Source organism: Leuconostoc gelidum subsp. gelidum KCTC 3527 (assembly GCF_000166715.1).
Classification (GTDB): Bacteria; Bacillota; Bacilli; order Lactobacillales; family Lactobacillaceae; genus Leuconostoc; species Leuconostoc gelidum.
In genome coordinates this window covers 173015-230685 of the sequence record NZ_AEMI01000016.1, presented here as the reverse complement: position 1 = coordinate 230685, position 57671 = coordinate 173015, and the positions used below count along the sequence as shown (strand labels likewise).

Sequence of the window (57671 nt, the reverse complement as noted above, 5' to 3'; positions counted from 1 at the left end):
ACAACCTGCGGAAGATAATGGTATGGATGAGCGGACAGAGGCGTTACTTTATACAGCTGCGCGTCGCCAACATTTGGTAGAAATTATATTACCGGCCTTAAAATCCGGTAAAGTAGTTATTTCTGATCGCTACATTGACAGTTCTTTAGCTTACCAAGGGGGTGGTCGAGGGTTAGGTGTTGACAATATATGGCAAATTAATCAATTTGCAACAGAAGGTTTAATGCCAGACCTAACAATTTATTTTGATGTACCACCAGAGCTTGGATTAGCACGTGTTAAAGCAAATCGTCAAGGTAAAATTGATCGGCTTGATAAAGAAGATTTATCATTTCATCAGACAGTACGCCAAACATATTTACAACTACAACATGACTTTTCTGATAGAATTAAATTGATTGATGCTGCACAGCCGTTAGATCAAGTAGTGGCTGATACGCGTGCATTATTGTTGAAAACGCTTAAAACTCGAAAGGAGTAATTTTTATGAAACTTATTACGGCTATTGTTCAGGATAAAGATACAACAAAGTTGAGTAATGCATTTGTAAAAGCAAATGTACGTGCAACACGTTTAACGACATCGGGTGGTTTTTTACGCTCAGGAAATACAACATTTTTAATTGCTATTGAAGATGAACGTGTCCAAGCAGTACTTGATATGATTCAATCTGTTTCACAAAAAAGAAAACAATACATGGTACCACCAGTGAGCTTAGATGCTGGTGGCGCTCATGTTGGTGCTTATCCGGTCGAAGTTGAAGTTGGCGGCGCAACAGTTTATACACAAAGTATTGAATCATTCCATCAGTTCTAATGCAATCAAATTTCGCAACAATAACACAAATGGTCTATCCGACACAAGCTTCGCATTTTGTGAGTTTAATAAGCAAAAGTCAGTTAAGCCATTTTTATTTATTTATTGGACCAAGTCAGCCAGAAAAGCTGGCTTTTTCTCAGTATCTTGCATGGCAAATTGTTGGTGCAACTGAGCGTAATCTAGTCAGAATCATGGAAAATGATCATCCGGATGTTAAAATTGTCAAACCAAGTTTGCCAAAGAGTGGGACGGGCACAAATAGAACTTGGAAAGTCGATCAAATTAGAGCTTTGAAACCTGAATTTGTGACGGTTGCTCAAGAAAGCACACGCAAAGTTTTTGTTTTTGATGCTGTAGAAACACTTCATGCTGAATCCGGGAATGCCTTATTAAAATTTATTGAGGAACCTACAGGTCCACAATTAATTGTGATGTTAGCAGAAAATCTCAATGAAGTAATGACAACGATTCAATCACGTGCCCAAATTGTTCATCTGCAACCTGAAACAACAATAGCATTATCAGGTGATTTAATTGATGATGAGTGGCGTCAGGCGACACAATCAATTTTATTTAAATGGTTTGAATTAATGATGCAACGTCGTATTGAAGCTTTCGTATACGTACAAACACAGCTTGTTAATCAATTAAAAGATAATCAACAACAGCAATTATTTTTTAATTGGTTACATCAATTGTCACGTGACACAGTTGTCTTTGGGCAGGTTTCGGATGATGCATTGGTGTTTCCAAGGTTAGTTGGTTTATATAAAACATTGATGCAGTATTATACAAAAAAGCAATTGCTAAGAGCAAGTGATGCCGTACTTATTGATGATCGGATACGTCAAAATAATGTGTCGCTACAAACGCGTCTTGAAAAAATTGTGCTTGATGTGACGATTGCCTTAGGAGAATAACATGCAACAACAAAAAAGTTTTGAAAAAAAACAAACAGGGACATTATTTTTGGTGCCAACCCCGATAGGCAATTTGCAAGATATGACACCCCGCGCTATTGATACATTAAAAAATGTTGATTTAATAGCAGCTGAAGATACACGTCATACACAACATCTACTCAATCATTTTGATATTGAGACAAAACAGACAAGTTTTCATGAACATAATTGGCAAATGAAAATTCCTGGCATTATTTTGGATTTACAAGGCGGTAAAAATGTGGCTCAAGTGAGCGATGCTGGGATGCCATCTATTTCAGATCCAGGTAAAGAACTCGTTGCCGCCGCAATTGAAAATAATGTCACTGTTGTACCGATTCCAGGTGCAACAGCTGGTGTTACAGCTTTGATTGCTAGTGGGTTAGTGCCGCAACCTTTTTATTTTTATGGCTTTTTACAACGAAAAAACAATGAACAGTTGGCAGAGTTACAACAATTATCTAGCGTACGAGATACTATTATTTTTTATGAATCACCACATCGCATAAAAAAAACACTAGAAAATATACAAAAAGTTATGGGTGATGATCGACGTGTTGTTCTTGCCCGTGAACTGACTAAACGATACGAGGAATTTTTACGTGGCACAACACAAGAGTTAGTTGAATGGGCAAAAGATAATGAAATTCGTGGTGAATTTGTGGTGATGATTGCTGGTTATCAAGGAGTAATAGAAGAACAAAATAAATCTGACGACCGCGATTTATCCGTTCATGATGCTGTTGAAACCTTGATCAGTAGGGGATTGAAACCTAATATGGCAATCAAGCAGATCGCAAAATCACGTGGTCTTGATAGACAAGCAGTTTACTCTGATTATCATGGTATTGACTAAATATTTATCGTAAGAAAAATCGTCACATACGGGGGGACGACTATTATGCATACATTTGAAATTAAACGACATGTCGAATATTATGAAGCTGACACGACTGGAAAGTTAACATTACCAATGATTTTAAATTGGGCAGTGTTGGCTTCAAAGAAGCAAAGTGATGCATTAGGTGTCGGACAAAAAATATATTTAGGTCGTGGTTTGGGCTGGATTATTTTGCAGTATGAGGTACATATCACACGTCGTCCCAAAATAAACGAAGAAATTACGATTAAGACGTATGCCGCAAAATATAATCCTTTTTTTGTCAGTCGACCATTTGTTTTTTTTGACACCACTGGAAACGAAATTATCCGTGTTGATTCAATTTGGGCAATGATTGATATTGAAAATCGACGTATGGCACGACTACCGCAAGATATTGTTGATAAATATCAAGCTGAGCGTGTTAAACAAATACCACGTATTGCCAAACCTGCGCAATTTGGTATTGATGAGGTGTTTGAAGAAAATGATTATCATGTACGATATCTTGATATTGATGCCAATAAGCATGTCAATAATTCAAAGTATTTTGAGTGGATGCAAGATGTTATCACCCCAGAATTCCTATCAACCCATGAAGTGACTGATATTAATTTAAAATTTGAGAATGAAGTGCGCTTAGGACATATGATTCAATCGCAAGTGATTTTGCAAGAACATACTAGTAAACATCGTATCATGCTAGGTAATATTGTTAGTGCAGAAGCTGAGTTTAAGTGGCGTGATGTGTCCTTTTAGTGTAAACTGAAGATATAATTCTAAAATAGAGAGGCTTATTATGTCAGTATTAGTATTAGGTGGGGCAGGTTACATTGGCTCACATATGGTAAAAACACTTGTTGAGAGTGGACGCGATGTTGTTGTTGTGGATGCACTTTTTACGGGTCATCGTGAGGCAGTCAATCCAGCGGCTAAGTTTTATCAAGTTGATATTCGTGACAAAGCTGCGCTATCAGAAGTTTTTGACAAAGAAAATATTGAACAGGTTGTGCATTTTGCAGCTTTTTCAATCGTGCCGGAATCAGTCGCAAATCCATTGAAGTACTTCGACAACAATACAAGTGGGATGATCACGTTACTTGAAGTAATGAAAGATCATGATGTGAAGCAAATTGTCTTTTCATCAACTGCTGCGACGTATGGCAATCCAGTAAATATTCCAATTAAAGAAACTGATCCACAAAATCCTATTAATCCTTATGGCGAATCAAAGCTTATGATGGAAAAAATCATGGCTTGGTCAGACAAATCTGATGGTGTAAAATGGGTTGCCTTGCGTTACTTTAACGTAGCCGGAGCTGCTGAAGATGGTTCAATTGGTGAAGATCATACACCTGAAACGCATCTTGTACCAATTATTTTACAAGCTGGTTTAGGACAGCGTGAGTATATTGAAATGTTTGGTGATGATTATAAGACGCCAGACGGATTCAATGTCCGAGATTATGTACATGTGCTTGATTTAGCTGATGCGCATATACGCGCTTTAAAATATTTAGCTGATGGGCATGAATCAAACCAATTCAATTTGGGTTCTGCAACTGGTTTTTCTGTTAAAGAGATGGTTGAGGCAGCACGTGAAGCAACAGGGGTTGATATACCATCAAAAATTGGACCACGTCGGGCTGGCGATCCAGATATTTTGATTGCTAATTCTGATAAGGCACGTGATGTTTTAGGTTGGGCACCAAAGTATGATAATGTGCAAGATATTATTAAAACAGCTTGGCATTGGCATCAAAATCATCCAACTGGTTATGATGATAAATAAATCTAAAAATGGTCCTACAATTTGTAGGATCATTTTTTGACGAAAAGTGTCAAAGAGAATGATGTGATTAATAGATGGGTAATAGGTGAAATGTCAAAAAATGTTGCGTAAACACTAAATTCGTGATATACTAACTTTTGTTGTGAAAGTGACAAATGGACAGCTAGCTCAGTTGGTAGAGCAACGGACTCTTAATCCGTGGGTCCAGGGTTCGAGCCCCTGGCTGTCCACTAAATAAATGCCAATACAGAAATGTATTGGCATTTTTGTATTATAATCAAAATAAGAGTTGTTTGTTTTATATATGACGTATCAAAAATTAACAATAACAGGGGGGAATTGTTGTATGAAAATGCATTCGAAAAGATTGGTTGGTTTAATATTAGGATTAGTTATCACTTGTGTTGTGACACTTTATGCAATCTGTTACGTTAATCATAGTAACAAATTGATTAAAAAACAGCAGGTAGTGCAAAAATCATCTATCAAAAGCTTACGTCATACATTACCAAAGCATACTAAAGTGTCCGATTGGCAATTAATTTTGATCAATAAACAGCATCCACGTACATCTGAAATTCGTTTTAATAAAGTGACAGTTGATGGCAAACAAATGGATCAGAGAATTGAAAAATCTTTAACAGATTTTCGTGCCGGCGCTAAGATAGCAGGATATAATACAACTCTTGTGTCAGCATATCGGTCGATTGCTGACCAATCTGAAGTTTATCAAAATTCTCTGAGACAAAATGAAGCAAACGGAATGGATGAAGAAGCTGCAACAAAGTTGACGAAAAGTGTCATTCAAACACCTGGCTCATCTGAACATCAAACAGGCCTGGCAGTTGATTTAGCAGGGAACGATGCATTAGCAAAATATCCTGCGTTAATGGCACAAATGGATGAATTCAAATCACAAAGGTGGTTAATGAAACATGCGTCTGATTATGGTTTTGTTTTACGATATTTAAATGATTCAAAATCAATGTCACAAACGGGTATAGATTATGAATCATGGCATTTTCGTTATGTTGGTATTGCTAACGCGCGCTATATGGTACAACATCATCTTACGCTAGAAGCATATCTCGATATGCTTAGAAATGCAACGCAAAATTAGCTCTGAAAAGCATGTCGATTTTTGATATACTAGGTATGTATTAAATTGACTGAAATTAGGAGAATTGGCATGATTGTATTATCAGGCACTATCGGCGCCGGCAAAACAAGTTTAACGGAGATGTTAGCGAACCATTTAGATTCAAAGGCATTTTACGAAAGCGTTGATGACAATCCAATTCTACCGTTATTCTATGAAAATCCCAAAAAATATGGCTTTTTACTGCAAATTTATTTTTTGAACAAGCGTTTAGCACAGATAAAAGTGGCACAAACCACTGGAACGAATAATATTGTAGATCGTTCGATTTATGAAGATGCGCTCTTGTTCCAATTAACAGCAGACCTGAATCGTGCGACGCAAACTGAAGTAGATATTTATAAGTCCCTTGTTGACAATATGATGGCTGATATCACTGGTGTTGATGATATTAAAAATCCGGATTTACTGATTCATGTGCGTGTTAGTTTTGAAACTATGCTTGAGCGCATTGAAAAACGCGGACGTTCATTTGAACAAATTGCTGCAAATCCAGATTTATATGAATATTACAAAGAATTAAATAAACGCTATGACGCTTGGTTTGAATCATATGATCGATCACCAAAAGTGCAAATAGATGGTGATCGCTTTGATTTTGTAATGAGTGATGAGGCACGTGACAAGGTCTTAGATATGATTGATACAAAATTATCAGAAGTTGACACAAAATAAAAGCGATGGGTTATTTAAGACTCATCGCTTTTTATAAAATATGATAGAAATAACCATGAAGTCAGAAAAAAATTTGGAGGATAGAAATGATTGAATATGGTTTTATTGGCACAGGAAATATGGCCCAGGCAATGATTAAAGGTTTACTTGGCAAGGGTGTTTCGGCAAAAAATATTGCAGTATATTCACCACGGTCTGCTGCTAAACTAACTGAAAAATGGGGCGTAATATCTTTATCCGCGCAAAATCTTATTGATGAAAGTTCCTTGATTGTGCTAGCATTTTTACCAAACCAATTAGAAAATGTTACGGCTAAATTAGATTTCCAGGATAAACTTGTTGTATCTGTCTTGGCAGGAATCACACTTGAACAACTAATATCTGCGACACATACTACGCAAATTGTTCGAACATTACCTAATGTCAATGTGGCAATTAATCAAGGTGTGACAGCTTTCTCTAAAACGGAGTTAACAACAACCAACAACACACTGTTTAAGACGTTTTCAGATTACCTTGGGAGTAGTGTTGACCTAGCAGAATCGCAATTTGCCATATTTTCTGCCGTTGCCGGTTCGGGACCAGCGTATGTATTTAAATATATTGATGCACTCGCACAAGCAGGCATTGCTAATGGGTTGGAAGCTGAATTAGCAACAGATATTGCCACACAAACAGTACTTGGATCTGCTAAAACATTAGCATTATCAACACAAACGGCCAAAGAGTTACAAAATGCCGTTACCTCGCCGGGAGGTTCAACGCGTGCAGGGTTAGACGATTTGGACACACAAAACTTTGATGATGTGATAGCACATGCAATTAAAGCTACGGTAGAACATAAACATTTATAAAATTAACTGGGTGATGATAGCCTCATTCTTCAGAATGTTAATTTAATATATTTAATGAGCGATTTACTGACAAATTTTGTATAATGGATATTATGACGAATAACGCTGGAAAAACAACACAAATTAGAACAAAAAAAACGCTAACATCAATAACTTGGATTTTAATAGTTGGTGGATTGATCGCTACGCTGGCAGTGTGGCTATTTGCTAAGCCAATTGTATTAACGACAAACACGATACCGACTGGTTTTTCAGTGCAGGGAGTGGCGATTAATCAAACATCAGGTTACGTGGATTATCGTAATTTAACATCAAATGGCGTTGATTACGTTTATTTACGTGCTACTACAGGAACATCTTTTGTGGATGATAGTTATCAATCAAGTTATAACCGTGCGCGGTCTGCACAATTGAAAGTTGGTAGTATTCAAGTTTACGATGCAAGTGTTGATGCTTCAACGCAAGCACAATATTTTATTGATAACGTTGGTAATCGTGTCGGGCAGTTACCTATTGCATTTTATGTGACAGATAACCAAATAGACACACAAGCTAGTATTGATAGATTAGCTAAATTAATACAAATTTTAAATACACATTATAATAAATCAACTGTAATTTATACAACACCAAGTGTGCAAAGTAAATTGTCATCGACTATTTCTGGAACTAAATATTGGTTGATTGATACGCATACAACTAATAAATCAAATAAAAACCAGTTCATTCAATACAGTGAGGACCATACGATTGGTAGCGGATTGAAAGCAATCAAGATGCCAACAAGTGTATTTAACGGTACAGAGAAAGAATTCGAGGATATAAAATGATTAAATTCGGGGTTATTGGCACAAATTGGATTACCAAAATGTTCATTGCAGCAGCACTTGAAACTGGTGAGTATGAACTGTCAAAAATTTATTCTCGAACGCAAGAACGCGGGGAATCATTTTTAAAGACATTGACAGTTGATGATGTGGATATTGTCACTACGTTAAGTGACTTGTATACAGGAATTGATTTAGTCTATATTGCTTCGCCAAACTCACTGCATTTTGAACAATCAAAAGTGGCGATTGAAGCAGGTGTGCATGTCATTGTTGAAAAACCAACAACGAGCAATCCGGCAGAGTTTTCAGAGATAGAAAAATTATTGACATTGTATCCAGAAGTGCGTTATTTTGAAGCGGCTCGTCATGTTCATCAACCTAATTTTAAAGTGATTCAGCAGACTATGGGTGAGTTGACGCAATTACAAGGTGCGACTTTAGTTTACCAAAAATATTCATCACGGTATGATGCCTATTTAGCTGGTGAGGAACCAAACGTCTTATCGCGTAATTTTAGCGCAGGTGCTTTGTATGATTTGGGTGTTTATCCTATTTATGCAGCTATTGCCTTATTTGGTGCACCTCGAGCAGTGCAATATTTGCCAACTTTATTAACTAATGGTGCAGATGGAAAAGGCACAGCCAGCTTGTTTTATGATGACTTTAATGTGACGCTATTATTCGGTAAGACTGCCAATTCTTATCTATCAAGTGAGATATATGGTTTAAAGGAGACAATTGCAATATCAAACATTGCTGAACTTGATACAATAACATACCATGATGGTGACGGTCATGCTGACAATATTGGACAAAAACCAGATGGTAATCCCATGATACATGAAGCACAAGATTTTGCAGATATTATTAATGATCCTGTTGAAAACCACACAAAATATAGTCAGTGGTTTCAACTTGCCAAACAAGTAAACCAAACATTGTTTGACTTACGTTCGTCTGCGGGCATAGAATTTCCAGCAGACAAGAAAGAATACTAATTTAATGGCAATTAAACCAGAGTTACACGATAAATTTAACAACCAATTTGAAAAACCAACCCCGATACAAGACGCGGTTTGGGAACGCTTATCAGCAGGTGAAAATATTTTTGGCTTAGCACCAACTGGCACTGGTAAAACATTGGCCTTTATTTTGCCGATGCTATCGCGTATTGATGTTAAAGTAAAGCGAACACAGGTGTTAATTTTAGCACCAAGTCAAGAATTGGCGATGCAAACAACAGCCGTTGCACGTGAATGGGGTACATTAGTTGGTGTTTCAGTAGCCAGTTTGATTGGCGGGGCAAATGGGCGACGTCAATCAGATAAACTGAAAAAAGAAAAGCCGCACATCGTTATTGGTACATTAGGTCGCATATTGACAATGGTTGACGGTGGTGCCTTAAAATTAAATGGTATTCAAACCATTATCTTTGATGAAGCTGACGCCATGTTGACAGACGAACGACATGATAGTTTGCAAGAATTAGCAGATCAATTACCCGAAGATGTTCAACTGGGGTTATTTTCAGCGACATCTGGTGTTGATTTGAAATATGTCGCTGATACATTTCATCAAGAAGTACGGCCAATTTCGGTTGGTACAGATGCTCCAGCATCTATTAGACATGAATTTCAGTATGTTGATCAAAAAGCACGGGCTAATATGCTTATTCAATTGGCAAGACATAATCAACAGGCGCTTGTTTTTTTTAACACAATCAGTGGTTTGGTTAATATGCAGGCGACATTACGTCATGCACATGCGAGTGTCATGAGCATTGGTAGTAATGACAAGCGCCAGGTGCAACGCGCTGATGCGTTACGTCTGTTCAAAAAAGGTGAGGTGACTTTGTTATTAGTGACGGATGTTGCTGCCCGCGGATTAGATATTGAAGACTTGCCTTTAGTTGTGAATGCGCAAATACCACAAAGTAAAAAAACTTATGTTCATCGTACAGGCCGTACAGGCCGCATGGGTAAACCTGGTCGTGTATTAAATCTTGGTAATGATCATGATATACGGGATTTGAAACGCGAATTGGGGGATGATTTTGAATTGATTAAGGCAGTTAATTCTTTTGCTGATAAAAAGGACGCGTTGACTAAGAATGAACCATCAGAACGTGAGCATTCAAATGGCAATGATCGTGAGAAAACGAATACAACACCTTCAACAGCACAAAATACTCAAAATGTTACACCAAAAATAAAGCAAAAACCAACGTCTGAAATAATGGACAAGCCAAAAAAGAAAAAACGTTTGAAAGTATCTAAGGATAAAGGTAAGCCAAAGTGGGCTAACAAACGTGAAAGCTAAGTCATTTTAGTGATGTAAAAGTGTCATTTTATGAATGATGCTTTTTTGTTTGAGGTGAAATGATAACTCATGGATTGAGTACATAGTATTGGAAACGATGTAGGTGCTGCGTACAATCCTAATTTGAAGTGTTATTATTTTATATGAGAGGTGTTTTTTGTAATGGAGAAATTTAATCTCCTATTAATCATAAAGTAGTACACTGAGATCAATAAAACAGTACAATGGAGATATGAAAATGGCAAAAGCAATTAGAATATTATTAATAGAAGACGATGTGAATTTGGCAGATAATATTGTCGGCTTTTTAGAGGATTTTGCGGATGTCCATGTTGTCGATAATGGTCTTGATGGTGAATTTGAAGGTCAGGAGTCACCTTATGATTTAATTATTTCTGATTTAATGTTACCGGGGGAAAACGGTTTTGAAGTGATTAAATATTTGCGAAAAAACGGTGTTGAAACGCCAGTTTTGATTTTGACGGCTAAAAGTTCACTTGATGATAAAATTGAAGGCTTTAATGTTGGCGCAGATGATTATCTTACGAAACCATTCTACCGTGAAGAATTATTAGTGCGGGTCAAAGCGTTACTACGGCGCGCAGGTGTTTACTCCGAGGATAATATGATTGCTGTAGGTGATGTATTAATTAACTTAGAAAATCGTGGGGTGCAAGTTCATGGGCAACAAATTAAATTAGTTGGTAAGGAATTTGATATTTTGACATATTTAGCGCAAAATAAAAACATCATTGTCACACGTGATCAGATTTTTGATCGCGTCTGGGGAATTGATTCTGACACAACAATCAACGTTGTTAATATTTATCTCAACAATTTACGTCGGAAATTAGAATCTGTTGGGCAAAATGATTTGATTAAAACTTTGCGTAACATTGGTTTTATTTTAGAGGTTAAAGATGCCTAATGTGATTAACAAGCAACAACAAATTCGTGGGTTTTTGCTGTTAATTGCGAGCTTTTTTGTTATATTTTCAGTTCTTGGAAGTGTTATTTATTGGTCCTATACACGGACAATATTTCAGAATTCAGATACAGCTATTACACAACAAATTAAGCAATATGATTTGGCAGGTGCGCTTCAAAATTCAGCCGATGCCAATAGAAAATCACCGTTATTGTTACAATCAAATATGTTAGCAGATGTCTGGGTGTATGATAAAAATAAGAAACTTGTTATTGATGATCGTATACCAGAGCCAATGCAATCTACTTATAAAAAGAAATTTAAATATACGTCCAAATTTATTTTATCCAAACCTAAAACTGTACAGATAGGAAACGATTACTATCGCGGTGTTAAAGTGAATTTTATCAATGGTGCGAAAAATAATGATGGTAAATCTGTTAAATATGGCATTATCACCGTCAACGTCACAGATACAATTTTTAACCTTAACCAATTCAAAAAGGTTATTTTGTGGTCATTTGGTACATTTGGATTACTTGCTTTGATGGTTTCTTATTGGATTAGTTTAAAAAATATGAAACCCATTCTCAAAGCTTGGCAGCAACAACAAGATTTCGTTAATAACGCGGCGCATGAATTACGTACACCAATGGCTGTTATTCAGGGTAAATTAGAAAATATGCTCACGCGACCAGAGTCAACTGTTCGAGAGCAATCTGATGCGATTATATTGTCTTTATCTGAGGTTCGGCGATTGACATCCTTGACTAATAATATGCTTACTTTAGCAAAATCAGGTTCTAATATGACACGAATTGAAAAAGAATCGACTGATATTGCTGAATTTTTGTCACGAATTGTGGCACCTTATCAGGAAATGGCTGAGTTTGAAGGTAAACAAGTACTATTATCTACACAAGTTAATCAACCAGTGTTTATTGACCAAAAACGTATTCATCAGTTACTGGTTTTGTTGGTAGATAATGCGATGAAGTATTCTGAGTCTGGTGCAACAGTATCAATTTCAGCAATGATTGAGAAACGAAAATTTGTGTTGAGTGTTGCCGATACGGGACGGGGTATCAGCGACAAAGCTAAAAAACATGTCTTTGATCGCTTTTATCGCGAAGATAAAACAGGTAGCCGACAAACTGGTGGTACTGGTCTTGGATTATCGATTGCGGAATGGATAGTACATGCACATGGTGGTAAGATTATTGTATTAGACAATCAACCAACGGGAACGATAATTAAAGTGACACTACCACTTTAATTATCATTAAATATTGTTGCGGTATATTATATGTTATAAGAGGAGGATTATATTATGAAACATTCCCTGATTACTGTGGCTGTCGTAGCAGCTGTTGTTGGTGGTGGTGTCGTCTATTCTGGTACGCAAACCAATTCTTGGTTTCAACAGCAAACAGCTACCAAAAAAGTAGCTCATATATCTGGTCAAGCGTCGGTTGCACAAACTGCCTATACAAGCAATGATAACGCCACGACAGCATATAATAAAGTGAAAAATGCAGTGGTAACGGTTCAGAATTTACAAAATAATTCGACACAGCAAAGCGATGGTTTTGCAGGACTATTTGGACAAACACAACAAGAAGGTGGTCAAAGTTCATCCAAAATTGAAACAGCTTCTGAAGGTTCTGGGGTGGTTTATAAGATTACCAATGGTACCGCTTATATCATTACCAATAATCATGTAGTAGCTAATTCTGATGCCTTACAAGTTATTACAGCAGGTGGCGCTAAGATAAAGGCAACTGTGGTGGGTACGGATGTTGAAAAAGATATTGCATTGATTAAAGTTCAAACGACTGTTATTAAATCAGCTGCATCATTTGGTAAAATTGATGGCTTACAATCAGGGCAGCAAGTATTAGCAATTGGCTCACCATTAGGATCTGATTATGCAACATCAGTAACAAGTGGTATTATTTCGGCACCTCGACGTGAGTTATCAAGTCAACAAACTGGTTTTGGTACGGCTCAAGTTATTCAAACAGATGCTGCAATTAATCCCGGAAATTCTGGTGGCCCACTTATTAATTTAGCGGGTGAAGTTATTGGCATTAATTCTTCAAAAATTGCATCATCAAATGATGGTGTTAGTGTTGAGGGAATGGGTTTTGCTATTCCAGCAGACATTGTGCAAAATTTTATTGCTAAAACTGAAAAATAGTCAAAAAAAGAAGTTATCTCCCTAATTAGGGAGATAACTTCTTTTTTTATAAGCTAGCGTTGTTAGGACATGTTTCACAAAGTTTTTTGATACCAGTCAAGTACTTGATTAGGCGTTAAACGCTCACCGTGACCAATACGAGATATTTCTGTGCCATTTTCAAACAAAACGAATGAGGGGATGCCACGCATATTGTACTTTGTGGCAACATCCAGGTTATCATCACGATCAGCATCAAACCAGTTAGCAGTTTGACTGACAGTATCTTTAATATTTTGGACGAAAGGCTTGATAGCACGGCAATCGCCGCACCAATCAGCGGATAAAAACATGACATTACGACCAGAATGTTGAATGTTTTCTTCGACGACAGTGTTTGTATTGTGTGTTGGTTGATACATAATTTGCTCCTTTGATTACATTATAAAGAGTATACCATAATATTGTTAAAGATTTTAATTTTATAAAATGAGAAAAATAAAAATATAATTTGAAAAAAGTGTTGACATCTCACAAAATGAAAGTTATAGTAAGTACAACATAAACATTGAAAAGATAAGTACAATTTTAAGTCTTAACAAGAGAGCTCGTGTTTGGTGAAAGCGAGTAAGATATGTAGTTGGAAAATGGTCTTGGAGTTTCATAGATACGAGCCAGCGAGTACTCATATGTACGGCGCAGTAAGTTGAAATCGGCAGTGCTCGTTAACGCACAACGTATAACCTGGAAGTTTTCACAGATGTTCTCGACGATTTCTAACGGGCGTACGTTAAGGTGTGGGCGCGAGAGCCCTGCATGAACACCGGGTGGTAACACGTTATTGAAGCGTCCCGTAATCTATATTATAGATTACGGGACGCTTTTTGTTTGATACTTTTTCATATTATAAAAATAAGGAAGGCAAAAAAATGAGTGTCATATTACAAAATGGTTTGTTGAAACGTGAACGATTAACATTAGGTACATTTAAAATATTACAGCCAACCTTAAATGTTTTAGTTGTTAATCTCATGCCCAATCGCTTACAGACGGAGAGGCAATTTGCACAGTTACTTACGCACTTGTCAGTTAATGTGCGCGTTACCTATGCAATTCCAGCGTCACACCATATTAAAAACAATGCTGAGGTAGTTAAAGAAAATTACGATACTTTTGAAGATATCTGGCAAAAAAAATATGATGGTTTAATTGTGACTGGCGCACCAGTTGATCGCATCAAATTTGAAACGATTGACTACTGGCAAGAATTTCAACAATTATTGATATGGCGAAAAACACATGTGAGAGAAAATTTATTTACTTGCTGGTCAGCTTATGGTGCCGGATATGCTGAGCGTAACTTTCCCGTACGTCACAGCATAAAAAAAGTATATGGTGTTTACCATGTGGATCATATTTTGAATCAACGTAGTCAATTGACTGCCGACTTAACACAAATGACCATGCCACAGTCGCGATATTTTACTATTCCAAATGAAGGCATCGCGCGTCGATTAAAAGTTGCGGGAAATGATTTGGCTGGTGCGTTTATTTTACGTGATGAGCGCGCACGTTCGACTTATATCACGGGTCATTTAGAATATGATACAACAACATTAGAAGATGAGTATCAACGTGACATAAAAAAAGATGCCAGTACACAGCAACCGAAAAATTATTATGTTAACGGACAACCTCATAATAATTGGCAAAAAAGTGCCGAAAAAATATTTTTTAATTGGGGACAATTATTAATAGCTGGAACACAATGTATAGAAATGATTGATTTGTTACCAGCTTTAAAGCACACGCGTGAAGGAGAAAAAACGGGATGATTGAAAAAATAGATACAATTCTAGCGCAAGGTGGTAACGGCACGGATGATAATAAAACTGGCGCAATTGTGACACCACTATATTTTTCAACTGCCTATCGTCATCCAGGACTGGGTGAATCTACAGGATTTGATTACGCACGTTTAAATACGCCAACGCGGCATATTTTAGAAGAACAACTAGCTGTTTTAGAGCAAGGGATTCAAGCTTTTGCAACAAGTTCGGGTATGTCTGCCATTGATTTAGTTTTTTCTACGGTGCTTAAAACAGGAGATCATTTTCTAACAAGTGATGATTTGTACGGTGGCACCTACCGCTATTTTGACAGCATTGTGACACAACGAGGTGTAAGCTATGATCCCTGTAGTAATTTAGATGATTTTTTAACAAAAATTCAACCGAAAACGAAACTCATTTGGCTGGAAACACCTTCAAATCCGATGATGAAGATATTTGATATCCAGCAAATAAGTGCGGTTGTGAAGGCAAAATATCCAGATATCATTCTGGCTGTTGATAACACTTTTTTAACACCTATTTTTCAACAACCTTTAACACTAGGAGCAGATATTGTGGTGCACTCAGCGACTAAGTATCTTGGTGGACACAACGACATTTTAGCCGGAGCCGTGATTACAGGCGTTGATGAACTTGCAGTACAACTAGAAACAGTGTTGGCGACAAACGGCCAGGTATTAGATCCATTTAGTTCTTGGTTATTGATTCGAAGCCTAAAAACTTTGCATGTGCGTATGATACGTCACAATGAAAATGGCCATTATTTAGCAGACAAACTGGTTGATGTTAGCGGAGTATCACATCTCAATTATGCAGGTGTTGGTGGCATGATTAGTTTTTATTTAGCCAATGGTTATGATGTTGACGCTTTCTTGAAGGGATTACACATTGCATCGTTTGCTGAAAGTTTGGGCGGACCAGAAACACTTATCACTATTCCTGCAGTACAAACGCATCACGATATGAGTCAAGCACAACGACTGGTTTTAGGTATTACAGACCAATTAGTACGTGTCAGTGCTGGTTTGGAAGACAAAGATGATTTGTTGAATGATTTAACGCAAGCCATAGAAGGAGCAAAACTATGAGTGATTGGACCAATGTTATTCAAGCCACAACGATGCATGACCCTATTTCAGGTGCTATTAATACACCAATTCAGTTAAGTTCGACATTTAATCAACCTGATTTCGATAATTTTGGTCATTTTGACTACGCACGTTCAGGTAATCCAACACGAGAATCCGGGGAAGCGGCTGTCGCCAAATTAGAACATGGTAAACATGGCTATTTATTTAGTACCGGAATGGCAGCAATCAGTAGTGTCTTATTTACATTATCAGCTGGTGATCACATTGTGGTCAGTAAACATGTGTATGGTGGCACGTTTCGTCTCTTAACTGATATTTTGCCACGATGGGGTATAACACACGACATGGTCGATTTTAGTGATTTGGATGCTGTTGCTGCAGCGATTACACCAGCAACAAAAGCACTTTACATTGAAACACCATCTAATCCTACTTTACACATCACAGATATTACTGCAGTAGTTCGTTTAGCTAAAGTACACCATCTTTTCACTATTGCAGATAACACATTTTTATCACCATTTTTACAAAAACCGCTAGATCTTGGTGTAGATATTGTTGTACATTCAGCGACAAAGTTTTTAGCAGGACATTCTGATATTTTGGCAGGGGCTGTGGTGGTGAATCGATCAGACTTAGCTGATAAAATTTATTTTATACAAAATGCTGTTGGTGCTACATTAGGGGTGTTGGATACTTGGTTACTATTAAGGGGTATTAAAACATTAGGTGTTCGCATGACACATGCCAGTCGGTCTGCTCAAAAAATTGCTGAGTATCTTGCAGCACATAGCAAAGTCACACGGGTCTTGTATCCTGGATTAGTCAATCATGAAGGATACGCTATTCAAATGAAACAGGCTAATTCAGGTGGTGCAGTACTAAGCTTTGACGTCGGTTCTGAGGCTCATGCAAGAACAGTTGTTGAAGCATTAAAGATACCAGTGTTTTCTGTTAGTTTAGGCGCAGTGGAAACAATTATTAGCTATCCACCAAAGATGAGTCATGCGGAGTTAAACGCGCAGGCATTGGCTAATGTGGGTATTTCACCTGGATTACTCCGTTTTTCAGTTGGTTTGGAAGATACGGATGATTTAATTGTTGATTTAGAACAAGCACTTGCACAAATTTAAAAAAAGGAAAAAACGCTGTCAATAACTCCGAAACAGCGTAGGTAAAAATTTATGATAACAACTACAACTAAACTACATTATCATTTTGATCAAGTTGGCTCTTATTTGCGTCCTGATCGATTAAAAAAGGCCCGTGAGCAATTTGCTAACGCTCAGATTGATAAACAAGCGTTATTGATCATACAACATGAAGAAATAAAAAAAGTTGTTGATGAGCAGATAAAAGCTGGTTTATCAGCGGTGACTGATGGTGAATTTAATCGCTCATGGTGGCATTTAGACTTTTTAGGGCAACTCGGAGGTTTTGAATTTTACGAACAAGAAAATTCGTATAAATTCCATGGTGCTAACACACGGACTACCAATGTACGTTTGAATGGTAAAGTTCACGCTAACTTCGCACATCCATTTTTTGAGGATTTTACATATCTGCAATCAATTGTGCCAACTGGGATTGAAGTGAAACAGACGATACCATCACCGACCTTAGTCATTAAGCGTGATCATCGATCCGATTTGTGGTCAAACTATTACGCGACTTGGACAGATTTTTTGAATGATATCGCACAAGCGTATCATGATACTTTGCAACACTTTTATGATTTAGGTGCGCGTTATATTCAGTTAGATGATACAACCTGGGCATATTTAATTACACAATTTAATGTAAATCGTGATAACCTAAAAGAGCGGGAAAAGTATGAACAACTTGCTGAAGATAATGTTTACGTGATTAATAAAGCGTTGTCAGATTTACCAAAGGATTTAAAATTATCGACACATATTTGTCGTGGCAATTTTAAATCAACTTATTTGTTCGAGGGTGGGTATGGACCTGTTGCAAAATACTTGGGGCAATTAAATTATGATGGCTTTTTCTTAGAGTACGATGATGCACGTTCGGGGGATTTCAAGCCACTGTCTGATATTTGGCATAATCGGCAAAATGTCGAAATTGTTCTTGGCTTATTAACCTCTAAGTCAGCTGATCTAGAAGATGAAAAAGCAATTATATCTCGCATTATTGCGGCACAAAAATATGTACCAAAAAGTAATCTTGCATTATCGACACAGTGCGGATTTTCTTCAACAGAGGAAGGTAATGTACTAACAATTCCTGATCAATGGCAAAAATTAGCTTTAGTTAAAAAAATAGCTGATGAACAGTTAAGTTAAAATTTTTCGTGTAGACTAATGAATTAGGAGAATGCGATGAACTAAACTGATATTAAAGAGTAAAATAAGAGATAAAATACCAGAAGATATGCTTAAAGGAGAAAAATAATGGCAGAAACAGTTGTTGAAAGTTTTACATTGGATCACACAAAGGTTAAGGCACCCTATGTACGTGTCATTGAGTCACAAGATGGCCCACAGGGCGGACGCATTACAAACTATGATTTGCGTTTGACACAACCTAATGAAACAGCCATTGAAACTGGTGGATTGCATACGTTAGAACATCTATTTGCAGGGCTTGTGCGTGATGAAATTGATGGGATTATTGATATGTCGCCATTTGGTTGCCGTACAGGATTTCACGTTATTTCGTGGGTAGATTATGATGCCGAGACACTGGCGAAAGTATTCAAAAAAGTACTTGAAAAAATTGTTAGTGATGAAATAACTGAAGTACCAGCTGCTGAAATTGAAAGCTGTGGTAATTTTAAAGATCACAGTTTACATTCAGCAAAAGAATGGGCTAAAATTATTTTGGCACAATGTATTTCAAGTGATGCATTTGAACGTAAAGTTGTCTGAACATATTTGTTCAAAAAATTAACTCATAACATGATATTTGTAACTAAGAAAAAAGAGCTGATTGAGCATTAAACAGAGGGTTCATGTTTGGTGAAAATGAACAATCTAGCATCAGGAAAATAGTCTCGGAGTTATTGTCGTTGTAAGTGTGTTTTTATAAATATAAACAATTACCGGGTAGTGACACGAGATGTTGTCCCGCAGTCTTAGATATAAGACTGCGTTTTTTTATATGCTATATTGAAAATGTTGCTGATTTAATTTTGGCACTTGAAGAAGTATTAAACACAGTTTAATGCGTGACAATGTCAGTAGCTGTAATAGCACTAGTTCTTAAATATGTGTTAATGTTAATATATTCGATTACATAATCAAGGGGAACTGAGAGATGAACAAGAAAATTATCATTGGCCTTGTGGCTGCCGTTGTGATCATTGGTGGCGTTGTCGTAGCTACAAAATCACAACAATCAGCGGGTGAAAAAGTTTTACGTATTGCGACACAAAATAACATATCGACACTTGATCCTAATTATGCTGATGAAATAGGTGCTAATTGGGCAGAGGTACAGACGTTAGAAGGCCTTTATACCACTGGAAAAAATGGTGAAATCGTGGCCGGTGTTGCTCAAAATGTTGTAAAACCAACAGAAAATAATACAGTATATACACTACATTTGCGGAAAAATGCAAAATGGTCAGATGGTACGAAAGTAACAGCGCAAGATTTTGTTTCCTCAGTCAAAAGGCAAGTGGATCCAAAAACAAAATCAACGCGTGCCAATCATTTTAAGGATATTGCTGGATATGATGCTGTTTATAACCATCATGCAAATGTGAACCAGTTAGGTATTCAGGCCGTTGATCAATACACAGTTAAAATTCAGTTATCACATCCTGTACCCTACTTTGATTTTATTTTAGCTAACCAACTGTATCCTATTAATCGCGCTAAGGTGAAAGAATATGGTAAAAAATATGGGCAAACTGCTGCGACAACAGTTTCTAATGGTGCATACACGATTAAAAAGTGGAATCAATCATCAACAACGTGGGAATTTGCAAAAAATAAGTACTATAGTGATAGTAAAAATGTGCACTATGATACCATTAAAGCGACTCAAGTAACAGACACAACGTTAGCAGCAAAACAATTTCAAACCAAAAAAGTAGATGAAGCAACTGTTTCGGGTAGTGTATTGTCTAATTTGAAAAAGACTAATGCTGATGACATTAAAGAAACTGCTGCAGGACGTGTTGCCTTTATTGTTTGGAATGCTAAGGACAAAGTCGTTAGTAACGCTAATTTAAAAAAGGCTGTGAGTTTAGCAATCAATCGTCAAACATTAGCTGACGAAGCATTGGGTGATGGCTCTAAACCAGCAAAGTCAATTATACCGAGCGGTGAAATTAAAATTGCTGGTAAAGATTTAAATGATGGTTTATCACTACCCTATAATAAAACACAAGCACAGCAATACCTTAAAAAAGCGCAGTTAGAATTAGGTCAGAAAAAAATTGTTATTACGCTTAATACAGCAGATACTGATTCTTACAAAGCAGTGGGTGTTTTCTTGAAGCAAAGTATTGAATCTGCATTGCCTGATGTCACGATTAATTTGAACCGATTACCTTTAAATGCTGAAATTTCTGCTTTTAATAATCATAATTTCCAAGCGGGCACACTGTCGTGGTCAACTGACTATGATGATCCAATTGACTTTTTAGATATTGCTTATTCAAAGGGTGCTATTAACTTTACAAATTGGAAAAATGACGCTTATGATAAAGTCTATGAACAGATTAATAGTCAAAATACTGCTAATGATACACGTTATAAATTAGAACGAGAAGCAGCCAAGATTAATAATGAAGAAAATGGCGTCACGCCATTGTATCAAACATCAAATGTGCACCTACAAAGTAAGACCGTTAAAAATCTAAATTATCCATTAGTTGGTTATCAAAACTATAAATATGCTAAATAATGTGTCAATTTACTGATGAAATGATAATTACGTCTTAAATAGCATTCAATTTGGAGAAATAAAATGATTAAAAAAATAGGAATTCCGTCTAATAATGTATTACATGCCAATCCGAGATTTGGTACGAATTATGTTGATTATGTTCAAAAAAATTATATTGATGGTTTGACAAATGCCGGTGCATTACCCGTGATATTACCTATTGCACAACCTGAATCAGCAAAAGCGTATGTTGATATTGTTGATGCGTTAGTTTTTGTTGGTGGTCAGGATGTATCACCTGAATATTTTGGGGAAGAACCACACTTAAAATTAGCTGAAATAGATCGTGGGCGAGATGCTTTTGAAATAGCATTAGTGACGGAGGCAATTAGACAAGAAAAACCTATTTTTGGTATTTGTCGTGGATTACAGATTATCAATGTTGCCTTAGGTGGTACATTATATCAAGATTTACCAAGTCAATATCATGCACTAACGGTCAAACATGATCAATATCCAACTAAATGGTACATGCCTACACATCATTTAGTTTTAAAAAGACAGAGTTGGTTGAATGGTGTTATTAATGAAGAAACGCTGGTTAATTCATTTCATCATCAAGCAGCTAAAGACCTAGCCACGGGTCTAATCCTAGATGCGACTAGTACTGATGGGGTAATCGAAGCATTTTCTGATGAGAAGCGCCGAATTTATGCAGTACAGTGGCATCCTGAAATGTTATTGATGGGGCAAGTACCAGAAGCGCAAGCATTATTTAATGCTTTTGTTGATAAAATTTAAATTACAGTCGACATTATAAGCGTTAATAAGCCAAAAAATTACATGTCATCCTAAGTTGAACATAAATCTAACTTAGGGATTTTTTTATTTGTTAAAAGAGCGTACAATATGTTGAGTAATAAATAACTGTATTGAGAGAAATAATATGTTTCAAAATATGAAACGAATTTTAATTGGTAAACCTCTAAAAACATTAGATGAAGGCGGCCAACAATTATCTAAGACAAAGGCATTGGCATTATTATCGTCAGATGCGTTATCATCAGTTGCTTATGGTACTGAATCGATCACAACAGCCCTATTGGCTGCTGGTGCTGTCGCATTATGGTTGCAACTACCCATTGCTTTATTGGTGTTGATATTACTGGCAGCGATTGTTATGAGCTATCGTCAGATTATTCATGCATACCCCTCTGGTGGTGGCGCCTACGCTGTTGCAAGTGAGAACTGGGGACCAAAAGCTGGCTTAATTGCCGGCGGCTCGTTATTGGTTGATTATATGTTAACGGTGGCGGTTTCAGCTTCGGCTGCTGCTGATGCGATTACTGCTGCTGTGCCAGCGGTGTTACCTTTTGCAGTGCCATTGGCGATTATAGTTGTTATTTTACTCACTGGAATGAATTTGCGTGGATTACGTGAAAGCGCTAATTTTTTGATGTTTCCAGTTTATTTTTTTGTGGCTGTCATAGCGCTAATGATTCTTTGGGGCCTTTTTCAGGCAATAACCGGTCAATTACCGTATCATGCAGCTGCAAAGGTTGGCACAAGTTTTTCTGGTTTATCATTTGTTCTATTTATGCGCGCGTTTTCAAGTGGTTCATCATCATTAACAGGTGTCGAGGCAATTTCAAATGCTGTGCCAAACTTTAAAGTGCCAAAGGAACGGCATGCTGCCGCAACGTTAACAACCATGGCTATTATTTTGGCTACATTCTTTGGTGGTATTACATTTTTGAGCTATTGGTATGGTATTAGACCAGATGCACATTCAACCGTGTTATCACAAATCGCGGCTATGACATTTGGCGGTCATGGGATTGGCTTTTATGTGGTGCAATTAGCAACGGCTATGATATTGGCAGTTGCTGCCAATACCGGTTTCTCAGCTTTTCCGATGCTTGCTTTGAATTTGGCGCGCGATAAATATTTGCCGCATCTTTACATGGATAAGGGCGATCGTCTAGGATATTCTAATGGTATCTTATCACTTGCTTTTGGCGCAGTGGTGCTGTTGTTGATTTTTCATGGTTCAACGGACGCTTTAATTCCATTATATGCCGTTGGTGTTTTCGTACCATTCACCTTATCACAATCAGGCATGATTATTCACTGGTGGCGTAAGCGACCAAAAAACTGGCTGATTAAAGCAATCATTAACTTTATTGGCGCTTTTATTTCAGCTGTATTAGTCATAACATTATTTGCGACACGTATTGAACATGTATGGCCTTATTTATTAATTATGCCTATTGTCATGTATATGTTCTTGAAAATTAAGGGTCATTATACGAGTATTGCTCGGCAATTAAGATTGGCATATGCTAAAAATGACCATGCGGTGCGTCATCATTATGATGGATCAACAGTCATTGTATTGGTATCAAATGTCACAAAGGTAACGACTGAGGCAGTCGATTATGCTTTATCAATTGGTGACAATGTTGTGGCCATGCATGTGAGTTTTGATGTGAATCCCAAAAAAGAACTAGAAACATCCAATCAATTTAAAGTTGATTTTCCAGATGTCCGTTATGTGGACATCCACTCTTCCTATCGATCAATTATTAAACCAGCAGTGAGTTTTGTGGATGCTGTGGTTAAACAGGCAGAAAAGCGCAATCATTCAGTGACAGTGTTGGTGCCACAGTTTGTACCTAAAAAGCCTTGGCAAAATATTTTGCATAACCAAAATTCGTTACGTTTGCGAACAGCATTTGCTTCACGAAAAGATATTTCGGTATCAACTTATTATTACCATTTATCAGAGTAAAGAAACCGAATAAACATGAAAGGTGATAGCGTGGAATACTGTTAAATAGTTCACGCTACTGGTAGTCTTATGTCGCAAGATACAAAATTAATGTTATTTTTTATTTGGGTAGTGATCGCCATGTTGATCTCAACAATTGGCTTAATTATAATTATGCGTTGGTATCATCGTGAAGTGAATAAAGTTAAACAAGCTAAACGTGATGAAAAAATGAAACAACATGATAATGAATAGTTGAAAAAACACCGACAGTGAAGGACGCCAAGTTGATTAGATTTTATCTAACTTTCTTGTAGCCTTTTACTGTTGGTGTTATTTTTTTCTTATAATTTATTGTCTCTTTTTGTAAACGGACTTTAAAATAGTGCTTATCTCACTAAAATGTTTCTGTTTCAATTTGGTCTAATTTATCAGCCCAATCAACTTCGGGATACTTACGAGACAAGGTCGTTGCTAAAACACGCTTTGCTAAATTACCATTACGAGTAAAAATTGGACCATGAAAGTATGAACCGTAAACATTACGATAGATCACACCTTCAGTCTTATCCATCCCATTGTTACCATTACCTGAAATAACAGTCCCTAAGGCGCGTTCATTTTCACCTAAGAAAGTACGACCTTGATGATTTTCAAAGCCATGATAAGTTTCAGCCGTATCATTATTTTTAATCACAATATTGCCAGTAAGCCGTTTATTATTTAACGTCGTTAGTTTAGGATCATGCATGTTAGTCGTGTAGTGATCCATGACGCCGATACCGTCAACTTTAGTGCCGTCAGCCATGACCATATAGTGGCCAAGGAGTTGAAAGCCACCACAAACGGCCAGTAAGGGGCCATCATTTTCAATATAATGGCGTACTTGGTCGGCCTTATTTTTCAAATCTTTGGCAACAATTGTCTCTTCATAATCTTGCCCGCCACCAAACAAAGCAAAATCAAAGCTATCAGCATCAAAATTATCTCCGAGTGATACCAGATGATAATTAACGGCAACACCAATTTGTTTGGCATAATATGTCAATGCAATAATATTGCCATAATCGCCATATGTATTCATCAAATTACCATAAAGGTGCGCGACAGAAATCTCGAAATTTGCCATTAAAATCCTCCTTTGATATAGCCGGCTGCGCCAAGTTGTTCACGTAACTGCAGCATAGCTGTATAAGTTGCTGCGATATAAACTTTATCGGTTGGGAGTGCTTTAATTGCAGTAACAATTTGAGTTAAATCTTCATAGACAGCTTGATCTGGAAAACCAGCCATTTTCAAACGAACACGCAAATCTTTATAGCGCTCACCACCAGTAGCAACTGCTTTGATGTGGGTATCATGTAGTTTTTCAAATTCTGCATCCCATATCCAACTGGTATCGATACCGTCCGCGTAATTTGCATTTAGCAAAGCTAATAATGAAAAATCATCTTTTTCAGTGACCATCATGTCGATGACAGAATTTGTGCCAACGGGATTTTTAATCAAGACAATTGTGACATCTTTACCATCAACATGAAGGGCTTCTTGACGGCCAAATATTTGCGCATTAGATTCAAATGCTGTTTTTATCTTTTCAGGATCGACATTAAACTCACGTCCAACTGCAAAAGCAGTCAGTGCGTTGTAGATATTGTACAACCCCCCAATTTCAATACGCAGTGGTGTGTCATCAATGCTAAAAGTTGAATATTTGGGTGTTAAGTCAGTGATACTGGTGACTTGATAGTTTAATTTTGGACGTGCAAAATTGTCTGTTGTACTGAAATACTTACCTAAATTAGCGTAAGTTATAAAATCATATTCTAAAACGGAATGATCAGTAGGGGATAAGATACCATCGGTATTGATGGGTGCAACAGTAGGATTATAATCAGCTGGTTGTATATGATTAAAACCAAAGTATTTACGTTCATTAGTGAAATCACCACGTGTAAAAATTGGTGAATCGCCATTAGCTAAAACAACAGCCTCGGGCGCATGCTTAATACCAGCAATAATTTTATCGTATGTCGTATAAATTTCACCATAACGATCAAGCTGATCACGGAAAATGTTGGTCAGCACAAACATTTTTGGTTTCATAGCAGCAGCAATTTTTTCAACGTTTGCCTCATCAACTTCAAGTACAGCAATTGGTTTTTTGCCATTTGGTGAGGGTTTAACATTTGCTGTGACAAGGGTGCCTGTGATGCCTTGAATCATGTTTGAACCAGAAGGATTAGTAATAACAGTATAACCACCTGCCTGTAAGACGCGTGTGATGAGGGCAGTTGTGAGTGTTTTACCATTTGTACCAGTCACGATAATTAACTCAAAATCCTGTTGAATTTTTGTTAAAATGTTGGGATCGATTGATACCGCGAGTTTGCCTGGCAAGCTTGTGCCACCACGATGTAAAACGTCATGCAAAAGCCAATAAGAACTTTTTGCAGTAACGCGTGCTAGTGTGCTTCTAAGTGTCATAATTTCCCCGCTTTCATGATTATAATTTTACCACGAGCAAGCGTGTGGTGGGGATATTTACTTAAAAGTTAAGTCATATCCAGCAATATTATGATCAGGTTGATTTAATATTCATGCAAGCTGAAAGTGTTAATATAGAAGAGATATACAAAGTAACTGTTTAGAGAAGGTACATGGGTATGTTACCGAATAAAAAAAGAACTCAAATGACAAGAAATAAAAAAAGAAAACGTCAGCACTTGTGGTTAAACATAACTGTTATTGGAAGTTTGACAGGTGTTTTAATAATAACCAAGGGAAGTAACTTATCTCAATTTATTGAACCTGTTCAAGCGATGGCAATCAATGCATTACCAACCCAAAAAACCGCAACTGGTCAAAAAGTAACTTTCACAAGAACATTCACTAAGCGATATTTAGTGGCAAATGCAACGCAAAAAAGATTAGTGGGATTTCAAACAATTGGCTCAAAGACATATTATTTTGAACCAAAAACAGGTGAAATGGTGTATGGTTTAAAAACGATTGCCGGAAACAGTTACTATTTTGATGAAAATGGCGTGAGTAACACACAATTGGCATATGAAAAAACGGTTGCATCAGTTGTTGGTAACAATAAAATTGTTGAAAAAGCGATTGCAGGTGGTATGAAACTTGTTGGCAAAAGTCCTTATGTTTATGGTGGTGGTAGAACATCAAAATCTATCGCCAATAATGAATTTGATTGTTCATCTTTTATCGCTTGGTTTTATCGTCAGGCAGGGCAACCGTTGGTTGTCCAATCAGCCGCATCTACAACAATATTGAATCAAATTGGGACAACAGTGGCGTGGTCTGAGATGCAACGTGGTGATATACTGGTGACACCTGATACGTATACAGAAGAGCGACTTCACACTGCTATTTATTTAGGTAATGGTTTCATATTACATGATTCTGCATCGACTCATGGTGTCGCAATTAGCCGATTAGCCGATTTAGTAAATCCTAAAACGTCGCAAACATTGACGTGGTCGGAACTGTTTAAACCTGGAACGGTGCGACAGGTTGTTGCTAATTAATTTTTAGGTGTCGTTTCAAATCATGGTTTTTTGTTGTGTCAAAAATTGCTATAATAGTAAGAGACTGTTTTTGTTTGAATTGCTGAACTGAGATGTACAACATAATTTTTTTATTTGATAAGTCAGGGGGAAAGTGTTTATAAACGATGGTATTATGGTCATGATACAACATCGCTAACACGTTTAAAATATGGCACAACTATTCTTTGAATACGGCGCAATGAGTTCAGGTAAATCGATTGAAATTTTAAAAGTAGCACATAATTACGAATCGCAAGGTCGACAAGTGCTCTTGATGACACCAATTACTGATACGCGTGCAGGTATTGGTGTTGTCGCAAGTCGTATTGGACTGTCCCGCGAGGCTTTAGCGGTCAAACCGGCAGACGATTTATATGTCTTGATTAAAAGTATGACAGGTGATGATTTGGCAGTTATTTTAGTGGATGAGGCACAGTTTTTAACACCAGAACAGGTGGATCAATTAGCCTATACAGTAGATAACTTACATATTCCAGTGATGGCATTTGGCTTAAAACAAGATGCTTTCAACAACTTATTCGCTGGATCAAAACGATTGATCGAGTTAGCGGATAAACTAGAAGAAATGAAAACTATTTGTTCATTTTGTGGCAAAAAAGCAACAACACAACTGAGAATAGTCAATGGCAAACCACAACGTCAAGGCGCTCAAGTTTTCATTGGTGGTGACGAAGCCTACATTCCGACGTGCCGCCGTCATTGGTACAATCCTGATTTAGACAAAATTGCGACAATGTTTCCGATTAAGTAACTGAGCATGCTAAATAAACAGTTAATAAGAATTGACAATCAGTTAATTCGTACATAACATAAATACGTGAACTGTGACATGTAGAAAACAGTTCACATCTTGGAGAAAATAGATGGACCCAATATTTCAATCATTACAAACAGTTGTTGATCGCTATGATGAGCTAAATGAGCAGCTGGCTGATCCGGATGTTGCTGGTGATGGCCAACAATATATGGCGTTGTTAAAAGAAGCAGGCGAAATGCGTGAAACTGTTGCAGTTTATACCCACTATAAACAAGTGATGCAAGGTATTTCGGATGCTGAAGACATGCTTGATGATGCTGAAATGGCACCACTTGCCAAAGAAGACTTGAACACGCTAAAACCTGAAAAAATCGAATTAGAAGATCAGCTTAAAATTTTGATGTTACCAAAAGATCCAAATGACGATAAAAACATTATTATGGAAATACGTGGCGCAGCAGGTGGCGACGAGTCATCGCTATTTGCCGCAGATTTACTTGATATGTATCGCCGTTATGCAGAAAAGCAACGCTGGGCTGTAAGCATTATTGATGAAACAATCACTGAAGTCGGTGGCTATAAAGAAGTAGCTATTATGATTACTGGCGATAATGTTTATTCGAAGCTAAAATTTGAATCTGGTGCACACCGTGTCCAGCGTGTTCCTTCAACAGAAACACAAGGTCGTGTACATACGTCGACTGCTACTGTTGGGGTGATGCCTGAATTTGAGGAAATCGATTTTGAACTGGCCGAATCTGATTTGGAAGAGGAGTTTTTCCGATCAGGGGGTGCTGGTGGACAAAACGTCAATAAGGTTTCAACAGCTGTACGTTTAGTTCACAAACCAACTGGTATTATGGTTAAAATGCAAGAAGAACGTACACAAATCAAAAACCGTGATAAAGCACGTAAATTACTTGCTAGCCGTGTATATGATTTTTATGCACAACAAAACGAAGCTGAATATGCGGAGAAACGTAAATCTGCTGTCGGTACTGGTGATCGTTCTGAACGTATCCGTACCTATAATTATCCACAAAATCGTGTGACGGATCATCGTATTGGCTTGACGCTCAATAAACTTGACCGTATTATGAATGGTGAACTGGGTGAAATTGTGGATGCACTTGTTATTGCAAATCAAACAGCCAAGTTGGCTGAATTGAACCAAGCCTGAAAATGACTGAAAAACAATTTGAAACACCAAAACAATTTAAGCAAGTTGGTAATTATGAACCAGCACGTCAAATAATGCCAGACAAATTGACTGCACCAAAATGGTATGATTGGGACGATATTAAGAAACCTATAAAGCCAAGTCAAGTTAAAATTTCGTTACTTGAGGGTCGTAAGTGGGCGATTGAAGAATTGACAAGTGTTGGCATGCCAAAAGAGGATGCCCAAGACAACGTCGATTTTTTATTGAGTGGTGCATTAAATATTAATTATGCCTATTTACGTGCAAACATAACACGCACGATGCCGTCTGATTTAGCAGCTATTTGGCCAAAATGGCTGGCCAAGTTGATGAATAATGAACCTGTGCAATATATTTTAGGACATGCGCCTTTTTATGGTCGTGAGTTTATGGTTGATTCCAGGGTTTTGATACCACGCCCTGAAACTGAACAATTAGTTGAATGGATCTTAAAAGATGCTGGTAGTAAAAATGGCAAACCTGTTTCAGTATTAGATATTGGAACAGGAACTGGCGCCATTATTGAAACCTTGATGTTAGAAAATCCTCGTGTACGTGGATTTGCGGCAGATATTTCATCAGATGCTTTAGCAGTTGCAGAAATGAATGCACAGCGTTTTGGTTTAAATTACCTACATCTGGTGCAAAGTGATGTCTATAGCGCTTTAGAAGGACTCGAATTTGATATTATTGTTAGTAATCCACCCTACATTGCAACAACTGATGAAGATGAAATGGCTGATAATGTGCTTGAATATGAACCGCACACTGCATTATTTGCCGATCATGGTGGTTTAGCAATTTATGAAAAAATAGCAGCAGATTTAGCACTTTATTTATCTGATCACGGCCGTGCGTATTTTGAAATTGGCTATAAACAAGGACAGCAGGTTGTGTCAATGATGCAACATGCCCTGCCACAGGCGGAAGTAACACTGAAAAAAGATTTCTCAGGCCTAGATAGAATGGTCAGAGTAGTGAAAGGATAGTCGCGTAAGCTTATTATTAAGCGTTAACGCATATGGTTATAATGGAGACTGAATTATTAACAAGTAACGATATAAAACGAGCCGGTGCATTACTTAGGGCCGGTGAAGTAGTTGCTTTTCCGACGGAAACCGTTTATGGATTAGGCGCCGATGCAACTAATGAAGCAGCCGTCAAAAAAGTCTTTACAGCTAAGGGACGACCAGCAGATAATCCGTTAATTATGACTATTGCTGATGAAAAGCAATTGCATGATTTTGTTTTGGTTTCAGAAGCAGCGCGACAATTAATGACGGCCTTTTGGCCAGGGTCTCTGACAATTATTTTACCTATTAAACCAGAAAAAGTAGCAATGATCGTAACTGGTGGCCTTCAAACAGTGGCATTTCGTTTGCCTGATAATGATGTGGCTCGTGCAGTGATTCGTGACGCAGGTGTGCCAATTGTCGGGCCAAGTGCAAATACTTCTGGTAAACCGTCGCCCACAACTGCGCAACACGTTTGGCATGATATGAGTGGTAAAATTGCCGCCATTGTCGATGATGGTCCAACACAAATTGGTGTGGAGTCGACAGTTATTGATATGTCTTCTAAAGTGCCAACTATTTTACGCCCTGGCGCTGTCACACAGCAACAGCTGCAAGATGTATTAGGTGTCACAGTGATTGATGCGACAAGTACGACATCAGTGGCGAGTGACGTGACACCCAAAGCACCGGGGATGAAATATCGGCATTATGCACCAGATAAAAGGGTTGTTATGTTTGATAGGTTAGATGCGATAGATCTAATGCATAGTTTACAAACACATGATGTTGTCATGGCACAAGATACAACAATTGAAGTGATGAAGTTATCGTTAGAGCAATCATGGTCACTTGGTGAAACCCTTGAAAATGCCACGGAGCAATTATTTGCAGGTCTACGTTTTTATGATGATGAGGCGCAAGTGGCGACAATTTATGTTGAAAAAATGTCACCAATTGGTATTGGTAAAGCGTTCAATAATCGTTTAGCAAAGGCAGCAGGTAATCAGGAATTTAATCTGTGAGTAAAAGAGGAGAATTCCTCTTTTTTATTTACAGAAAACAATTTGCGTTTCATATGTAAACGTTTACATATGAAACGCCGTCAGATGGGCATTCTAGATGATTTTGCCTGATATAACAAGGATTTACCCGACAATTCACTTGATATTTTGTAAGCGCTTTGATAAACTAATAACAGAGGCTGTTTAACAGCTAAAAAGGAGAAATTAATTATGACACAATCAAAAGACTTTCATATCGTAGCAGAAACAGGGATCCATGCACGTCCAGCAACTTTGTTGGTACAAGCAGCATCAAAATTCACTTCAGATGTGACATTGTCATACCAAGGAAAAGATGTTAACTTGAAGTCAATCATGGGTGTGATGTCATTGGGTGTTGGTCAAGGCGCTGATGTGACAATCAAAACAGACGGTGACGATGAAGAATCTGCTATGGCAGCCATCGTTGAAGCAATGGAAACAGAAGGACTTGCAGAATAACAATGTCTAATAACTTCAAAGGAATCGCGGCAAGTAATGGGATAGCAATTGCTAAAGCTTATTTGTTAGTTGATCCAGATTTGTCTTTTACAAAGACAACAATTACAGATGTGACGGCTGAACAGGCACGTGTCGACGATGCTTTGAAGGTTGCTAGTGCTGATGTTGAGATCATTAAATCTCGTGCTGAAAAAAACTTAGGTGCTGATGAAGCACAAGTATTTGAGGCACATTTAATGGTTCTGTCAGATCCAGAAATGTCTGGCGCATTTAAACAGAAGATTGCTGATGATAAAGTGAATGCTGAACAAGCAGTCAAAGAAGTGACAGACATGTATATTGGCATGTTTGAAGCCATGACTGATAATGCTTATATGCAAGAGCGTGCAGCAGATATTCGTGATGTGACTAAACGTATTTTGTCACATCTTTTGAATGTGGCATTGCCTAACCCGGCTCTAATTGATGAAGAAGTCGTTTTAGTATCAAAAGATTTAACCCCTTCTGATACTTCTCAACTTGATCGTCAATTCGTTAAGGGCATTTTAACTGATTTTGGTGGTCGCACAGCACATGCCTCAATTATGGCACGTACATTAGAAATTCCTGCAGTGGTAGGTTCTGAAGTAGCTACGCAAAAAATCACGGCAGGTGTGACAGTGATTGTCGATGGGTTAACTGGTGACGTGATTGTTGATCCAGATTCAGAGACGTTGGCAACTTACCAACAAAAAGCCGCTAATTATTTGGCTCAGCGTGCAGAATGGGCCTTATTAAAAGACCAACAATCTGTTAGTGCGGACGGTAAGAACTTTGTGTTGGGTGCTAATATTGGCTCACCTAAGGATATGGATGCTGTATTAGAAAATGGTTCGGAAGGCGTTGGCTTATATCGTACTGAATTCTTATATATGGAATCAGATCACTTACCAACCGAAGACGAGCAATTTGTTGCTTATAAAGCAGTTGTCGAAAAGATGGCGGGTAAGCCAGTTACTGTGCGTACCATGGATATTGGTGGTGACAAAAACTTAAGTTATTGGAAATTACCAAAAGAGGAAAATCCTTTCTTAGGATATCGTGCCATTCGTATTTCTTTGGATCAAACAGAAATTTTCCGGACACAGTTACGTGCGTTGCTACGTGCCTCTGCTTATGGCAATTTATGGATTATGTTCCCAATGATTGCTACGTTAGGTGAATTCCGTGCGGCTAAAAAAGTCTACTTAGAAGAACGCGCTAAGCTTGAAGAAGCTGGCGTGTCAATGGGTGAGATCAAGCTAGGAATTATGATTGAAATTCCAGCAGCAGCCGTTTTGGCAGATAAATTTGCCAAAGAAGTTGATTTCTTCTCAATCGGTACAAATGATTTGATTGGTTATACAATGGCCGCTGATCGTGGTAATGATAAAGTTGCCTATTTGTATCAACCTTATAATCCATCTATTTTACGTTTAATTAGTAACGTCATTACAGCAGCTCACAATGAAGGCAAATTCGTTGCGATGTGTGGCGAAATGGCTGGTGATCCGATTGCTGTACCTGTTTTGATGGGTATGGGATTGGATGAATTTTCAATGAGCGCACCATCTGTTTTGCAGACACGTTCGTTGATGAAGAAGCTGAATACTGCTGACATGAAGTTGTTAGCTGAGAAAGCCTTAGACGCGGAAACTAATGATGAAGTTATTGCATTGGTTGAAGCAGCAACAAAATAATACGTTGCAATTTTTAAACTAAATTAATATAAATCAGAACAACTGCAAATATGACTTGAGTATTGAAGTCGCATTTGCAGTTGTTTTTATTTGTACTTTTTGTAACCATTTGCCATTTTGTTCGTTATATCTATGAAAGGGGGGAATATGAAAATTAATCACTATGAAAAAGAACTTATCAATATTGCAAATGAAATCATTGGCTTTTTGATTAATAATGGCGCTAAAAAAAATGATGCGCAAGACATCATGCAGGATGTCTTTGTAAAATTACTTCAAGCAGATATTATATTGGCATCAGATAAACTAAGACCATGGCTATATCGCGTTTTTACGACATTTATCGTCGACAAAAACGGTATCGTGATATTTTGCTAGAGCAATATGCACAATATTCTGAAGTTGAACCAATACTGGCAGATTATAGTGGTTTACAACGCGCATTGGAAAAATTAAATGATTACCAAAGCGCGTTGATTGTATTATATTATGATGATCGAAAACACATCGACGATATCGCTATGATATATGATGTCAGTTCATCCAAAATTAAAGTCGATTTATATCGAACGAGACAGCAACTAAAGGACATAATGATGGGGTATGAAAATGAGTGACAATGTTAATTTTGAAAAGATTATTAAAACAGAGAAACGCAAAAAATGGTTAAAAACAATAGCTGTTTCTGGTGCAGCAACAGTGATAATTGGAGGTAGTGTATTCTATGCTATTCATAACCAATTAGGCATACAAATGGCAAAACAAGCATCAAAACAACAACGGCAATTTAATATTGATGATCTTATATCTTCGCCAAACATTATATCGACATCACAATATTTTTCAACGACAAAAACAACACAGGGCACATTGAAAAGTGATCGCGAAAAAAATATTGATGGTTACCGTGTTGCCTACCTAGAAAAAAATGTGACATTTAACACGCATGGTATTGAAAGTGCTTCTGCACAAACACCCAATATTTATAATAAAAATCCAGCAACTAAAGAAATAATTGCCACTAACCGGCAGTCACAACAAAAGGAACCATTATTCTTCAATGTGAAGTATGAACACGCCTATCAATCTGAAAAAGATAAAAAAGAATTGTTAGCCCCAAGTATACCGACACATGAAGCTAAGACGTTAAGCCAGTTACCAAATGCTTTAGGTGAAGTGGCAATTACTTTTGATAAACGCTATTCCTATGATGACATTCGACAGATGATTCCCGAAAATGTCATGATTAATTATTATTGGTTAGGTATTCATAGTGATAAATTGGATACAATGAGTGTGGCAGGGTCTTACACTGGTTTAAATGCTAGTGATGATGGTACTGGAAAGTTGACTGAGGGAGCTGAAGTAAAAGCAGGAAAAAATGATTTTTCTGGTTATCAAGGACTAAAAAGCGTGTTAAAGCAACAATATGGGCAACGAACAGTTAATAATGTTGATATTGCCAAAGACGGTCAAAGGCAAGTGTCTAAGAACCTCAAAACGGCGAAGTTTGCTGGCGTAATTGTGACTGGTCGGACACAGAATCTAGCTAGATTGGATAGTCAAAAGTATACATTTGCGACAAATGTTGGTGTTGCAACGCCAATTATGCCATATCAAGCTCCTATCAAATAACTTCTATCACAACCACCGTTTGGTGGTTGTTTTTGTGTTAAAATATAACTTATGAAGATTCTAGCATTTGATACAAGTAACCAACCACTGACAGTGAGTTTGGCGGAAGATAATCAGGTAAAACGTGTTTTTTCAACCAATGAGGCGCGTAACCATTCGATTCAACTTTTACCTGCAATTCAGGAAACAATTGCAGCTCAAAATTGGACGCTGACAGATATTGATCGTATCATAGTTGCGCAAGGACCAGGTTCATTCACTGGCTTGCGAATTGGCATTACTGTGGCTAAAGTATTAGCGGATACTTTAAAAATAGATCTTGTTGGTGTCTCTAGTCTCGCTGTTTTAGCAGAACAAGTAACGTCACAAGGGTTAATTGTGCCCTTGTTTAATGCGCGTAATGAGAATGTTTTTGCAGGTGTTTATCGCGAAGGCAATAATATTTTGGCCGATGCACACCAGCCAATTGCTAATTTATTTAACTGGTTGCAAACTTACGATGAACCAATTATTTTTTTAGGTGATACTGATGTTTTTTCTGCGCTCATTACTGAAACATTTGGCGCACGGGCTCATATGTTAACGCCAAGTGAGAGTTTACCAGATGGCCAAGGTATTGTATCATTAGGCATACAGGCAAGCCCAGTCATCAATATTGCTGACTTTAACCCACAATATTTGCGTAAAACACAAGCAGAGTTGAACTGGCTTGCCGCACATCCTGGTGAGGATAACCCTGAAAATTATGTTTTTGAAGTTTAATCGCAATAATAAATTACCAAAGATACTCTTTAAATTTGAACAAAAATCTGTTGATTCAAAAGGCTATTCATTTACGCTACGACGCGCTAATGTTGAAGATATTGATATTCTTGTGCATATTGAAGAGGCTGTGTATGCTGGCACTGCGCCTTGGCTACTGCGCGATTTTTTGAGTGAACTGTCACGACCAAATGTACGTTTATATTTGGTTATGGAACGTAAGGGGCAAGTGATTGGTTTTGCCGGTGTTGCCTATCAGCGCGATCAACGTGACATGCACATTACAAACATTGCAATTGTGCCAGTTTGGCAAAATAAAGGGTTAGGCACCCTGATGATCAATGAACTACTTGATTTTTCAAGACAGCTAGGTGTTGATACTATGAGTCTAGAAGCACGTGCTTCAAATCGTAGTGCCATTATGTTGTACTCACGATTAGGTTTTGAACAAAGTGGCATCAAAAAAAGCTATTATATCGGTGATCACGAAGATGCAATTTCAATGGTAAATAATCTTGATAGTAAAACGCGCAACAATTGAAGATAGTAATCGCATATTTAATCTCGCAAATGCTGCGTTTGTGCCATCACCTTGGCCCGAATCAGTGTTTGAACATGAATTAAAAAGTCCGCGAAGCCAGTATTTTATACTTGATGGTGGATTTTTAGGTATGACGCAGATTTTAGATGAAATTGAAATTAATAGCCTTGCTGTTCATCCAGACAATCAGCAGCAAGGCATCGCGCAACAATTGTTGGCAACAGTTTTTTCTTTACCCAATGTCACACGTTTTTTGTTAGAGGTAGACGAATCAAATATAGCAGCTATTTGTCTATATAAAAAAATGGGATTCAGTGTTTATTATCACCGTGAAAAATACTATAAAAATGGCCATGCTGCTATTATGATGGAAAGGAAAGTGTCCGTAACGAATTAATTCGTTAGGTACATAAATATATCATGACTAAAATTATATCGTTTGAATCAAGTGCAGATGAAACAAGCGTGGCAATTGTTGAAGATGGCTGCACAATATTAAGTAATGCGGTTGCGACACAAATTAATTCACATCAACGATTTGGCGGTATTGTGCCTGAAGTTGCTAGTCGTCATCACATTGAGTGGATAACGCGTGTTTTAGATGATGCGTTGCAGACAGCTAATATTAAACCAATAGAACTGGATGCTGTGGCTGTTACCTATGGCCCAGGTTTGGTAGGGTCATTACTTGTTGGTTTGATGGGAGCAAAGACTTTTGCTTTAGCACATAACTTACCTATTATACCGGTAAATCATTTAGCGGGACATATTGCTGCTGCCAATTTTAATAGACCAATTATATATCCAGCACTGGCATTAATGGTTTCTGGGGGACATACAGAATTGGTTTTAATGCGTGAAGAAAATAATTTTTCAGTTCTCGGAGAAACACGAGATGATGCTGCCGGAGAAAGTTTTGATAAGGTTGGTCGTTTACTTAAATTACCCTATCCAGCAGGTAAAACAATTGACGATATGGCACATCTTGGCCAAGCAACGATTAAATTCCCAACAGCTATGGCGCATGAGGATAATTATGATTTTAGTTTTTCTGGTTTAAAAAGTGCTGTGATTAATTATGTTCACCATGCAGAACAAAAAGGTGAAACGATTAATCGCAATGATTTGGCAGCTAGTTTCCAAAATGCGGTCATTGATGCCTTACTAGGTCGAACGCGTCGTGCACTACAAGATTTTCCAGTGAAAAGTTTTGTGTTGGCAGGTGGCGTGGCAGCTAATTCGCAATTACGTCAAGCATTAGCAGAATTGTTAGAACAGTTTCAAAATACACAATTTATACCGGTACCACAACTATATACTGGAGATAATGCTGCGATGGTTGGGGCAGCCGGTTATTGGAATTATAAAAAGAAAAAGTTCGCTGGACTAGACCTTAATACAAACCCTGGATTAGATTTTGAGTTGCTTGAATCATAACAAGTTTGTGAATAGCTCACTATCTTTTGATAATAGGCCTGTTTTTATGATATAATGGTTATGCAAAAGTTCACAAAGTGAATAAAACATGCAACTTAAATATATGTCCGGATCCTCTGATGAACCTGGCACATAATAAACTGGAGAAACTTATGACACAACAACCTAAAATTCCACGTGCAACAGCAAAACGATTACCTATTTACTACCGCTATTTGACGTTTTTACACGATGCTGGCACGAATCGTATTTCGTCAGCTGAACTGAGTGACGCCATTAAATTTGATGCAGCTACCATTCGCCGAGATTTTTCTTATTTTGGTGCCTTGGGTAAGCGAGGTTATGGATATGACGTTAAAGCATTGCTTGATTTCTTTGCGAATGTGCTTGATCAAGATAGTTTAATTAACGTTGCTTTAATTGGTGCCGGTAACTTAGGGCAAGCCTTGATGAACTTTAACTTTCATCAATCATCAAATATGCGTATTTCTGCCGCATTTGATGTTGATGAATCACGTGCCGGTACGATTTTGGCTGGTGTACCAATATATGCCATGACTGACTTGAAAGAGCAGATGACAGCACAACGTATTAATATTGCGATTTTGACTGTGCCACAAGAAGTTGCGCAAGATATCACAGATCAACTTGTTGATGCTGGCGTTAAGGGTATTTTGAACTTTACACCACTACGTGTGACTGTACCAACGGATGTTCGTGTGCAAAACGTTGATTTAACAAACGAGTTACAAACATTGGTTTATTTTATTGATAACTACGGTTCAATTACGACAGGATTATAAATCGCATGACCATTTTAAATTTAAACGATACAGAAAAAGTCAACGCATATCAAAATTTCGTACGTGAAGATCCACGTGGTCAAGTAACACAAGACCCCTTGTGGGGTGAATTAAAAGCTAATTGGGGACATGTCTACGTATACCATGAAACAGATGGACAAATAGATGCTGTCTTAACTGTGCTAACTGTTGAGGCTGTTCCAGGAAAACTATTGGGGTATGCAGGCCGAGGTCCAATCGGAGACGTGACGAATATTGCGCTCATAAAATCACTGATTGAAGAAGCACTTGCAGCACTACCAGAAAATGTATTCTTAATCCGTTTGGATCCTGAAGTAGCGTATAGTGACACATTGAATGATGCTTATCAAGCAGCTGGATTTGTGACACGCAATCGTGACATTAAAAATATGCATGGTAATATACAACCTCGAAAAAATGTTGTTTTGTATTATGATGGTCGCGGAGAGGATGCAGAACCAATTACCAATGATATTGAATTAATGACCCATTTTAAACGGGACTATCGTAATCAAATCCGTCGTGCTACAAAAGATGGCGTTACGGTAACAAGTGGTGATACACAAGATGATGTGCGCGCATTTTTTGATACGTATGTGATGATGGCTGCTGCCCAAGGTATTACACATCGACCAATAAATTATTTTTTACATATGCAAAATTTGTGGCAAAAAACAGGCTTGTTTAAAGTCTTTTTAGCACATTTTGAAGGTCAAGTCATTGCTAGTGGTATTGGTTTTAGTTATGGAGATGAAATTTGGTATATGTATGCTGGATCTAATCGTCAATACGCAAAACACTATGGTCCGTATGCGGTACAATGGGAAATGTTGAAGTGGGGATTATCACTAGGTAAAGTTGAATATGACTTTGGTGGTGTTGGTGATTTTGTACCCGAAGATGGTCTTTATAAATTCAAACATGGTTTTGCTTATCATGACCCTCATGCTGAATATATTGGTGAATTAGATTGGGTAGTTGATGAAGTAGGTTACCAAGAATATCTCAAGCAATTTGATTAAGTCTGTCAGCAGTTGACGGCTTTTTTTTATGGCATATGATATAATTAATAGATTATATTGGAGCGGTTATGTTGAACTTGAAAAATATTTGTATTAAGTACCAGTCATTTTTGTTATATGTTATATTTGGTATATTAACGACAATTGTTAATATTATTGTTTTCTTTATATTATACAATATGCTCCATACTGGTCATAATATAGCCTATGTTGTTGCTTGGTTTTGGGCAGTATTGTTTGCTTATCTTACAAATCGGGTCTGGGTATTTCATTCAACAAGCTCAACGACCGCTGACATTGTAAAAGAAGTCTGGCAGTTTTATTTAGCGCGTGTTTTGACGGGAATTATTGGTTATTTTATTTTGACATTTGGTGTAGATTTGTTGCACCAAGATGCAAATATTTGGAACATTATTCAAAATATATTTGTAATTGTTTCCAACTTTGTATTGAGCAAATTAATTATTTTTAAGAAGGACAATGATACATGACAATTAAAATGATTGCATCTGATATGGATGGCACGTTTTTGACAGCCAATGACACTTACAGTCAGGGACGGTTTGAACGCATATTAGATAACTTAAAGGCGCGTGATATGAGATTCATTGCAGCTTCAGGACGTCAAGTTAAAAACTTACAAGAACTTTTTGAACCAACAATTTCGAAGGGATATGAAATTGATTATGTTGGATCAAATGGTGCGATGGTTGCAACTCATGAAGAACAACTTTATTCAGTACATTTGTCGCCAGAACAGCTGCATAAAGTCATTGATTGGAACGCTAAAAATCCGGAGTCGGCCGAAAATATTATCATTATGACTGGTGATAAGGCAACTTATGTGTCAAATCATGCTACTGGTCCTGTCGCAAAAATGGTATTTCAATTTTATCCAAATGTGAAACAAGTTGAAAAACTGATGACAGTTGATGATCATATTTTGGAGATCACTTTTGTATGGCCAAATAATGAGGTACAACAGCACGTGTCAGAACTACGAGAGATCTTTGGTGATGAACTACATGCTACTGGTTCTGGTTTTGGTTCAGTTGACGTTTTAGGTAAAGGTGTTGATAAGGCTGCTGGTCTACAAGTATTGCAAGATTATTATGATGTGCTTGATCGAGAGGTCATGACTTTTGGTGATAACGGCAATGATCTAGAGATGCTACAGAAGTATGAACACGGGTATGTTATGCCCAATGCAGACAACTTTATGCTTGAAGTGATACAAAAAAAAGCCCTTAACACGAACGTAAATGATGGCGTGTTAGAGACAATTGAAAACTATTTGAGTATTTGAAAACGCATGAGCGTTTTTTTTTAGTGTTTTGGTTTTGGAGACGCAAATCGATTGACACCAATTGATACAAGGACACCAATAAACGTGTCAATAATACGATCAATCACATAAAGTACAGTGGCACCTGCCGGAATATTTAGTGAAATCATTAGCAGAGCTGCAAGTGCGCCAATGACACCACTATTGAAATTAAAGCCATCCAAAAAGACAATTGCAATAATAACAAGTAATGGCAGAAAAATCATTGATACCCACGTTGCATTATGTGTGTGTGCGTGTACTAAAAAATAAATTAATGCTAATACGCCACCAACTGTATTTGAAACCAGACGAATTTTTGCAAAACTCAGTGTTTTGTCCCAACTTTCACGTAATGCAAAGACAGATGCCAATGCAGCAATAAAAGGAGGCCGATGGAAAAAATAAAAAGCCGTGATAATGATCATAACGGCCAACGCTGTTTTTAAAGTACGTAGTCCTATTCGAAATCGACCAAACTGCATAACTACCTCCACTAATATTCTTGTTATTTTAGCATAAAAAAATGGTAAAATCTATGTATCATAATGGAAAGGAATTGTGGCAGTCGATATGTTCATTAGTATAGCTTGTCACAAACTAAAATAATGTCAAATACAACAATAGATTTACTCAATAATCATAAGTCAATTCGCGCATTCACAGATCAACCAGTGTCTGATGAAATAGTTAAAACAATTTTGACAGCAGCGAGTGCAGGACCAAATATTAATAATTATCAACCCGTAACATTTGTTGAAATTACCGATCAAGCGCTAAAAGCTGAGATAACTGCCCAAGTTGGCATGGCCTACATTGAAAGTGCTATGCGTTATTTTGTTGTGACAGTGGATTTTAATAAAGATTTGATTGGTTTGACACCAGAGGTACGCAAACAAGCTGAGGAGGTGCTGTCAAGTTATGCCATGCTTGAAGGCGGTATTATTTCTGCCGGGATCGCACTTGGTCGTGCACAAGTTGCAGCGGAATCACTTGGACTAGGTAGTGTGACAATGGCTGGTGCCCTACGTGCTTTTGAACTATATGAAGAAAAATTACAACTGCCAAAATTAGTTAAAGCCGTTATGGGATTTTCGATTGGTTTTCCAGCACAAGAGCCTGGTATCAAACCTAAATTGCCAATAGATGGTACGTGGATGAAAGACCGTTACAAGCAGAATCAAATGGTAGAGGCTATTTCTGTTTATGATGAGACAATGGTGAAGTACTATGCTGACCGTGGTGTAGATAGTTCTTGGACACAAAACAATGCTAAAATGCTGACACGCAAACAAGATAACAAAAAATTAGGTAAGTATCCCCAATTAAAAGGATTCAGTCTGAAATAAAAATGATTAATTAGAAAGACAAAACTTATGTTTTAGTGCTGAGATGGTGTTAAAATATGATTTTTGTCTTTTTATTTGGGTGTTAACACATGTTCCACTAAGTGTGTCAGTTGTCCTAAACCAAATGTTTCTATGAATTGAAATCGGCGTTCCCAGCACATTATTTTTGATTGATGATCGGAAAAGTAACAATCAGCTAATATTTTAATACCAGTTAAATTAGCTTTCTTTTCAGAGGTTGATTTTGCAAGTTGACTGAAATTATAAGTGTGTGTTGTTTCAGTCAGTAAATGAGCAATTTCATGTGCTAGACGAAAGTGGTAACTAAAATGTGTCTGATAATTACGATTAATAATGATAGCTCTTTTTTGGGCATTGACAACATCTGGATCGTATGATGAACAAGATATATGAATTAGAGTTATGTGATTGGTTTGTATAATGTTTTCCAAGTAATTTATAACGGAATTATAGGTAGACATAGGTATTTAGTCCTCTACGAATTATGGTCAGCATCAGGAAGTGTTTTCAAAATAGACAGAATTGCTTGGCGATATTCTGGTGATAATTCTTTACCTTCGAATGACAAAAGTAAAGAATTGTTTTCAAGTTGTTCACCAAGGTCTACATTTGTATCTGTTGATACATCTTCGATATGAGTAATACCGGCAAGTATTAAAATGTCATCTTGTGAAATACGTAAACCCTTAGCAATTTTATACAAAGTTGCTACTTTGGGAATATTCTTTTTACCATTCTCAATTTGTGACAAGTAGGCTGAAGAAAACCCACCCTGTAATGCTGTTTGACGTACAGTAAAATGTTTGTTTTCTCGGATTGCTTTAATTTGTGTACCAAATTTTTTATTCGTGATCATGATTATAACTATTCTCCATAACGATATACTTTTTATTATATACAAATATAAAACATATACATAACAAATGTAAAACAAGTATGTCATAAAGTGTTTGACGATGTGATACATTAACTGTATAATATAACAAGATAATAATAAAAAAGGAAAATGTATATGGCAGTAACATTGAAATTTCGTGACCCGATTAACGTCAAAGAAAAAATTGCGATGCAAGGTGAAAGTATTGCAGGTTTTTCTCGGCGTATTAAAGTTAATTATTCACTAATGATCGAGTATTTAAACGGTAAAAAATTTCCATCACCGCCAACCGCCAAGAAGATAGCGGATGGGCTAAGTGTTGAAATAATCGATATTTTTTTTGCGTAAGTGTTTACTAATGTGATACAAATTAACTTAAAATTAGTTAATTTGTATCAATAACAGATATATTCACATAAAAATTAAGTTGTTGTATTTAATAATATAGGATAAGGAAAATAGATGACTCACATACCAATTGTTATTCCATCTTTCAATCCAGATGATAGATTAATAACGTTAATAAAGCAATTACACAGTTCTAAGAACGGATCTAAGCAAAAAATCATCATCGTTAATGATGGTAGTTCAAAAAAATATGATGATATTTTTGAATATATTCAAAAAAATTTTCAAGTCACTATTTTAAAACATCCCATTAATTTTGGTAAGGGACGAGCAATAAAAACAGCTATTAATTATGTTTTTAAAGGTATACCAGAAGCGATTGGTTTAATTACGATCGACTCTGACGGACAACATAGTGTGACTGATATGATAAAGTGTACGGACACTTTTTTAACAAAGCCAAAAGATTTAATACTAGGAACAAGAGCTTTTGATCATGAAGTACCTCTACGCAGTAAATTTGGAAATCTTGTAACAGCAAAATTTATGCAGATAACGACAGGCATAAAAATATCAGATACGCAAACTGGTCTGCGAGTTATTCCTAAAATGTATTTTAAAGCATTGATTAATATGAAAGGTGACAGATTTGAATTTGAAATGAATATGATTTTAGAAGCAGCAAATTATGACATTAATATTGTTGAGGTACCTATCAAAACAATTTATTTAAATGATAATAAATCATCTCATTTTAGAATAATTCATGATTCTTTGAGTATTTATGGCGTGTTTTTCAAATATATATTTGGGGCAATCAGTTCATTTATTGTAGATATTCTTATTTTTATGTTCATGATTGGCGTACTAAACAAATTATCGGTGAGTGCGGCGATAGTTATTGCGTCAATTGTGTCTCGAGTAACATCATCCGTATTTAATTACTATATTAATCGGAAAATTGTTTTTAAAAACAACAATCGCTTGAGCCTAATTAGCTACTATACGCTAGTGTTAACTCAAATGCTATTATCTACAGGGCTTGTTATTATATCAAATCAATATGTCACACACGTTAATATTACAATGTTAAAAGTGATTATCGATGCGGGCTTGTTTTTTGTGAGTTATCAGGTACAAAAACATGTTGTATTTAAAGGTCCACGATAATGGGTAGAATGAAAAAAATCTATTATACTGGTGCATTAGTCTGTTCAGTTGTTTATCTTGTGTGGCGGTTATTATTTACACTACCTTTGAATCAATCTTTTTTTGAGATAATTTATGGCATATTGTTGTGGGTGAGTGAAGTTTTGTCTATTGCAACAGCTTTTATTTTGATTTGGAATAAAAAAACGTATCAAGCAACGCCGACACCTGTGGTGACATCGGCGGATGTTTTTCCTGATGTTGATATTTTAATTGCCACACATAATGAAACAGTCGATTTACTCTATCAAACAATCAATGCATGTACTTTTTTAAAGTATCCAAACAAAAATAAAATACATATTTATTTATGTGATGATCAAAATAGAAGTGAAATGAAAGTGTTAGCGCAAAAATTTAATATTAACTATATTGGTTTAAGTCACAATCAATACGCTAAATCTGGTAATTTTAATCATGCGTTAAAATATAGCCACTCATCATTAGTCGGAACGTTTGATGCTGATATGATTCCGTATACTGATTTTTTAACAACAGTCGTACCTTATTTTTTTGCGAGCTATGGTAAACGCGTCCATAAAAAAATTGGCTTTGTTCAAACACCACAGAGCTTTTATAATGAAGATGTTTTTCAACATAATCTTTACGCTAATCGTGTGATTCCCAATGAACAAGATTTTTTTTCTAAAGAAGTAAATGTTTTAAATGCTAATCATAGCAGTGCGATATATACAGGTTCAAATACAGTGTTTTTGCGTGAGGCTATCGTTGAAGCAGGTGGATTTCCGACCAATACTCTCACTGAAGATTTCCAACTGGGAGCTCAAATCAATAGTTGTGGTTACAGCAGTATATCAACGACAGAACCTATGGGAAGTGGGGTAACACCAACAGATACTGGGAGTGTATTTAAACAGCGAACAAGATGGGCTCGGGGTATGATTCAAAGCACCAAAAACTTGCATCTATTGACGAACAAAGGGCTAACTTGGGCGCAAAAATTAATATACTTTAATGGTTATCTCTATTGGTGGTCGTTTCTTGGTCGTATGTTGTTTGTATTTGCGCCAATACTATTTGCATTATTTGATTTTCGTGTTGTTAATACCAATTTTTGGTTATTATTAATCTTTTGGGTACCAGGTTATTTATTGTTGTTGTTAGTTAAACAAGATATTTCCAGTAGTTTAACAAACCAAAGATGGGGTGAAATCCAAGAGCTTTTTTTTGCACCATATTTAGTATTACCGGTCATATTAGAGACAATAGGTATTAAAAATTCTCAGTTTAAGGTCACTAAAAAGAACATTTCCGGTAATAATAAAAAAGATTTTTTGTACATGATACCACAGGCTATCATGTTGGGTCTAACTGTTGTGAGCTTAATTAAATTTAATTACGGAAAATTCGGATCAGAAATAATGTATGGCAGTGTTATTACTTTTTGGTTATTAAATAATTTGATCAATACTTTGTTGGCTGTACTAGTGTTTATTGGTGAACCTAAAAATAGAGAACCGAAGTTTGACGTCGAAGGTCAGGTGCATATTAGTGATATTCAGTTGGGTACAAATTTGAGCATTAGCTATTTAACAGCCTCAGAAATTGCAATTAATTTGCCACAAGGAACAACGTTACTCTGGTCAAAAAAGTATGCTATGTCAATTGAAACGGCACAATACACAGCACACGTACAAGCATATCTTAAAAACTTTGATGAACATAATAGTTGTACATTACAAATCGAATCAAATGATGAGTTGAATTATCAAATATTATTACAAATTATACATGACGGTTTCAATCAGAGATTACCTCAAAAACGAGACAAATGGGTGACGACATTCGATCTTCTTTTTGAGAATATCAATAAGCGTATCGAACGATTAAATAAAGCGCTGCCAAAGGGTAATAAGGGGTAGTAACATGATAATTATTGGCATAAAAATAATAATACTAGTATTTTCTAACTATGGGTATGTCAGTCTTTTAAGAACTAAATTTAAGTGTTATAAATATTTTGCTTGGTTATTAGAGACATGTATCTTAATCATGATATTATATTTAGCCAGTTTCGTGAGTTTATTATCATTTTTTGGTTTGATACTTCCACGAATAGGTGTAATTTTAGGAATTTATTTTATTATTTATAATTGGCGAAAAAATGGCATAATTATTAAAAAAATTAACATGATAACAGTTGCTTTTTTTGGTTACTTTATGTTGTTAACGCCAACATTAATGCAAAGTCGGCTGTTACACTATGACAATTTCTCGCATTGGGCGTTGATCGTTAAACACTTGTTGACTCAGCAAGCTTTACCAGATGTTAATAGCGCTATTATTGGTTTTTCATCTTATCCGATTGGAACTTCTTTATGGTGCTACTATTTTGTCAATTTTGTTGGGTTCGACGATGGGGTCATGATTTTTGCTCAGTTTTGCTTACTTATGGCTTGCTTGTATGCCATGATAGCGGTTATTAGAGATAAAAATAAAATGTTGGCGTTTGCCGTGATGTTTTTGGTTATGACACTATTTAATTATTTTAATATTGCGATACGTATGAATAATTTATTAGTTGATTACGTGTTGCCAATGCTTACCTTGGCATCAATAGCGAGTATTTTTTTTTATCGCAAAAATATGTACTTGATGGCAATTATGACTATCTGTTTAACTAACGTCTTGGGTATAGTTAAAAATAATAGTTTGTTTTTTGTCATGATTGTGCTCGGTTATTTTTTATTGACTGTCGTGAAATATCATGACAGTCATTGGACCGTAGTCAAAAAGTTACTATTGATGTTAAGCACGATGATAGTTAGTATGTCATCTTATCTTCTGTGGTTGTGGCATGTTAATCAGACGTTTGGACATCAATTATCTAAACATGAAATTAGTGTCACTGCTTATCACGATATTTATGAAGCTAAAACACCAGAAATTATTAGCAGTATAGTCCAGAAATTTTGCCAGCATATCATGACACTGTCTACTATACCAACTCAAGGAATATTATTAATTAATACACTATTTATTGTGACAATTTTTTTAATACATATTGTGTCACATCAAAAAACAATGTTACTTAAGGGTTTAATAAGCGTCAATATTATCATTACTTTTTATTACATTGGCATGTTATTAATGTTCGTGTTTTCGATGCCTAGTGAAGAGGCATTAGCATTAGCTGGTTTTGATCGTTATGCTTCTAGTATTGTCATACTAGGCTTAGGTATTTATGCTTTTTTTGCTGTACGAGCAATTGATCAAGCATTTTATGAACAAGACATTACTTTAAGAACAATACGATCTTTTGCGAGTATTAAGAAGAAATATATATACCAGTATACGAGTATTTCATTGTTTTTTGTGAGTGCATTGCTAATATTATCTGAAAATAATGGTATGCGTTATAATTTAAGCACCTATCCGGAAAGTGTACCATACAAAATAAGTCATATTGTTGGTGACCATATGATGTTGACTCATAAGAAATATTTGATTATTAGTGCGGATAAAACACAAGTAGATAACTATTTTGTACAATATGTTGGCAAATATTATTTATATGCCAACAATGTGGACGCGAAAGAAGACATCAGCCAATTGAATCGTATGCAGTTCATTAATATGATTTCAAAATATGATAGCATTCTAGTAATTGATGAGCATTATACGTTTCAAGATATGAGTCGTAAATATCTACACCGAAATATTAAGAAGGGAATGTATTCGACAACTTATTTGTTAAAGTATGTAGACAATAATTAGTCGAGAATGATCATGCAAATATTTAAGAGTAGTTTTGTTAAAATTGTTTTAGTCATGTCGAGTATTTTATTGGTAGGTGTGACAATAGCACAAACGCAAACAATTAAAAGTAATCAGGCTGACCAATCAGTTTCAAAGTTAACACACAACAGTGTAGAAGAAAAAAAGAACCAAAACTCGAATCAAAATAATGATGACAACATTGGTAATAAAAGCTATATTCGTCAAATTTATGCCTACTTGCATGATGAGTATGGGATGTCTGGTACTAGTATAGCTGGTATCTTAGGGAATTGGATTCAAGAATCAGGAATTGATCCAATTGCTGTTGCAGGCGATTGGGCGTATCGTTCTTTGGAAAATACAAAAAGTAGTACGGATACCAATAAGGATATTGGTTTTGCTCAGTGGTCATTTAAACGACGCCAAAATTTGATTACATTTGCAAATCAAAAGTATCATGGGTACTGGTGGGAACCGAACTGCCAATTAGAGTTTATGACACAGCAAGATGGTAGTTTTGTGGCTATTTTAAAAAACTATGCATTGAATGACAGAGGAGACATTGTTCAAAATGCGGTTAATTTTAATGATGACTGGGAAGTATCTCCTGATGAAAAAAATAAGATTGGACTGACAAGGGGTAAGAACGCACAGCTTGTTTATCAGTATATGCAAAAAAATAATATGACCGGACTAGCTGATACCATAAAAATACAGAAATTGGTGTATCTTGGCAATGGTTTGCCATATTAAGATAAAAGGGGCAGTTAATTGCGTTGATTTGATAAGTTAAATCAAAGTGATAGAAGAATATTTGGGCGATAAGAAAATGAGCTATGATATTATGTGGGTCTTTTCTTTTTTTTGTGTTAAAATGAAAGCGCATACAAATAGATGTAGTAAAACGTTTTAAAAGATATTGTGTTAAACTATCTTATTTTTTGTATGAAAAGGAGAATTAGACAATGACAGTGTTGATCTTACAGCCAGAGCTTCACAACAAGATTTGGGGTGGTACAAATCTGAAACAATTCAATTATAGCTTAACGTCTGACCATGTTGGTGAGGCGTGGGTTATTGCAGCGCATAATAATGGTGTCTCAACCATTATTAATGGCCAATATAAGGGTCAAACATTAACCGAAATATGGAATGAAAAGCCGGAGCTATTTGGTGGTCATGATGAAAATCAAGAGTTTCCATTGCTAGTCAAAATACTTGATGCGCATGAAAATCTATCAATTCAGGTGCATCCAAACGATAAGCAATCCTCAGAAAATTTTGGGAAAACTGAAAGTTGGTACATCTTAGATGCAACACCAGATGCCAAGTTGTATTATGGCCATTACGCAACTGATCAGGCGGATCTTAAAAATCTAGTAGCAGAAAAAGCATGGGATAAACTATTACGAACAATTCCAGTTCAAAAAGGTGACTTTTTTTATGTCCCTGCTGGCACATTTCATGCGTTGGGTGCTGGTGTATTAGCATTGGAAATTCAGCAGAGTTCTGATACGACCTATCGTTTTTATGATTTTGATAGAGTAGACGTGACAACAAACAAGTTACGTCCATTGCAAATTGACGAGGCAATCTCAGTGACAAAAGTACCGCACGTTGACCCGATTTTAAATCAACGGACGCGTATTCAAGGCAGCACAATTTTAACACGACTTTTAACATCTCCTAAATTTACAATTGATAAATTATCAGTTCGTGGTCTAAGCAAATTCAATCAACACCATTCTTATGAGCTATTTAATGTAATTGCCGGAGAAGTGACATTAACTGACAATGAAACAACATATTATCTCAAAAAAGGTGATAATTTCATCATGCTAAAAGACACTGGGAATTACACGTTAAAGGGTCAAGGGGACGTGATGGTGAGTTTTGTCACACCTGATAGTTATAGCAACCAAGAGCTTGCCTACCTAGATAACTAAGAAATACTGTAAATTTTCAGAAAACGAATTGTAATTTTTTAAAATGATTATGTATGAAATATAATGAAAGCGTTTACTTTGTTTTACAATTAGCGTATACTATTAAATGTAAACCATAATATTTTATATTTTGGTGAAAGCGTTTACACGTTGGAGAGTACCTTGTTATAATCAATAGGTAAACAATTTATGTAGAAGGAGATTATCGATGGTTAATCTTATTGTTGCCAGTCATGGTGACTTTGCAAAAGGCATTTTAATGTCAGGTTCAATGATTTTCGGAGAGCAAAAAAACGTCGAAGTTGTCACATTTCAGCCCACAGAAGGGCCAGACGATTTAGATAAGCATTATCAAGAGGCATTAGCAAAATTTGATAATGATGATGACACATTGTTTTTGGTCGATTTATGGGGAGGATCACCATTCAACCGAGCTAGCTTAATTCAAAAGCAAGATGCAGAACATAAAGCAATTGTTGCTGGTTTGAATTTGCCCATGCTTATTGAAGCATATGGTGGTCGACTTGGGATGAACACAGCGGCCGATTTGGCCAAGTATTTAGTACCAGTGGCTAAAGATGGTGTGAGATCAGTGCCTGAGGCTGAGGTGGCTACACCAAAAACAGCCAAAGCAACGAGTTCTACCGCAGGCTTAAAGTCAGGTCACATTAACATTAAACTGGTACGGCTTGACACACGGTTGTTGCACGGACAAGTTGCAACTGCTTGGACACCGGATTCAAAAGCAAACCGCATTATTGTTGTTTCTGACGCGGTTGCTCATGATGAATTACGTAAGAGTTTGATTCAACAAGCTGCACCTAATGGCGTCCAAGCTAACATCGTACCAATTAGTAAAATGGTAGAAGTTGCTTCTGATGACCGTCTAGGTGGTGTAGATGCATTCCTATTGTTTGAAACAGTGGAAGATGTTCTAAGAGCCGTAGAAGGTGGTGTGCCAATTAAATCTTTGAACGTTGGTTCTATGGCACATTCAGAAGGTAAAACGATGGTTAACAAAGTGTTGTCAATGGATAAAACAGACGTTGCGGCCTTTGAGAAGTTGCGTGACATGGGCGTTGAGTTTGATGTTCGTAAGGTACCAAGTGATAGCAGTGCGAACTTGTTTGATTTAATTAAGAAAGCTAACGTTAAGTAATTTAAAAAACGTTTATTAGGAAAGGTGTTTAAACTATGTCTATAATCGCAATGGTTTTAGTCGTAATCATTGCCTTCTTCGCGGGTATGGAAGGTATTTTAGATGAATTTCAAATTCATCAACCATTGGTTTCGGCAACATTAATTGGAATGGTCACAGGCCATTTAACAGCAGGAATTATGCTGGGTGGTTCATTACAAATGATCGCCCTTGGCTGGGCTAATATCGGGGCAGCTGTGGCACCAGATATTGCGCTAGCCTCAGTTGCTTCGTCCATTATCATGGTTAAAGGTGGCAACTTCACGTCAACTGGTATTGGTGTTGCCGTTGCTTCAGCTATTCCGTTGGCTGTTGCCGGTTTGTTCCTGACCATGATTGTCCGTACAATCGCTGTTGGTTTGACCCATGGTGCTGATGCGGCAGCCAAGGAAGGTAAGTATCAGACCATTGAACGCTTACATTTGGTTGGTATTTTGCTACAAGGTTTGCGTATTGCTATTCCAGCTGGTTTGCTAATTGCTATTCCGGCTGCTGCAGTGCAAGCAGCATTAACTGCAATGCCTGATTGGCTTACCGGTGGTATGACAATTGGTGGTGGTATGGTTGTTGCTGTTGGTTATGCAATGGTTATTAATATGATGGCAACACGTGAAGTATGGCCATTCTTTGCTATTGGCTTTGCCTTGGCTGCTGTTAGTCAGTTAACATTAATTGCTCTTGGTGCCATTGGGGTTTCACTTGCTTTGATTTACATCAATCTATCAAAGATGGGTGGCAATAATGGCGGTGGTTCAAATGGCGGTAATTCGGGTGATCCGGTTGGCGACATTTTGAACCAGTATTAGAAGGGAGCGATACGATGACTGAAAAGATTGAACTAACACGTAATGATCGTTTGTCTGTCGCATGGCGTTCACAATTTTTACAGGGTTCATGGAACTACGAACGTATGCAAAACGTCGGCTGGGCGTATACTTTAATTCCAGCTATTAAAAAGTTATACACAACAAAAGAAGACCGTACAGCCGCATTGAAGCGACACTTGGAATTCTTTAATACTCATCCATATGTTGCTTCACCTATTATTGGTGTGACATTGGCCTTGGAAGAGGAACGTGCCAACGGTGCTGCAATTGATGATACTGCGATTCAAGGTGTTAAAATAGGTATGATGGGTCCTTTGGCCGGTATAGGCGATCCAGTCTTCTGGTTCACCGTTCGTCCTATATTAGGTGCACTTGGTGCCTCATTAGCACTCTCAGGAAACATCTTAGGTCCAATCCTGTTCTTTGTTTTGTGGAACCTGATTCGTATGTCATTTATCTGGTATACACAAGAATTTGGTTATCGTGCAGGATCTGCTATTACACAAGATCTTTCAGGTGGTTTATTGAAGGATATTACCAAAGGGGCATCAATTCTTGGTATGTTTATCCTGGCAGTCTTAGTGGAACGCTGGGTTTCGATTAAATTTGCTGTTTCATTGCCAGCTAAGAAACTAGCCGAAGGGGCTTACATTAACTTCCCTAGTGGTTCAGTTACCGGTGGTAAATTACAACAAATATTGGCCGATCAAGCTTCTGGCTTATCTTTAACAAAGATGGCACCCAATACTTTGCAAGCTAACTTAGATAGCTTGATTCCTGGATTGATGGGCTTGTTGTTAACATTCTTGGCTATGTGGTTGCTTAAGAAAAAGGTTTCACCTATTGTTATGATTGTAGGTATCTTTATCTTTGGTATCTTGATGCGTGTACTTCACATTATGTAATTGAATACTTGAATTAATAAAGTGCGCTCGCCAATTTGACGAGCGCCTTTGTACATATTGCTTGTTTAAATAATTGTTACAATTATACAAATGAGTATAGAAAAAAGGGGGACAAATAAATGGTACAATCACTGAATAAAAAGGTAGAATTCACTGTACAAGGCATCTCTTTTTTAGGCATTGGTGCACAATATGGCAAGTTCTTAATTGGTGACAAAGCTTTTGAATTTTTCAATGACAATAATATTGATGATTTCATCCAAGTTCCCTGGGATAACATCACAGCTGTGTATACCAGTGTATCATCAAATAATAAAGTGAGTCGGCGTTTTCGAATAGAGACTGATAAAGGTAAGTTTGATTTTTCGTCATCAGAATCTGGTCGGTTATTAAAAATAGTTCGCGGGCATATTGGTAATGATAAAGTATTAAAAAATCCAACAGTTCTAAAGCGATTATCGATGATATTTAAGAAGAAAAACAAGAAGGGCGTTTAATGAAATTGTTGCAGAAGTTTCAAGTTGTACGATATTTAACAATTGTTATTGCATTAGAAATTGTTGCGGTAAGTATTAATTTTTTCTATGTGCCAGCGAAAGTGGCTGCAGGTGGTGCGACAGGTTTTGCCATCTTGATGTATGAGTTAGCCGGTTTTGACAGGGCAATCACAGTTTTGGTTGTCAATCTACTGATGATCATCTTGGCGGCGATTTTTTTAGATCGTGGCACGACTGCTCGTATTACATTTGGTAGTCTAGTACTGCCGATATTATTAAAAGTGACACCAAGTTTTCAAATACTGACAGACCGGACTTTTGCAGTGCTAGTTGGTGGCACTATTTTTGCCTTAGGTGTCGCAATGCTGTATCGTGTTGATGCTTCTAGTGGTGGGACGGCCGTTCCACCTATGATTTTAAAAAAATATTTTCGAATTGCGCCAGCGTTATCATTATTAATTATTGATACTGTTGTGTCTTTTGGAAACTTATTAACGGAGGGACTTGGAGCATTAATACTGGCACTGTTTTCTTTGATCATTACAGCAGCCGTAATGAACTACATTGAAACTGGATTAGATCGTCGAAAGATGATTTATATTACGAGTAATACACGTATTGAAGATGTGAAAGTCTATCTTACTGAAAACGAAACTAGTTATACGGCGATGGGTGTGCGTGGTGGTTATACGGGCGATGCCCGTGAAATGTTGATGGTTATCTTAGATAATCACGAATATAATCATTTAGTACGTGGCCTGCATGCAGTAGATCCGCAAGCGTTCATAATTGCATATGACATAAGTGAAGCACACGGTGGTACGTTTGTTTAATTAAAAGTATCACGATAAAATATTATAAATCAAGAGTTTCAAGAAGGTTAGATAAAATTTAACCAACTTGAAGCGCTTTTTATTGACAATAGGTACTAAAGTGATATACTTAAAGTTGTATTTAGCACTCAATTAAAAAGAGTGCTAAAACTAAAAATCGGAGGTGTTTTCTCATGTTAAAGCCATTAGGTGATCGCGTGATTATTGAAGTAACAGAAGCTGCAGAACAAACAGTTGGTGGCATTGTGTTAGCAAATAATGCTAAGGATAAGCCAGTAACTGGTAAGATTGTTGCTGCAGGTACAGGATATGTATTAAATGATGGGTCTGTTCGTGAATTAGCAGTTAAAGTTGACGACGAAGTATTGTTTGACAAGTATGCAGGACAAGAAGTATCCTTTGAGGGTACAGATTACCTCGCACTCCATGAAAAAGATATTGTTGCAATTGTAGAGTAAACAACACAAAATAATCGACGTCAAAAAATTGGTATTAAATAAAAAATTCTAAAGAGGTATTTTAATAATGGCTAAAGAATTAAAGTTTTCAGAAGATGCACGTTCAAAGATGAAGGCTGGTGTTGATAAGCTAGCTGACACAGTCAAGACAACAATTGGGCCTAAGGGACGTAATGTTGTCTTGGAACAGTCATATGGCGCACCAACCATTACAAATGATGGTGTCACAATTGCTAAAGCGATCGAACTTGAAGATCACTTTGAAAATATGGGTGCAAAGCTTGTAGCTGAAGTTGCTTCAAAAACAAATGATATTGCTGGTGACGGCACAACAACGGCTACTGTTTTGACACAAGCAATTGTAGCTGAAGGTTTAAAGAACGTGACTGCCGGCGCTAATCCAGTTGGCATACGTACAGGAATTGAAAAGGCTACTGCTGCAGCTGTTAAAAAGTTGCATGAAATGTCACATACGGTTAGCACAAAAGCAGAAATTGCACAAATTGCATCAATTTCTGCTTCTAATGAAGAAGTTGGCGAATTGATTGCTGAAGCCATGGATAAAGTTGGCAATGATGGTGTGATCACCATCGAAGAATCAAAGGGTATCGAAACAACATTAGACGTTGTTGAGGGTATGCAATTTGATCGTGGTTATATGTCACAGTACATGGTGACCGATAACGATAAAATGGAAGCCAACTTGGATAACCCATATATTTTGATCACAGATAAAAAGATTAGCAATATTCAAGATGTTTTGCCAGTATTGCAGAGTGTTGTTGAACAAGGCCGTGCATTGTTGATTATTGCTGATGATATTACTGGTGAGGCTTTGCCAACACTCGTTTTGAACAAGATGCGTGGCACATTCAACGTTGTTGCAGTTAAGGCGCCTGGCTTTGGTGATCGTCGTAAAGCACAATTAGAAGATATCGCAGTTTTGACCGGTGGTACTGTCATTACTGAAGATCTTGGTTTGAACTTGAAAGATGTTACAATTGATCAACTTGGACAAGCAAGCAAGGTTAATGTATCAAAGGATAACACAACAATTGTTGAAGGTTCAGGTGACAAAAATGCGGTTGCGACACGTGTAGACATTATCAAGCAACAAATTGCTGAAACAACTTCTGACTTTGATCGTGAAAAGTTGCAAGAACGTTTGGCAAAGTTGGCTGGTGGTGTTGCCGTAATCAATGTTGGTGCCGCAACTGAAACTGAACTAAAGGAACGCAAGTATCGTATTGAAGATGCTTTGAATGCCACACGTGCCGCTGTTGAAGAAGGTTTCGTTTCTGGTGGTGGGACAGCGCTAGTTAACGCTATTTCAGCTGTGACTGCTTTGTCAGAAGAAGGTGATGTTCAAACTGGTATTAATACTGTTATTAAGGCCTTAGAAGCCCCAGTTCGTCAAATTGTTGAAAATGCTGGTTTTGAAGGATCAGTGATTGTTAATAAGTTGAAAGAACAAGTTGAAGGCTTTGGTTACAATGCCGCAACAAACGAATGGGTAGATATGATTGCAGCTGGTATTGTTGATCCAACTAAAGTAACGCGTTCAGCTTTGCAAAATGCTGCATCAGTGTCAGCTTTGTTGTTAACAACAGAAGCCGTTGTAGCTGAGTTGCCAAGTGATGATTCTATGCCAGCCATGCCACAAGGTGGTATGCCAGGTATGATGTAATTTAATCTTATTGTTATTGCTGTGATTAATTATAAATATTTTAAAAACGGATGCTAGGTTATATACTTAGCACCCGTTTTTTATATATAGCAGATTATGTCATATATTAAATTTGATATTATTTTCACAATAAACTATAATACTATCAATGACTGTACTATAAGATATTTACTGGAGAAATGATGATTATTTACTATTCTTTAACAGGGCATACTAAAAAATTAGCGCTAGAAATTGCCAAAAAGACTGAAGACAAACTTTACGAAATACAACTTGATAAACCATATAAAAATAATCCACTTGTTTTGGCGCGGTTTACGAAAGAAAAAGCAACGGGTGTTATCCCGACTGCTCATAAAATTGATATAGAAGATGATGTGATTTATTTAGGTTATCCTATGTGGGGAGGGGATATGTCTTTAGCGATGCAAGGATTTTTAATGGCAAATGATTTATCCGGTAAACATATTAAACCGTTCATTACAAGTGGGAC

The 57671-nt window shown here is 36.9% G+C and carries 63 protein-coding genes and 1 tRNA gene (2 of these 64 running past the window's edge); 58 read left to right on the top strand and 6 right to left on the bottom strand.

The genetic code is table 11. The annotated features are described in order from the left end of the window. The 16 genes from tmk to EUI_RS0104510 form a co-directional block, all read left to right on the top strand. On the top strand, window positions 1-481 hold the 3' portion of the coding sequence (tmk, locus tag EUI_RS0104585; RefSeq protein WP_010016432.1) for a dTMP kinase. 164 nt of this gene lie to the left of the window's left edge; 481 of the gene's 645 nt are visible here — the last part of the coding sequence; its start codon lies off the left edge, out of view; it ends in the stop codon at window positions 479-481. A gap of 5 nt (window positions 482-486) precedes the next feature. Beyond that, the gene (locus EUI_RS0104580; protein ID WP_010016431.1) at window positions 487-816 is read left to right on the top strand and encodes a cyclic-di-AMP receptor; all 330 of its coding nucleotides are present in this window, start codon (window positions 487-489) and stop codon (window positions 814-816) included. Beyond that, window positions 816-1739: a DNA polymerase III subunit delta gene (locus tag EUI_RS0104575; protein ID WP_010016430.1), complete on the top strand. Its 924-nt coding sequence runs from the start codon at window positions 816-818 to the stop codon at window positions 1737-1739. Before EUI_RS0104580 ends, EUI_RS0104575 begins: the two co-directional genes overlap by 1 nt. Window position 1740: 1 nt before the next feature. After that, on the top strand, window positions 1741-2616 hold the full coding sequence (gene rsmI, locus EUI_RS0104570) for a 16S rRNA (cytidine(1402)-2'-O)-methyltransferase (RefSeq protein ID WP_010016428.1): 876 nt from the start codon (window positions 1741-1743) through the stop codon (window positions 2614-2616). A gap of 45 nt (window positions 2617-2661) precedes the next feature. Next, the gene (locus tag EUI_RS0104565) at window positions 2662-3399 is read left to right on the top strand and encodes an acyl-[acyl-carrier-protein] thioesterase (RefSeq protein WP_010016427.1); all 738 of its coding nucleotides are present in this window, start codon (window positions 2662-2664) and stop codon (window positions 3397-3399) included. 40 nt (window positions 3400-3439) lie between these two features. Then, entirely contained in the window at window positions 3440-4432 is a 993-nt protein-coding gene (galE, locus tag EUI_RS0104560; protein ID WP_010016426.1) for a UDP-glucose 4-epimerase GalE, read from the top strand. A gap of 157 nt (window positions 4433-4589) precedes the next feature. Next, a tRNA-Lys gene (locus EUI_RS0104555) sits at window positions 4590-4662 on the top strand. A 116-nt stretch (window positions 4663-4778) separates the two neighbouring features. After that, the gene (locus tag EUI_RS0104550; RefSeq protein WP_010016425.1) at window positions 4779-5552 is read left to right on the top strand and encodes a M15 family metallopeptidase; all 774 of its coding nucleotides are present in this window, start codon (window positions 4779-4781) and stop codon (window positions 5550-5552) included. Window positions 5553-5621: 69 nt separating this feature from the next. Further along, entirely contained in the window at window positions 5622-6266 is a 645-nt protein-coding gene (locus EUI_RS0104545; protein WP_010016423.1) for a deoxynucleoside kinase, read from the top strand. 86 nt (window positions 6267-6352) lie between these two features. Further along, entirely contained in the window at window positions 6353-7120 is a 768-nt protein-coding gene (proC, locus tag EUI_RS0104540; protein WP_010016422.1) for a pyrroline-5-carboxylate reductase, read from the top strand. 92 nt (window positions 7121-7212) lie between these two features. Continuing rightward, window positions 7213-7950: a GH25 family lysozyme gene (locus tag EUI_RS0104535; protein ID WP_010016421.1), complete on the top strand. Its 738-nt coding sequence runs from the start codon at window positions 7213-7215 to the stop codon at window positions 7948-7950. Beyond that, window positions 7947-8948 (top strand): Gfo/Idh/MocA family protein, encoded by a 1002-nt coding sequence (locus EUI_RS0104530; RefSeq protein ID WP_010016420.1) that lies wholly within the window; start codon window positions 7947-7949, stop codon window positions 8946-8948. The genes EUI_RS0104535 and EUI_RS0104530 overlap by 4 nt, the downstream gene beginning before the upstream one ends. Before the next feature lie 4 nt (window positions 8949-8952). After that, window positions 8953-10269 (top strand): DEAD/DEAH box helicase, encoded by a 1317-nt coding sequence (locus tag EUI_RS0104525; protein ID WP_010016419.1) that lies wholly within the window; start codon window positions 8953-8955, stop codon window positions 10267-10269. Between the two features lie 238 nt (window positions 10270-10507). Continuing rightward, on the top strand, window positions 10508-11197 hold the full coding sequence (locus tag EUI_RS0104520; RefSeq protein ID WP_010016417.1) for a response regulator transcription factor: 690 nt from the start codon (window positions 10508-10510) through the stop codon (window positions 11195-11197). Beyond that, window positions 11190-12473: a sensor histidine kinase gene (locus tag EUI_RS0104515; protein WP_010016416.1), complete on the top strand. Its 1284-nt coding sequence runs from the start codon at window positions 11190-11192 to the stop codon at window positions 12471-12473. Before EUI_RS0104520 ends, EUI_RS0104515 begins: the two co-directional genes overlap by 8 nt. A gap of 54 nt (window positions 12474-12527) precedes the next feature. Further along, window positions 12528-13397: a S1C family serine protease gene (locus EUI_RS0104510; protein ID WP_010016415.1), complete on the top strand. Its 870-nt coding sequence runs from the start codon at window positions 12528-12530 to the stop codon at window positions 13395-13397. Window positions 13398-13471: 74 nt separating this feature from the next. On the opposite strand, the gene EUI_RS0104505 is transcribed toward EUI_RS0104510, so the two are convergent. Next, window positions 13472-13798 carry a thioredoxin family protein gene (locus EUI_RS0104505; protein WP_010016414.1) on the bottom strand — a complete coding sequence of 109 codons (327 nt, stop codon included), beginning with the start codon at window positions 13796-13798 and terminating at the stop codon, window positions 13472-13474. Between the two features lie 507 nt (window positions 13799-14305). Between EUI_RS0104505 and EUI_RS0104500 the strand changes: the two genes are divergently transcribed. The 9 genes from EUI_RS0104500 to EUI_RS10625 all read left to right on the top strand — a co-directional run bounded on the left by EUI_RS0104500 (window position 14306) and on the right by EUI_RS10625 (window position 24208). Beyond that, window positions 14306-15211, top strand: coding sequence for a homoserine O-acetyltransferase/O-succinyltransferase family protein (locus EUI_RS0104500; protein ID WP_010016413.1), 906 nt, complete (start codon window positions 14306-14308; stop codon window positions 15209-15211). After that, window positions 15208-16317, top strand: coding sequence for a trans-sulfuration enzyme family protein (locus tag EUI_RS0104495; protein ID WP_010016411.1), 1110 nt, complete (start codon window positions 15208-15210; stop codon window positions 16315-16317). Before EUI_RS0104500 ends, EUI_RS0104495 begins: the two co-directional genes overlap by 4 nt. Continuing rightward, window positions 16314-17453, top strand: coding sequence for a trans-sulfuration enzyme family protein (locus EUI_RS0104490; RefSeq protein WP_010016410.1), 1140 nt, complete (start codon window positions 16314-16316; stop codon window positions 17451-17453). Before EUI_RS0104495 ends, EUI_RS0104490 begins: the two co-directional genes overlap by 4 nt. Before the next feature lie 51 nt (window positions 17454-17504). Next, window positions 17505-18629, top strand: coding sequence for a vitamin B12 independent methionine synthase (locus tag EUI_RS0104485; protein ID WP_010016409.1), 1125 nt, complete (start codon window positions 17505-17507; stop codon window positions 18627-18629). A 108-nt stretch (window positions 18630-18737) separates the two neighbouring features. Next, complete coding sequence (locus EUI_RS0104480) at window positions 18738-19214, top strand: S-ribosylhomocysteine lyase (protein WP_010016407.1); 477 nt, start codon at window positions 18738-18740, stop codon at window positions 19212-19214. Window positions 19215-19602: 388 nt separating this feature from the next. Next, window positions 19603-21201, top strand: a complete 1599-nt coding sequence (locus tag EUI_RS0104475; protein ID WP_010016405.1) for a peptide ABC transporter substrate-binding protein — start codon at window positions 19603-19605, stop codon at window positions 21199-21201. 63 nt (window positions 21202-21264) lie between these two features. Beyond that, window positions 21265-21984 (top strand): gamma-glutamyl-gamma-aminobutyrate hydrolase family protein, encoded by a 720-nt coding sequence (locus EUI_RS0104470; RefSeq protein WP_010016404.1) that lies wholly within the window; start codon window positions 21265-21267, stop codon window positions 21982-21984. A 145-nt stretch (window positions 21985-22129) separates the two neighbouring features. Next, on the top strand, window positions 22130-23974 hold the full coding sequence (locus EUI_RS0104465) for an APC family permease (protein WP_010016403.1): 1845 nt from the start codon (window positions 22130-22132) through the stop codon (window positions 23972-23974). 69 nt (window positions 23975-24043) lie between these two features. Next, window positions 24044-24208: a hypothetical protein gene (locus EUI_RS10625; RefSeq protein ID WP_010016402.1), complete on the top strand. Its 165-nt coding sequence runs from the start codon at window positions 24044-24046 to the stop codon at window positions 24206-24208. 142 nt (window positions 24209-24350) lie between these two features. On the opposite strand, the gene EUI_RS0104455 is transcribed toward EUI_RS10625, so the two are convergent. Then, window positions 24351-25082: a type 1 glutamine amidotransferase gene (locus tag EUI_RS0104455; RefSeq protein WP_010016401.1), complete on the bottom strand. Its 732-nt coding sequence runs from the start codon at window positions 25080-25082 to the stop codon at window positions 24351-24353. Then, on the bottom strand, window positions 25082-26440 hold the full coding sequence (locus tag EUI_RS0104450) for a Mur ligase family protein (RefSeq protein WP_010016400.1): 1359 nt from the start codon (window positions 26438-26440) through the stop codon (window positions 25082-25084). The genes EUI_RS0104455 and EUI_RS0104450 overlap by 1 nt, the downstream gene beginning before the upstream one ends. Before the next feature lie 206 nt (window positions 26441-26646). On the opposite strand from EUI_RS0104450, the gene EUI_RS0104445 reads away from it, so the two are divergent. From EUI_RS0104445 to EUI_RS0104365, 18 genes are all read left to right on the top strand, one after another. Further along, window positions 26647-27501, top strand: a complete 855-nt coding sequence (locus EUI_RS0104445; RefSeq protein WP_187286546.1) for a C40 family peptidase — start codon at window positions 26647-26649, stop codon at window positions 27499-27501. A gap of 190 nt (window positions 27502-27691) precedes the next feature. After that, entirely contained in the window at window positions 27692-28294 is a 603-nt protein-coding gene (locus tag EUI_RS0104440; RefSeq protein ID WP_010016397.1) for a thymidine kinase, read from the top strand. Window positions 28295-28406: 112 nt separating this feature from the next. Beyond that, window positions 28407-29480: a peptide chain release factor 1 gene (gene prfA, locus EUI_RS0104435; RefSeq protein ID WP_010016395.1), complete on the top strand. Its 1074-nt coding sequence runs from the start codon at window positions 28407-28409 to the stop codon at window positions 29478-29480. 2 nt (window positions 29481-29482) lie between these two features. Continuing rightward, entirely contained in the window at window positions 29483-30490 is a 1008-nt protein-coding gene (gene prmC / locus EUI_RS0104430; protein ID WP_010016393.1) for a peptide chain release factor N(5)-glutamine methyltransferase, read from the top strand. 41 nt (window positions 30491-30531) lie between these two features. Beyond that, entirely contained in the window at window positions 30532-31539 is a 1008-nt protein-coding gene (locus EUI_RS0104425) for an L-threonylcarbamoyladenylate synthase (protein ID WP_029508517.1), read from the top strand. A gap of 210 nt (window positions 31540-31749) precedes the next feature. Further along, a complete protein-coding gene (locus tag EUI_RS0104420; protein ID WP_010016390.1) occupies window positions 31750-32019 on the top strand; it encodes a phosphocarrier protein HPr in 270 nt (89 codons plus the stop codon). A gap of 2 nt (window positions 32020-32021) precedes the next feature. Beyond that, window positions 32022-33737 (top strand): phosphoenolpyruvate--protein phosphotransferase, encoded by a 1716-nt coding sequence (ptsP, locus tag EUI_RS0104415; protein WP_010016389.1) that lies wholly within the window; start codon window positions 32022-32024, stop codon window positions 33735-33737. Between the two features lie 147 nt (window positions 33738-33884). After that, complete coding sequence (locus tag EUI_RS10785; RefSeq protein ID WP_224156787.1) at window positions 33885-34115, top strand: RNA polymerase sigma factor; 231 nt, start codon at window positions 33885-33887, stop codon at window positions 34113-34115. Further along, window positions 34052-34354 (top strand): RNA polymerase sigma factor, encoded by a 303-nt coding sequence (locus EUI_RS10780; protein WP_224156788.1) that lies wholly within the window; start codon window positions 34052-34054, stop codon window positions 34352-34354. Before EUI_RS10785 ends, EUI_RS10780 begins: the two co-directional genes overlap by 64 nt. Beyond that, entirely contained in the window at window positions 34347-35372 is a 1026-nt protein-coding gene (locus EUI_RS0104405; RefSeq protein WP_014947412.1) for an anti sigma factor C-terminal domain-containing protein, read from the top strand. The genes EUI_RS10780 and EUI_RS0104405 overlap by 8 nt, the downstream gene beginning before the upstream one ends. Before the next feature lie 51 nt (window positions 35373-35423). Next, the gene (gene tsaB, locus EUI_RS0104400; protein WP_010016386.1) at window positions 35424-36134 is read left to right on the top strand and encodes a tRNA (adenosine(37)-N6)-threonylcarbamoyltransferase complex dimerization subunit type 1 TsaB; all 711 of its coding nucleotides are present in this window, start codon (window positions 35424-35426) and stop codon (window positions 36132-36134) included. After that, window positions 36118-36675: a ribosomal protein S18-alanine N-acetyltransferase gene (rimI, locus tag EUI_RS0104395; RefSeq protein WP_010016385.1), complete on the top strand. Its 558-nt coding sequence runs from the start codon at window positions 36118-36120 to the stop codon at window positions 36673-36675. The genes tsaB and rimI (EUI_RS0104395) overlap by 17 nt, the downstream gene beginning before the upstream one ends. After that, window positions 36650-37072, top strand: a complete 423-nt coding sequence (gene rimI / locus EUI_RS0104390; protein WP_010016384.1) for a ribosomal protein S18-alanine N-acetyltransferase — start codon at window positions 36650-36652, stop codon at window positions 37070-37072. Before rimI (EUI_RS0104395) ends, rimI (EUI_RS0104390) begins: the two co-directional genes overlap by 26 nt. Before the next feature lie 23 nt (window positions 37073-37095). Next, window positions 37096-38112 (top strand): tRNA (adenosine(37)-N6)-threonylcarbamoyltransferase complex transferase subunit TsaD, encoded by a 1017-nt coding sequence (gene tsaD, locus EUI_RS0104385; protein WP_010016383.1) that lies wholly within the window; start codon window positions 37096-37098, stop codon window positions 38110-38112. 152 nt (window positions 38113-38264) lie between these two features. Continuing rightward, window positions 38265-38915 carry a redox-sensing transcriptional repressor Rex gene (locus EUI_RS0104380; RefSeq protein WP_010016381.1) on the top strand — a complete coding sequence of 217 codons (651 nt, stop codon included), beginning with the start codon at window positions 38265-38267 and terminating at the stop codon, window positions 38913-38915. Between the two features lie 5 nt (window positions 38916-38920). Then, window positions 38921-39958, top strand: coding sequence for a lipid II:glycine glycyltransferase FemX (locus EUI_RS0104375; protein ID WP_010016379.1), 1038 nt, complete (start codon window positions 38921-38923; stop codon window positions 39956-39958). Between the two features lie 68 nt (window positions 39959-40026). Further along, window positions 40027-40449 (top strand): GtrA family protein, encoded by a 423-nt coding sequence (locus tag EUI_RS0104370; protein ID WP_010016378.1) that lies wholly within the window; start codon window positions 40027-40029, stop codon window positions 40447-40449. Further along, window positions 40446-41264, top strand: a complete 819-nt coding sequence (locus EUI_RS0104365) for an HAD-IIB family hydrolase (protein ID WP_010016377.1) — start codon at window positions 40446-40448, stop codon at window positions 41262-41264. The genes EUI_RS0104370 and EUI_RS0104365 overlap by 4 nt, the downstream gene beginning before the upstream one ends. 20 nt (window positions 41265-41284) lie before the next feature. Here EUI_RS0104365 and EUI_RS0104360 read toward each other — a convergent pair whose 3' ends face one another. Next, entirely contained in the window at window positions 41285-41767 is a 483-nt protein-coding gene (locus EUI_RS0104360) for an FUSC family protein (protein WP_010016376.1), read from the bottom strand. A 123-nt stretch (window positions 41768-41890) separates the two neighbouring features. Between EUI_RS0104360 and EUI_RS0104355 the strand changes: the two genes are divergently transcribed. Further along, the gene (locus EUI_RS0104355; RefSeq protein WP_010016375.1) at window positions 41891-42631 is read left to right on the top strand and encodes a nitroreductase family protein; all 741 of its coding nucleotides are present in this window, start codon (window positions 41891-41893) and stop codon (window positions 42629-42631) included. 71 nt (window positions 42632-42702) lie between these two features. Here the strand turns inward: EUI_RS0104355 and EUI_RS0104350 are convergent, their stop codons facing one another. Next, on the bottom strand, window positions 42703-43113 hold the full coding sequence (locus EUI_RS0104350; protein WP_010016373.1) for an ImmA/IrrE family metallo-endopeptidase: 411 nt from the start codon (window positions 43111-43113) through the stop codon (window positions 42703-42705). A gap of 14 nt (window positions 43114-43127) precedes the next feature. Next, window positions 43128-43508 (bottom strand): helix-turn-helix domain-containing protein, encoded by a 381-nt coding sequence (locus tag EUI_RS0104345; RefSeq protein ID WP_010016372.1) that lies wholly within the window; start codon window positions 43506-43508, stop codon window positions 43128-43130. 156 nt (window positions 43509-43664) lie between these two features. Between EUI_RS0104345 and EUI_RS0104340 the strand changes: the two genes are divergently transcribed. The 14 genes from EUI_RS0104340 to EUI_RS0104275 all read left to right on the top strand — a co-directional run. Beyond that, window positions 43665-43877 (top strand): helix-turn-helix domain-containing protein, encoded by a 213-nt coding sequence (locus tag EUI_RS0104340; RefSeq protein ID WP_010016371.1) that lies wholly within the window; start codon window positions 43665-43667, stop codon window positions 43875-43877. 114 nt (window positions 43878-43991) lie between these two features. Next, complete coding sequence (locus EUI_RS0104335) at window positions 43992-45047, top strand: glycosyltransferase (RefSeq protein WP_010016370.1); 1056 nt, start codon at window positions 43992-43994, stop codon at window positions 45045-45047. Between the two features lie 8 nt (window positions 45048-45055). After that, complete coding sequence (locus EUI_RS0104330) at window positions 45056-46969, top strand: glycosyltransferase family 2 protein (protein WP_224156789.1); 1914 nt, start codon at window positions 45056-45058, stop codon at window positions 46967-46969. Window positions 46970-47099: 130 nt separating this feature from the next. Further along, window positions 47100-48824, top strand: coding sequence for a hypothetical protein (locus tag EUI_RS0104325; protein WP_010016368.1), 1725 nt, complete (start codon window positions 47100-47102; stop codon window positions 48822-48824). A 12-nt stretch (window positions 48825-48836) separates the two neighbouring features. Continuing rightward, on the top strand, window positions 48837-49580 hold the full coding sequence (locus EUI_RS0104320) for a phage tail tip lysozyme (protein ID WP_010016366.1): 744 nt from the start codon (window positions 48837-48839) through the stop codon (window positions 49578-49580). Window positions 49581-49792: 212 nt separating this feature from the next. After that, window positions 49793-50773, top strand: coding sequence for a type I phosphomannose isomerase catalytic subunit (locus EUI_RS0104315; RefSeq protein WP_010016362.1), 981 nt, complete (start codon window positions 49793-49795; stop codon window positions 50771-50773). Between the two features lie 208 nt (window positions 50774-50981). Further along, entirely contained in the window at window positions 50982-51932 is a 951-nt protein-coding gene (locus tag EUI_RS0104310; protein ID WP_010016360.1) for a mannose/fructose/sorbose PTS transporter subunit IIA, read from the top strand. A 35-nt stretch (window positions 51933-51967) separates the two neighbouring features. Beyond that, window positions 51968-52777: a PTS mannose/fructose/sorbose transporter subunit IIC gene (locus tag EUI_RS0104305; protein WP_010016359.1), complete on the top strand. Its 810-nt coding sequence runs from the start codon at window positions 51968-51970 to the stop codon at window positions 52775-52777. Window positions 52778-52791: 14 nt separating this feature from the next. Further along, window positions 52792-53703 carry a PTS system mannose/fructose/sorbose family transporter subunit IID gene (locus EUI_RS0104300; protein WP_010016358.1) on the top strand — a complete coding sequence of 304 codons (912 nt, stop codon included), beginning with the start codon at window positions 52792-52794 and terminating at the stop codon, window positions 53701-53703. A gap of 119 nt (window positions 53704-53822) precedes the next feature. Then, window positions 53823-54200, top strand: coding sequence for a DUF956 family protein (locus EUI_RS0104295; RefSeq protein ID WP_010016356.1), 378 nt, complete (start codon window positions 53823-53825; stop codon window positions 54198-54200). Further along, on the top strand, window positions 54200-55033 hold the full coding sequence (locus EUI_RS0104290) for a YitT family protein (RefSeq protein ID WP_010016355.1): 834 nt from the start codon (window positions 54200-54202) through the stop codon (window positions 55031-55033). Before EUI_RS0104295 ends, EUI_RS0104290 begins: the two co-directional genes overlap by 1 nt. A 173-nt stretch (window positions 55034-55206) precedes the next feature. Beyond that, complete coding sequence (groES, locus tag EUI_RS0104285) at window positions 55207-55491, top strand: co-chaperone GroES (protein ID WP_010016354.1); 285 nt, start codon at window positions 55207-55209, stop codon at window positions 55489-55491. A gap of 67 nt (window positions 55492-55558) precedes the next feature. Continuing rightward, window positions 55559-57178, top strand: coding sequence for a chaperonin GroEL (groL, locus tag EUI_RS0104280; protein ID WP_010016353.1), 1620 nt, complete (start codon window positions 55559-55561; stop codon window positions 57176-57178). Window positions 57179-57360: 182 nt separating this feature from the next. After that, window positions 57361-57671 carry the 5' portion of a flavodoxin gene (locus EUI_RS0104275; RefSeq protein ID WP_010016351.1) on the top strand. The gene runs 88 nt beyond the window's last position, so 311 of the gene's 399 nt are visible here — the first part of the coding sequence; the start codon lies at window positions 57361-57363; its stop codon lies off the right edge, out of view.

Excerpts from the sequence above, each read along its gene's own strand:
- EUI_RS0104580 (WP_010016431.1), top strand. The coding sequence starts at position 487 with ATGAAACTTATTACGGCTATTGTTCAGGATAAAGATACAACAAAGTTG.
- EUI_RS0104575 (WP_010016430.1), top strand. The coding sequence starts at position 816 with ATGCAATCAAATTTCGCAACAATAACACAAATGGTCTATCCGACACAA.
- rsmI (WP_010016428.1), top strand. The coding sequence starts at position 1,741 with ATGCAACAACAAAAAAGTTTTGAAAAAAAACAAACAGGGACATTATTT.
- EUI_RS0104565 (WP_010016427.1), top strand. The coding sequence starts at position 2,662 with ATGCATACATTTGAAATTAAACGACATGTCGAATATTATGAAGCTGAC.
- galE (WP_010016426.1), top strand. The coding sequence starts at position 3,440 with ATGTCAGTATTAGTATTAGGTGGGGCAGGTTACATTGGCTCACATATG.
- EUI_RS0104550 (WP_010016425.1), top strand. The coding sequence starts at position 4,779 with ATGAAAATGCATTCGAAAAGATTGGTTGGTTTAATATTAGGATTAGTT.
- EUI_RS0104545 (WP_010016423.1), top strand. The coding sequence starts at position 5,622 with ATGATTGTATTATCAGGCACTATCGGCGCCGGCAAAACAAGTTTAACG.
- proC (WP_010016422.1), top strand. The coding sequence starts at position 6,353 with ATGATTGAATATGGTTTTATTGGCACAGGAAATATGGCCCAGGCAATG.
- EUI_RS0104535 (WP_010016421.1), top strand. The coding sequence starts at position 7,213 with ATGACGAATAACGCTGGAAAAACAACACAAATTAGAACAAAAAAAACG.
- EUI_RS0104530 (WP_010016420.1), top strand. The coding sequence starts at position 7,947 with ATGATTAAATTCGGGGTTATTGGCACAAATTGGATTACCAAAATGTTC.
- EUI_RS0104525 (WP_010016419.1), top strand. The coding sequence starts at position 8,953 with ATGGCAATTAAACCAGAGTTACACGATAAATTTAACAACCAATTTGAA.
- EUI_RS0104520 (WP_010016417.1), top strand. The coding sequence starts at position 10,508 with ATGGCAAAAGCAATTAGAATATTATTAATAGAAGACGATGTGAATTTG.
- EUI_RS0104515 (WP_010016416.1), top strand. The coding sequence starts at position 11,190 with ATGCCTAATGTGATTAACAAGCAACAACAAATTCGTGGGTTTTTGCTG.
- EUI_RS0104510 (WP_010016415.1), top strand. The coding sequence starts at position 12,528 with ATGAAACATTCCCTGATTACTGTGGCTGTCGTAGCAGCTGTTGTTGGT.
- EUI_RS0104505 (WP_010016414.1), bottom strand. The coding sequence starts at position 13,798 with ATGTATCAACCAACACACAATACAAACACTGTCGTCGAAGAAAACATT.
- EUI_RS0104500 (WP_010016413.1), top strand. The coding sequence starts at position 14,306 with ATGAGTGTCATATTACAAAATGGTTTGTTGAAACGTGAACGATTAACA.
- EUI_RS0104495 (WP_010016411.1), top strand. The coding sequence starts at position 15,208 with ATGATTGAAAAAATAGATACAATTCTAGCGCAAGGTGGTAACGGCACG.
- EUI_RS0104490 (WP_010016410.1), top strand. The coding sequence starts at position 16,314 with ATGAGTGATTGGACCAATGTTATTCAAGCCACAACGATGCATGACCCT.
- EUI_RS0104485 (WP_010016409.1), top strand. The coding sequence starts at position 17,505 with ATGATAACAACTACAACTAAACTACATTATCATTTTGATCAAGTTGGC.
- EUI_RS0104480 (WP_010016407.1), top strand. The coding sequence starts at position 18,738 with ATGGCAGAAACAGTTGTTGAAAGTTTTACATTGGATCACACAAAGGTT.
- EUI_RS0104475 (WP_010016405.1), top strand. The coding sequence starts at position 19,603 with ATGAACAAGAAAATTATCATTGGCCTTGTGGCTGCCGTTGTGATCATT.
- EUI_RS0104470 (WP_010016404.1), top strand. The coding sequence starts at position 21,265 with ATGATTAAAAAAATAGGAATTCCGTCTAATAATGTATTACATGCCAAT.
- EUI_RS0104465 (WP_010016403.1), top strand. The coding sequence starts at position 22,130 with ATGTTTCAAAATATGAAACGAATTTTAATTGGTAAACCTCTAAAAACA.
- EUI_RS10625 (WP_010016402.1), top strand. The coding sequence starts at position 24,044 with ATGTCGCAAGATACAAAATTAATGTTATTTTTTATTTGGGTAGTGATC.
- EUI_RS0104455 (WP_010016401.1), bottom strand. The coding sequence starts at position 25,082 with ATGGCAAATTTCGAGATTTCTGTCGCGCACCTTTATGGTAATTTGATG.
- EUI_RS0104450 (WP_010016400.1), bottom strand. The coding sequence starts at position 26,440 with ATGACACTTAGAAGCACACTAGCACGCGTTACTGCAAAAAGTTCTTAT.
- EUI_RS0104445 (WP_187286546.1), top strand. The coding sequence starts at position 26,647 with ATGACAAGAAATAAAAAAAGAAAACGTCAGCACTTGTGGTTAAACATA.
- EUI_RS0104440 (WP_010016397.1), top strand. The coding sequence starts at position 27,692 with ATGGCACAACTATTCTTTGAATACGGCGCAATGAGTTCAGGTAAATCG.
- prfA (WP_010016395.1), top strand. The coding sequence starts at position 28,407 with ATGGACCCAATATTTCAATCATTACAAACAGTTGTTGATCGCTATGAT.
- prmC (WP_010016393.1), top strand. The coding sequence starts at position 29,483 with ATGACTGAAAAACAATTTGAAACACCAAAACAATTTAAGCAAGTTGGT.
- EUI_RS0104425 (WP_029508517.1), top strand. The coding sequence starts at position 30,532 with ATGGAGACTGAATTATTAACAAGTAACGATATAAAACGAGCCGGTGCA.
- EUI_RS0104420 (WP_010016390.1), top strand. The coding sequence starts at position 31,750 with ATGACACAATCAAAAGACTTTCATATCGTAGCAGAAACAGGGATCCAT.
- ptsP (WP_010016389.1), top strand. The coding sequence starts at position 32,022 with ATGTCTAATAACTTCAAAGGAATCGCGGCAAGTAATGGGATAGCAATT.
- EUI_RS10785 (WP_224156787.1), top strand. The coding sequence starts at position 33,885 with ATGAAAATTAATCACTATGAAAAAGAACTTATCAATATTGCAAATGAA.
- EUI_RS10780 (WP_224156788.1), top strand. The coding sequence starts at position 34,052 with ATGGCTATATCGCGTTTTTACGACATTTATCGTCGACAAAAACGGTAT.
- EUI_RS0104405 (WP_014947412.1), top strand. The coding sequence starts at position 34,347 with ATGAGTGACAATGTTAATTTTGAAAAGATTATTAAAACAGAGAAACGC.
- tsaB (WP_010016386.1), top strand. The coding sequence starts at position 35,424 with ATGAAGATTCTAGCATTTGATACAAGTAACCAACCACTGACAGTGAGT.
- rimI (WP_010016385.1), top strand. The coding sequence starts at position 36,118 with ATGTTTTTGAAGTTTAATCGCAATAATAAATTACCAAAGATACTCTTT.
- tsaD (WP_010016383.1), top strand. The coding sequence starts at position 37,096 with ATGACTAAAATTATATCGTTTGAATCAAGTGCAGATGAAACAAGCGTG.
- EUI_RS0104380 (WP_010016381.1), top strand. The coding sequence starts at position 38,265 with ATGACACAACAACCTAAAATTCCACGTGCAACAGCAAAACGATTACCT.
- EUI_RS0104375 (WP_010016379.1), top strand. The coding sequence starts at position 38,921 with ATGACCATTTTAAATTTAAACGATACAGAAAAAGTCAACGCATATCAA.
- EUI_RS0104370 (WP_010016378.1), top strand. The coding sequence starts at position 40,027 with ATGTTGAACTTGAAAAATATTTGTATTAAGTACCAGTCATTTTTGTTA.
- EUI_RS0104365 (WP_010016377.1), top strand. The coding sequence starts at position 40,446 with ATGACAATTAAAATGATTGCATCTGATATGGATGGCACGTTTTTGACA.
- EUI_RS0104360 (WP_010016376.1), bottom strand. The coding sequence starts at position 41,767 with ATGCAGTTTGGTCGATTTCGAATAGGACTACGTACTTTAAAAACAGCG.
- EUI_RS0104355 (WP_010016375.1), top strand. The coding sequence starts at position 41,891 with ATGTCAAATACAACAATAGATTTACTCAATAATCATAAGTCAATTCGC.
- EUI_RS0104350 (WP_010016373.1), bottom strand. The coding sequence starts at position 43,113 with ATGTCTACCTATAATTCCGTTATAAATTACTTGGAAAACATTATACAA.
- EUI_RS0104345 (WP_010016372.1), bottom strand. The coding sequence starts at position 43,508 with ATGATCACGAATAAAAAATTTGGTACACAAATTAAAGCAATCCGAGAA.
- EUI_RS0104340 (WP_010016371.1), top strand. The coding sequence starts at position 43,665 with ATGGCAGTAACATTGAAATTTCGTGACCCGATTAACGTCAAAGAAAAA.
- EUI_RS0104335 (WP_010016370.1), top strand. The coding sequence starts at position 43,992 with ATGACTCACATACCAATTGTTATTCCATCTTTCAATCCAGATGATAGA.
- EUI_RS0104330 (WP_224156789.1), top strand. The coding sequence starts at position 45,056 with ATGAAAAAAATCTATTATACTGGTGCATTAGTCTGTTCAGTTGTTTAT.
- EUI_RS0104325 (WP_010016368.1), top strand. The coding sequence starts at position 47,100 with ATGATATTATATTTAGCCAGTTTCGTGAGTTTATTATCATTTTTTGGT.
- EUI_RS0104320 (WP_010016366.1), top strand. The coding sequence starts at position 48,837 with ATGCAAATATTTAAGAGTAGTTTTGTTAAAATTGTTTTAGTCATGTCG.
- EUI_RS0104315 (WP_010016362.1), top strand. The coding sequence starts at position 49,793 with ATGACAGTGTTGATCTTACAGCCAGAGCTTCACAACAAGATTTGGGGT.
- EUI_RS0104310 (WP_010016360.1), top strand. The coding sequence starts at position 50,982 with ATGGTTAATCTTATTGTTGCCAGTCATGGTGACTTTGCAAAAGGCATT.
- EUI_RS0104305 (WP_010016359.1), top strand. The coding sequence starts at position 51,968 with ATGTCTATAATCGCAATGGTTTTAGTCGTAATCATTGCCTTCTTCGCG.
- EUI_RS0104300 (WP_010016358.1), top strand. The coding sequence starts at position 52,792 with ATGACTGAAAAGATTGAACTAACACGTAATGATCGTTTGTCTGTCGCA.
- EUI_RS0104295 (WP_010016356.1), top strand. The coding sequence starts at position 53,823 with ATGGTACAATCACTGAATAAAAAGGTAGAATTCACTGTACAAGGCATC.
- EUI_RS0104290 (WP_010016355.1), top strand. The coding sequence starts at position 54,200 with ATGAAATTGTTGCAGAAGTTTCAAGTTGTACGATATTTAACAATTGTT.
- groES (WP_010016354.1), top strand. The coding sequence starts at position 55,207 with ATGTTAAAGCCATTAGGTGATCGCGTGATTATTGAAGTAACAGAAGCT.
- groL (WP_010016353.1), top strand. The coding sequence starts at position 55,559 with ATGGCTAAAGAATTAAAGTTTTCAGAAGATGCACGTTCAAAGATGAAG.